General features: G+C 46.8%; 61 protein-coding genes (1 of these 61 running past the window's edge). 18 read left to right on the top strand and 43 right to left on the bottom strand.

The genetic code is table 11. The annotated features are described in order from the left end of the window. Positions 1–65 precede the first annotated feature (65 nt). From NWE92_06685 to NWE92_06675, 3 genes are all read left to right on the top strand, one after another. Positions 66–218, top strand: a complete 153-nt coding sequence (locus tag NWE92_06685; protein MCW4029316.1) for a hypothetical protein — start codon at positions 66–68, stop codon at positions 216–218. 49 nt (positions 219–267) lie between these two features. Next, a complete protein-coding gene (locus NWE92_06680; GenBank protein ID MCW4029315.1) occupies positions 268–1,020 on the top strand; it encodes a PAC2 family protein in 753 nt (250 codons plus the stop codon). 755 nt (positions 1,021–1,775) lie between these two features. Next, positions 1,776–2,813, top strand: a complete 1,038-nt coding sequence (locus NWE92_06675; GenBank protein MCW4029314.1) for a hypothetical protein — start codon at positions 1,776–1,778, stop codon at positions 2,811–2,813. Positions 2,814–2,844: 31 nt separating this feature from the next. Here NWE92_06675 and NWE92_06670 read toward each other — a convergent pair whose 3' ends face one another. From NWE92_06670 to NWE92_06640, 7 genes are all read right to left on the bottom strand, one after another. Then, complete coding sequence (locus NWE92_06670) at positions 2,845–3,915, bottom strand: radical SAM protein (protein ID MCW4029313.1); 1,071 nt, start codon at positions 3,913–3,915, stop codon at positions 2,845–2,847. Continuing rightward, positions 3,905–5,191, bottom strand: a complete 1,287-nt coding sequence (locus tag NWE92_06665) for a radical SAM protein (protein MCW4029312.1) — start codon at positions 5,189–5,191, stop codon at positions 3,905–3,907. Before NWE92_06665 ends, NWE92_06670 begins: the two co-directional genes overlap by 11 nt. Positions 5,192–5,705: 514 nt before the next feature. Beyond that, positions 5,706–6,128 (bottom strand): Lsm family RNA-binding protein, encoded by a 423-nt coding sequence (locus NWE92_06660; protein ID MCW4029311.1) that lies wholly within the window; start codon positions 6,126–6,128, stop codon positions 5,706–5,708. Between the two features lie 169 nt (positions 6,129–6,297). Continuing rightward, complete coding sequence (locus tag NWE92_06655) at positions 6,298–7,578, bottom strand: sugar phosphate nucleotidyltransferase (protein ID MCW4029310.1); 1,281 nt, start codon at positions 7,576–7,578, stop codon at positions 6,298–6,300. Next, complete coding sequence (gene glmM, locus NWE92_06650; protein ID MCW4029309.1) at positions 7,575–8,933, bottom strand: phosphoglucosamine mutase; 1,359 nt, start codon at positions 8,931–8,933, stop codon at positions 7,575–7,577. Before glmM ends, NWE92_06655 begins: the two co-directional genes overlap by 4 nt. 71 nt (positions 8,934–9,004) lie before the next feature. Next, entirely contained in the window at positions 9,005–9,436 is a 432-nt protein-coding gene (locus NWE92_06645; GenBank protein ID MCW4029308.1) for an ATPase P, read from the bottom strand. 45 nt (positions 9,437–9,481) lie between these two features. Then, positions 9,482–10,564: a carbohydrate kinase family protein gene (locus tag NWE92_06640; GenBank protein MCW4029307.1), complete on the bottom strand. Its 1,083-nt coding sequence runs from the start codon at positions 10,562–10,564 to the stop codon at positions 9,482–9,484. Positions 10,565–10,657: 93 nt separating this feature from the next. On the opposite strand from NWE92_06640, the gene NWE92_06635 reads away from it, so the two are divergent. Further along, a complete protein-coding gene (locus tag NWE92_06635; GenBank protein ID MCW4029306.1) occupies positions 10,658–10,903 on the top strand; it encodes a hypothetical protein in 246 nt (81 codons plus the stop codon). A 7-nt stretch (positions 10,904–10,910) separates the two neighbouring features. Here NWE92_06635 and NWE92_06630 read toward each other — a convergent pair whose 3' ends face one another. The 8 genes from NWE92_06630 to NWE92_06595 all read right to left on the bottom strand — a co-directional run bounded on the left by NWE92_06630 (position 10,911) and on the right by NWE92_06595 (position 22,727). After that, on the bottom strand, positions 10,911–11,702 hold the full coding sequence (locus NWE92_06630) for a prepilin peptidase (protein MCW4029305.1): 792 nt from the start codon (positions 11,700–11,702) through the stop codon (positions 10,911–10,913). A gap of 106 nt (positions 11,703–11,808) precedes the next feature. Continuing rightward, positions 11,809–15,312 (bottom strand): hypothetical protein, encoded by a 3,504-nt coding sequence (locus tag NWE92_06625; protein ID MCW4029304.1) that lies wholly within the window; start codon positions 15,310–15,312, stop codon positions 11,809–11,811. 1 nt (position 15,313) lies between these two features. Then, positions 15,314–16,615, bottom strand: a complete 1,302-nt coding sequence (locus NWE92_06620) for a hypothetical protein (protein ID MCW4029303.1) — start codon at positions 16,613–16,615, stop codon at positions 15,314–15,316. Then, complete coding sequence (locus NWE92_06615) at positions 16,612–17,841, bottom strand: hypothetical protein (protein MCW4029302.1); 1,230 nt, start codon at positions 17,839–17,841, stop codon at positions 16,612–16,614. The genes NWE92_06620 and NWE92_06615 overlap by 4 nt, the downstream gene beginning before the upstream one ends. Beyond that, positions 17,842–18,327 (bottom strand): hypothetical protein, encoded by a 486-nt coding sequence (locus NWE92_06610; GenBank protein ID MCW4029301.1) that lies wholly within the window; start codon positions 18,325–18,327, stop codon positions 17,842–17,844. 11 nt (positions 18,328–18,338) lie between these two features. Next, positions 18,339–19,157 (bottom strand): hypothetical protein, encoded by an 819-nt coding sequence (locus tag NWE92_06605; protein ID MCW4029300.1) that lies wholly within the window; start codon positions 19,155–19,157, stop codon positions 18,339–18,341. 11 nt (positions 19,158–19,168) lie between these two features. Further along, positions 19,169–20,893 carry a type II secretion system F family protein gene (locus NWE92_06600; GenBank protein ID MCW4029299.1) on the bottom strand — a complete coding sequence of 575 codons (1,725 nt, stop codon included), beginning with the start codon at positions 20,891–20,893 and terminating at the stop codon, positions 19,169–19,171. Beyond that, complete coding sequence (locus tag NWE92_06595; protein MCW4029298.1) at positions 20,877–22,727, bottom strand: type II/IV secretion system ATPase subunit; 1,851 nt, start codon at positions 22,725–22,727, stop codon at positions 20,877–20,879. The genes NWE92_06600 and NWE92_06595 overlap by 17 nt, the downstream gene beginning before the upstream one ends. A 180-nt stretch (positions 22,728–22,907) precedes the next feature. Between NWE92_06595 and NWE92_06590 the strand changes: the two genes are divergently transcribed. Further along, positions 22,908–23,603 (top strand): acetate--CoA ligase family protein, encoded by a 696-nt coding sequence (locus NWE92_06590; protein MCW4029297.1) that lies wholly within the window; start codon positions 22,908–22,910, stop codon positions 23,601–23,603. Between the two features lie 82 nt (positions 23,604–23,685). On the opposite strand, the gene NWE92_06585 is transcribed toward NWE92_06590, so the two are convergent. The 6 genes from NWE92_06585 to NWE92_06560 form a co-directional block, all read right to left on the bottom strand. Further along, the gene (locus NWE92_06585; GenBank protein MCW4029296.1) at positions 23,686–24,336 is read right to left on the bottom strand and encodes a hypothetical protein; all 651 of its coding nucleotides are present in this window, start codon (positions 24,334–24,336) and stop codon (positions 23,686–23,688) included. After that, positions 24,314–24,799: a hypothetical protein gene (locus NWE92_06580; GenBank protein ID MCW4029295.1), complete on the bottom strand. Its 486-nt coding sequence runs from the start codon at positions 24,797–24,799 to the stop codon at positions 24,314–24,316. Before NWE92_06580 ends, NWE92_06585 begins: the two co-directional genes overlap by 23 nt. A 330-nt stretch (positions 24,800–25,129) precedes the next feature. Beyond that, positions 25,130–26,401 carry a hydroxymethylglutaryl-CoA reductase, degradative gene (locus NWE92_06575; GenBank protein ID MCW4029294.1) on the bottom strand — a complete coding sequence of 424 codons (1,272 nt, stop codon included), beginning with the start codon at positions 26,399–26,401 and terminating at the stop codon, positions 25,130–25,132. Positions 26,402–26,469: 68 nt separating this feature from the next. After that, on the bottom strand, positions 26,470–27,486 hold the full coding sequence (locus NWE92_06570; GenBank protein MCW4029293.1) for an MBL fold metallo-hydrolase: 1,017 nt from the start codon (positions 27,484–27,486) through the stop codon (positions 26,470–26,472). Between the two features lie 9 nt (positions 27,487–27,495). Next, positions 27,496–27,900: a hypothetical protein gene (locus NWE92_06565; protein ID MCW4029292.1), complete on the bottom strand. Its 405-nt coding sequence runs from the start codon at positions 27,898–27,900 to the stop codon at positions 27,496–27,498. Beyond that, positions 27,888–28,454: an AAA family ATPase gene (locus tag NWE92_06560; protein MCW4029291.1), complete on the bottom strand. Its 567-nt coding sequence runs from the start codon at positions 28,452–28,454 to the stop codon at positions 27,888–27,890. The genes NWE92_06565 and NWE92_06560 overlap by 13 nt, the downstream gene beginning before the upstream one ends. A gap of 225 nt (positions 28,455–28,679) precedes the next feature. Here NWE92_06560 and NWE92_06555 point away from each other — a divergent pair, with 225 nt between their 5' ends. Beyond that, complete coding sequence (locus tag NWE92_06555; protein MCW4029290.1) at positions 28,680–28,961, top strand: Lrp/AsnC ligand binding domain-containing protein; 282 nt, start codon at positions 28,680–28,682, stop codon at positions 28,959–28,961. Between the two features lie 114 nt (positions 28,962–29,075). Here the strand turns inward: NWE92_06555 and NWE92_06550 are convergent, their stop codons facing one another. Further along, the gene (locus NWE92_06550) at positions 29,076–29,873 is read right to left on the bottom strand and encodes a methyltransferase domain-containing protein (protein MCW4029289.1); all 798 of its coding nucleotides are present in this window, start codon (positions 29,871–29,873) and stop codon (positions 29,076–29,078) included. Between the two features lie 221 nt (positions 29,874–30,094). Between NWE92_06550 and NWE92_06545 the strand changes: the two genes are divergently transcribed. Beyond that, complete coding sequence (locus NWE92_06545; protein ID MCW4029288.1) at positions 30,095–31,141, top strand: hypothetical protein; 1,047 nt, start codon at positions 30,095–30,097, stop codon at positions 31,139–31,141. On the opposite strand, the gene endA is transcribed toward NWE92_06545, so the two are convergent. Beyond that, the gene (gene endA, locus NWE92_06540) at positions 31,138–31,698 is read right to left on the bottom strand and encodes a tRNA-intron lyase (protein MCW4029287.1); all 561 of its coding nucleotides are present in this window, start codon (positions 31,696–31,698) and stop codon (positions 31,138–31,140) included. The two genes, NWE92_06545 and endA, sit on opposite strands and share 4 nt — an antisense overlap. A 157-nt stretch (positions 31,699–31,855) precedes the next feature. Here endA and NWE92_06535 point away from each other — a divergent pair, with 157 nt between their 5' ends. Then, complete coding sequence (locus NWE92_06535) at positions 31,856–32,134, top strand: 60S ribosomal protein L22 (GenBank protein MCW4029286.1); 279 nt, start codon at positions 31,856–31,858, stop codon at positions 32,132–32,134. Between the two features lie 135 nt (positions 32,135–32,269). Beyond that, positions 32,270–32,446, top strand: coding sequence for a hypothetical protein (locus NWE92_06530; protein ID MCW4029285.1), 177 nt, complete (start codon positions 32,270–32,272; stop codon positions 32,444–32,446). A gap of 495 nt (positions 32,447–32,941) precedes the next feature. On the opposite strand, the gene NWE92_06525 is transcribed toward NWE92_06530, so the two are convergent. Both NWE92_06525 and NWE92_06520 read right to left on the bottom strand, forming a co-directional pair. Next, positions 32,942–33,205, bottom strand: a complete 264-nt coding sequence (locus tag NWE92_06525) for a GYD domain-containing protein (protein MCW4029284.1) — start codon at positions 33,203–33,205, stop codon at positions 32,942–32,944. A gap of 50 nt (positions 33,206–33,255) precedes the next feature. Further along, positions 33,256–33,549, bottom strand: a complete 294-nt coding sequence (locus tag NWE92_06520; GenBank protein MCW4029283.1) for a GYD domain-containing protein — start codon at positions 33,547–33,549, stop codon at positions 33,256–33,258. Between the two features lie 246 nt (positions 33,550–33,795). Here NWE92_06520 and NWE92_06515 point away from each other — a divergent pair, with 246 nt between their 5' ends. Then, the gene (locus NWE92_06515) at positions 33,796–34,485 is read left to right on the top strand and encodes a hypothetical protein (protein ID MCW4029282.1); all 690 of its coding nucleotides are present in this window, start codon (positions 33,796–33,798) and stop codon (positions 34,483–34,485) included. A gap of 165 nt (positions 34,486–34,650) precedes the next feature. Here the strand turns inward: NWE92_06515 and NWE92_06510 are convergent, their stop codons facing one another. The 5 genes from NWE92_06510 to NWE92_06490 all read right to left on the bottom strand — a co-directional run bounded on the left by NWE92_06510 (position 34,651) and on the right by NWE92_06490 (position 39,029). Next, positions 34,651–35,334: a GAP family protein gene (locus tag NWE92_06510; GenBank protein ID MCW4029281.1), complete on the bottom strand. Its 684-nt coding sequence runs from the start codon at positions 35,332–35,334 to the stop codon at positions 34,651–34,653. A gap of 138 nt (positions 35,335–35,472) precedes the next feature. Beyond that, entirely contained in the window at positions 35,473–36,762 is a 1,290-nt protein-coding gene (locus tag NWE92_06505; protein ID MCW4029280.1) for an ABC transporter permease, read from the bottom strand. Further along, positions 36,755–37,462, bottom strand: a complete 708-nt coding sequence (locus tag NWE92_06500; GenBank protein ID MCW4029279.1) for an ABC transporter ATP-binding protein — start codon at positions 37,460–37,462, stop codon at positions 36,755–36,757. Before NWE92_06500 ends, NWE92_06505 begins: the two co-directional genes overlap by 8 nt. A 73-nt stretch (positions 37,463–37,535) precedes the next feature. Continuing rightward, entirely contained in the window at positions 37,536–37,709 is a 174-nt protein-coding gene (locus tag NWE92_06495) for a hypothetical protein (GenBank protein MCW4029278.1), read from the bottom strand. Positions 37,710–37,805: 96 nt separating this feature from the next. After that, positions 37,806–39,029 carry an isopropylmalate synthase gene (locus NWE92_06490; GenBank protein MCW4029277.1) on the bottom strand — a complete coding sequence of 408 codons (1,224 nt, stop codon included), beginning with the start codon at positions 39,027–39,029 and terminating at the stop codon, positions 37,806–37,808. Positions 39,030–39,215: 186 nt separating this feature from the next. Between NWE92_06490 and NWE92_06485 the strand changes: the two genes are divergently transcribed. Beyond that, entirely contained in the window at positions 39,216–39,416 is a 201-nt protein-coding gene (locus NWE92_06485) for a hypothetical protein (GenBank protein ID MCW4029276.1), read from the top strand. A 100-nt stretch (positions 39,417–39,516) separates the two neighbouring features. Here the strand turns inward: NWE92_06485 and NWE92_06480 are convergent, their stop codons facing one another. The 4 genes from NWE92_06480 to NWE92_06465 are packed head-to-tail and all read right to left on the bottom strand — an operon-like array spanning position 39,517 to position 41,545. Further along, positions 39,517–40,251 carry a hypothetical protein gene (locus NWE92_06480; GenBank protein MCW4029275.1) on the bottom strand — a complete coding sequence of 245 codons (735 nt, stop codon included), beginning with the start codon at positions 40,249–40,251 and terminating at the stop codon, positions 39,517–39,519. Beyond that, the gene (locus NWE92_06475; GenBank protein ID MCW4029274.1) at positions 40,248–40,697 is read right to left on the bottom strand and encodes a hypothetical protein; all 450 of its coding nucleotides are present in this window, start codon (positions 40,695–40,697) and stop codon (positions 40,248–40,250) included. Before NWE92_06475 ends, NWE92_06480 begins: the two co-directional genes overlap by 4 nt. A gap of 32 nt (positions 40,698–40,729) precedes the next feature. Beyond that, positions 40,730–40,933: a ribosomal protein L13e gene (locus NWE92_06470; protein ID MCW4029273.1), complete on the bottom strand. Its 204-nt coding sequence runs from the start codon at positions 40,931–40,933 to the stop codon at positions 40,730–40,732. Positions 40,934–40,939: 6 nt separating this feature from the next. Next, positions 40,940–41,545, bottom strand: coding sequence for a 50S ribosomal protein L15e (locus NWE92_06465; protein ID MCW4029272.1), 606 nt, complete (start codon positions 41,543–41,545; stop codon positions 40,940–40,942). A 303-nt stretch (positions 41,546–41,848) separates the two neighbouring features. On the opposite strand from NWE92_06465, the gene NWE92_06460 reads away from it, so the two are divergent. Then, the gene (locus NWE92_06460) at positions 41,849–42,562 is read left to right on the top strand and encodes a hypothetical protein (protein ID MCW4029271.1); all 714 of its coding nucleotides are present in this window, start codon (positions 41,849–41,851) and stop codon (positions 42,560–42,562) included. Positions 42,563–42,569: 7 nt separating this feature from the next. Here the strand turns inward: NWE92_06460 and NWE92_06455 are convergent, their stop codons facing one another. Then, positions 42,570–42,770, bottom strand: a complete 201-nt coding sequence (locus NWE92_06455; GenBank protein ID MCW4029270.1) for a hypothetical protein — start codon at positions 42,768–42,770, stop codon at positions 42,570–42,572. Between the two features lie 79 nt (positions 42,771–42,849). Further along, positions 42,850–42,981 carry a hypothetical protein gene (locus NWE92_06450; protein MCW4029269.1) on the bottom strand — a complete coding sequence of 44 codons (132 nt, stop codon included), beginning with the start codon at positions 42,979–42,981 and terminating at the stop codon, positions 42,850–42,852. Between the two features lie 77 nt (positions 42,982–43,058). On the opposite strand from NWE92_06450, the gene NWE92_06445 reads away from it, so the two are divergent. The 4 genes from NWE92_06445 to NWE92_06430 all read left to right on the top strand — a co-directional run bounded on the left by NWE92_06445 (position 43,059) and on the right by NWE92_06430 (position 47,138). Beyond that, on the top strand, positions 43,059–43,634 hold the full coding sequence (locus NWE92_06445) for an MBL fold metallo-hydrolase (protein ID MCW4029268.1): 576 nt from the start codon (positions 43,059–43,061) through the stop codon (positions 43,632–43,634). A gap of 335 nt (positions 43,635–43,969) precedes the next feature. After that, positions 43,970–44,815, top strand: a complete 846-nt coding sequence (locus tag NWE92_06440; protein MCW4029267.1) for a haloacid dehalogenase-like hydrolase — start codon at positions 43,970–43,972, stop codon at positions 44,813–44,815. A 54-nt stretch (positions 44,816–44,869) separates the two neighbouring features. Next, positions 44,870–45,910 (top strand): metallophosphoesterase, encoded by a 1,041-nt coding sequence (locus NWE92_06435; GenBank protein MCW4029266.1) that lies wholly within the window; start codon positions 44,870–44,872, stop codon positions 45,908–45,910. A 424-nt stretch (positions 45,911–46,334) separates the two neighbouring features. Beyond that, positions 46,335–47,138, top strand: a complete 804-nt coding sequence (locus NWE92_06430) for a zinc ribbon domain-containing protein (protein ID MCW4029265.1) — start codon at positions 46,335–46,337, stop codon at positions 47,136–47,138. Between the two features lie 10 nt (positions 47,139–47,148). Here the strand turns inward: NWE92_06430 and NWE92_06425 are convergent, their stop codons facing one another. Next, positions 47,149–47,709, bottom strand: a complete 561-nt coding sequence (locus NWE92_06425; protein ID MCW4029264.1) for a class I SAM-dependent methyltransferase — start codon at positions 47,707–47,709, stop codon at positions 47,149–47,151. Between the two features lie 2 nt (positions 47,710–47,711). Next, positions 47,712–48,266, bottom strand: coding sequence for a peptide-methionine (S)-S-oxide reductase MsrA (gene msrA / locus NWE92_06420; protein MCW4029263.1), 555 nt, complete (start codon positions 48,264–48,266; stop codon positions 47,712–47,714). Between the two features lie 119 nt (positions 48,267–48,385). Here msrA and NWE92_06415 point away from each other — a divergent pair, with 119 nt between their 5' ends. Further along, positions 48,386–49,387, top strand: a complete 1,002-nt coding sequence (locus NWE92_06415) for a hypothetical protein (GenBank protein ID MCW4029262.1) — start codon at positions 48,386–48,388, stop codon at positions 49,385–49,387. A gap of 50 nt (positions 49,388–49,437) precedes the next feature. On the opposite strand, the gene NWE92_06410 is transcribed toward NWE92_06415, so the two are convergent. From NWE92_06410 to rnhB, 5 genes are all read right to left on the bottom strand, one after another. Next, a complete protein-coding gene (locus NWE92_06410; GenBank protein MCW4029261.1) occupies positions 49,438–51,516 on the bottom strand; it encodes a glycogen debranching enzyme N-terminal domain-containing protein in 2,079 nt (692 codons plus the stop codon). Beyond that, positions 51,517–52,398 carry an ARMT1-like domain-containing protein gene (locus NWE92_06405; protein MCW4029260.1) on the bottom strand — a complete coding sequence of 294 codons (882 nt, stop codon included), beginning with the start codon at positions 52,396–52,398 and terminating at the stop codon, positions 51,517–51,519. A gap of 15 nt (positions 52,399–52,413) precedes the next feature. Continuing rightward, positions 52,414–53,076: a triose-phosphate isomerase gene (tpiA, locus tag NWE92_06400; protein MCW4029259.1), complete on the bottom strand. Its 663-nt coding sequence runs from the start codon at positions 53,074–53,076 to the stop codon at positions 52,414–52,416. A gap of 92 nt (positions 53,077–53,168) precedes the next feature. Further along, positions 53,169–54,851: a CBS domain-containing protein gene (locus NWE92_06395; protein ID MCW4029258.1), complete on the bottom strand. Its 1,683-nt coding sequence runs from the start codon at positions 54,849–54,851 to the stop codon at positions 53,169–53,171. A 98-nt stretch (positions 54,852–54,949) separates the two neighbouring features. Beyond that, on the bottom strand, positions 54,950–55,612 hold the full coding sequence (rnhB, locus tag NWE92_06390) for a ribonuclease HII (protein MCW4029257.1): 663 nt from the start codon (positions 55,610–55,612) through the stop codon (positions 54,950–54,952). A gap of 415 nt (positions 55,613–56,027) precedes the next feature. Between rnhB and NWE92_06385 the strand changes: the two genes are divergently transcribed. Beyond that, on the top strand, positions 56,028–56,886 hold the start of the coding sequence (locus NWE92_06385; GenBank protein MCW4029256.1) for a PQQ-binding-like beta-propeller repeat protein. It continues 1,742 nt past the right edge of the window; 859 of the gene's 2,601 nt are visible here — the first part of the coding sequence; it begins with the start codon at positions 56,028–56,030; its stop codon lies beyond the right edge, outside the window.

The raw sequence follows: 56,886 nt of genomic DNA, 5'->3' as shown, positions 1-56,886 counted from the left end.
TAGTGCGTTATAACACTTAAATGCTAAGTCCAACAATACTAACCAACAAGCTGGGAACGTACACAATGTGGATTGCTATTGCCGTATTGATCTTTAGCCTCGCCTTCTTCGCAGGCATGTCCACACTAATCATTTTACGGTCACGCGAAGAAGCCCGCAAACTACAAACCCTAAACCGACAAATCGGCTTTGAAACCGAACATACAAATCAAGATTAGGCAAACTTATATCACCTTGCAGCCCTAATACCCCCAGAAGGCACCCTACATGGTCTGCGCAATCGACATATCTGAAAAACCAACCTTAAAAGACCCAGTCTTAATCGAAGGCTTACCCGGCATCGGCTTCGTCGCCAACATCGCCGCACTCCACCTCATCAAACAATACCAAGCTAAACGCTTCGCCCAAATCTTTTCCTCCTCCTTCCAAGACTTCGCAGTCACCACCGAAAACGGCGGCTCCCTCTCACCAATTAACGAACTTTACTACATCAAAAGAGAAGAGGGACAACGCGACCTCATCATCTGGTACGGCAACACCCAAGCCCTAACCACCGTGGGGCAATACGAGTTAGTGGGCAAAGTCCTCGACATAGCCTCAGAATTAGGCTGCAAATTCGTCGTGTCAATCGGCGGCTTCAAAAAAGACGAATCCCAAGCGGTTCCCGGCGTTTACAGCACCGCCACGGATTTAGAAACCATGCAGCAGGTACTGGATTTAGGCACCAAAGTCATGGTGGGTCACGTTTTCGGCATTGCAGGCTTATCGGTGGGGTTAGCGCGGATAAGAGACATGAAAGGCTTTTCGCTGCTTGTTGATACTCCGGGCATGAATCCTGACGTGAACGCGGCACGCTACGCACTCATAACCTTGGGCAAATACCTCAACATGAACATCGACCTAACCAAGATAGAAGAGAGCGGCGAAGAAATCAAGAAGATGCTAGAATCCTTTGGCATAATCCGAAGCATCACCGAAGAAAAGAAAAAAGAAGAACAACAACTCCGCTGGTTCATCTAAACCTTTTTCTTTTTTCGCTCTTTATGTGGGTGTGGCGGCTTACAGAATACCACAAGAATACAGCTGAATGCGACTGCTTTTTTGGGTTACAACCTGATTCAGCGCCTGTTAGGGTGTGGGAATAGTGTTTTCCTCTACATGCTCAACATGTTTCTATGTTGAAGAAGCCGCCATGTGGATGTGAAACCATGTTGAAAGGTAATGCCAAATCGACAAATCTTTCAAGAAGAATCACGGATTGTTCGGATGAATAGGCAACTGGCCAAGGAATCGGATTCAGCGATGGTGGTTGGTGCTGGGCTATGACAAGCTTTGGCGTAGATGCCTACAAAGCATCAGAGAAGGACTTGCTAGACGAAGGCGTTAATCTATCCCACACTTTCGAAAAGGAGACATAGATTATGGCGTTGACCAAGCGAGAGCGACAGATTCTTCAATTACACTCTGATGGGTTGAGTGACTATCGAATTGCACATAAACTGAATATGGAAACGCCTAACGTGAAACGTTCTGGAAAAACGCTCTAAAGAAAATTGAGCTCGCTAAAGCAGATTTAGAGTTCGTTAATGGACTAAAACGCCGATAGTATACTAGCAAAAAGGCGTTAGAGTGAAGGATCGCCTACAGAAATAATTTTATTGAAAGCAAGGTTTGCGCATGGACATTTTTTCGATTTATTTAGGCTTATCTCATTCCAAAGTTTTTAAAGCATTATCGCCAAGTAAAATAGAGGCCTATGAAACGCAGGTTAGCTGGTGTTCAACTCGGCTAGTTTTTCCATCCCAGCAGATTTTAAAGTATCAACAATCGACAGGCTAGACCAAAAAAATAAAGATTGGCCGATTCCTGTGAGGGAGGTCTACGGTTCAATTAAAACATCTGTTTTTGGTTCAGGAAGGGACATGGTATCTTTACCTGACATAAGCGAGAAACAGTTCAGGGAATATATTAAGGCTTGTCAAAAAAGCGGTATTGAATTTAATTATGTTTTTAATTTCAAATGTAACTCAAACGACGAGTTCACTACTGAAGGAAAGAACAAGATAGTGAATTTTGCCTCAGATATGTACTCTATAGGCATTAGAAGATTCACTGTTGTGCTACCGTCAATAATAGATATATTAAATACATCACTTCCAAAAATAAAAATCAGTGTCTCGGTTATCTCAAATGTTGATTCACTTTTGAGGATAAGGGCTTTTGCAGCTTTTAGGAATGTCGACAGGATTATGCTACCTGAATACCTCAACCGAAGAGTCGGAGCCCTGAGACAATTGACTTCATATAGTAAAAAGTTTAATTGTAGCTTTGGCACAATCGTAAACTCTTTGTGCCTTATTGATTGCCCTTATAGGGATTTTCACTATTCTTTTACATCGCATGCTAAAGCGAACTTAGAAAAAAGGGATTTTTACGATTCTATATGTCGAGCTATAAGACTATGCAATGTTGAAGAACTTTTAAAAATGCCTTGGATAAGACCTGAAGATATTTCGCGATATATTGGATATGGGATCGAATGGTTCAAAATCTCGGGAAGAGAAAAGGAAGATAGTGATTTACTCAAAATGGTCGATATTTATAATAAAGAAAATTATTCCGGAAATCTACTTGAACTTTTAGTTTGCTTTAGTTCTCATGATAGTAGACGTCGTTTTCAAATTGACAATAAAAACTTGAAGCCGTTTATTAATAATTTTTTTGATAAAGAGGACTTTTGTTTGCCTAAAAACTGCGATAGTTGCAGATATTGCCCCACGCATGCCAATCTTGTCGGAAAACTTTTTTCATAAATTAAACCTCAAATTTTCTGCTACTTATAAGTCATCTGAGTAACTTTTCAGAAAAAGAACAATATTTTTCTATAGTACATGATGAGCATAATTCATTCGGGAACACTTTCGATTTTAATTCTTTAATTCTTTCATCGATCCAAAATTCATTAACTTTTTCCGGTAAAACGAATTTAGGTTTTTCAATCATAGGATAAACTTGAGCTAAAATTATTTGCTTATACGGAATTAGCCGCAAATATCCTTTGTAGTTCTCGCATGGTGGTTTTCCAGCCGAGTCTTTCTGAGAAAATATATCTACTAAACATCCTTCAAGTTTTATTTTTTCGTTAATATTAACAAGGTTTCTAACAGTCTTAAACAATTCAGTTATAGTAGGATAAAAAGTCTGGATATTATTGGCACGTCCAAGGGGATACAGTTCATTCAAATGCCAGGTTTTTATTCCTATATCTTGAAGAAATGCTAACATGCTTGGTATTTCAGGGAGAAGTGCTTTGTGCATTACAGTGTAAATGCATACCGGCATTTCATTTGACTCTAACATCCTGATGGTATTGACTGTTTTATTGAAAGTATCCCTACCTCTTATCATTTCATGCAGTTCGGATGTGTGTCCATCTAAGCTTATTTCGATACTGCTTGGAGAAAACTCCCTTAAGCGTTTAACTATCTCTCTATCGAATAGTGTTCCATTTGTCTTTATTGAGAAAAATAGTCCTAATTTATTTGTATATTCCAAGATGTCGAATATATCTTCGTATGTAAAAATTTCGCCGCCCGTGAATGAGACTCGAAAAACTCCGAGAGCGTGTAACTGATTAAGTATTTCGATGATCTTTTCTTTCGGAATCTTTTCTTTTTTCGTTCCACCATCAACAGAGCAATGTAAACATCTAAGGTTACAATCATGGGTTAACTCAATTACAACCTCTTCTAGGGGAGACCCTTCGTATTCACGGTAATTAATACCTCTCAATGTAAGTAGACGTTTGATTTGATCTAAATCCGAAGAATGAATTTTCACTCTATAATAATCGCTTGTATAAAGCACGACTTCTTTTAATTTTGGATAAATTGTGGCGTTTATCCTAATATCCATCCCTCGACAATTCCCTCAGATATCCGTCAGAAGCAATTAATTTGAATTTATCACATGCTTCCAAGTCAACACCGTTGATGTCACCGGTCGATTGATATGCATTAGCCCTGCATCCTGCACCGCATTTATTCAGGTGCTTACAGCTCAAACAAGTCCCATTCATATCTTTTATCCGTAAATCTTTTTGTTGCCAAAGCAGCTTACGCTCAACTATGTCTTTTAACTCTTCTTTGATTATATTACCTGCTACAATACTTCCGCTGTTAAGTTTAGGGCAAAATGTTACATTTCCATTTTGATAAATAACAAGGAATTGCCTGTAGTATGCGCATACAAAGTCATCTAAAGAGTAACTATCCTTTAGTTTATGCCCCTTTTCGTTTTTGTAAATGTAACCTAAGTCCAAATCAAAGGGTTCACCATCTTCTCGATAAAGTCTCAGTAATTTAGTTAAACAATCAAACTCTTCTTCAAGACTCACTCCAAATTTTTTCTCTTGATTTTCCCAAGCGCCCATATTAAATGGACGACTTATGCGCCATTTGGATATGCCCAGCTCTTTTAGAAACCTGTAAAAATTTATAATTACGTTGCAATTAACGTTTGTTAAATTGGTATTTATAACAATTTTAATACCGCAATCTTTGAGAAGGTTTATTCCAATTATTGTCCTTTTAAATGCTCCTTCAACACCTACAAATAAATCATGCTCTTTCTCAAGTCCATGTAGGCTTATATAGAATGCAGTATCAAAATGCTCACAAATATAGTCAATTACTTTTGGGTTCTTATCAAGAAGAGTTCCATTACTAAAGATTGGATAAAGGTGAAAGTTATAATCGCAAATTCGGTTGATTATTGATAGCAAATCTTTTCTCACAAAAGGTTCTCCTCCTGTGATGGAAACCCTTTCAATGTTAAGTTGTTGTGCTTTTTTCAGAATAGCGTTAACTTGTTCGAAACTAAAATTGCGTCCTCGATAATTGCTTGCATAACAATGAATGCATTTAAGATTGCATTTTCCAGTTATGTGAAACAATAAACCCTTAATCCTATGCCCCGAATAATGACGAGCAAATATATCGAGTCCTTTTTCTTTAATAGCTCCGTGGGTATTTTTATCGACAATGAAACATTCACCGGTGCGAGAATTTGTTAAATAAACATTTTTCTCTTTGCCATAAGTTCTAATAAAAAGTGAGGACGGCTCATAGTGGTGCTCCGCCTCTTTAGTTATACCCTGAGAAGAGGTAGGCAAGCGCAAGCTACTATTCAACTATTCACCATACGAATTTATTGCGCCCTTCTTTTCTATTTCTATTTTCTCTTTTTGTAATCCTAACTCTTCTATTAGGCTACAAAGCTCTCTTACGGTTTCTTTTTGAGGCATATTATCATCATTCGAAATAATTATTTTAAAGCGCTTATTAGCTTTACTAAGAACTGATAAAACCTCAAAGTTATTGTAAGAAAAATTGTAATAAACACACTGGTTGCTAACTTAAGAATATCTTAATTGATCCATAGGGCGACTGCAAGAACTCTTCGATGACTAAGTCCTATGTTATTCAAACATAACATCGTTCTTATCTCATTCGTGATATTATCGTGTTTAGGCTCTCAAGCCTTAATCTTTAGTTACGGCTTGTTTTTGCGATTGTGTTATGTCTCAGGATGGCGTTAGTTGAGTGCAAACGTTTTCGGGAGCATCTAGCTTCGCTCTTGCCTTTTAGAAGATTTTAGAGAAGAAAAGAAGAAAGAGGAGCAGCAGCTGCGCTGGTTTAGCTAAGCTAAGCTTTGGCTTCACTCATGAATTGCTCATAGACTTTTTGCACACGTTCGGCGGCGGGACCTGAGCCCTCCACGACGCCTTTCTCTGTTAGTTTCACTTTATCCATGACCCAGATGAAACCCTTATCCTCGTAGAGTTTCACCATTGTGGGGAAAACTTTTTCGAGTCTCTGGGAAAGGGATTTGAGGTCAAAGGGTTTTTCTGCACTAGCGATTTGGGCGACGACGGCTCCGTTGAGGATTAGGCGATTGAGCATTTTTCCAGATTCATCTTTGACATCAGCTAAGGCGAGGCTTAAATTATCAGGGTTTATTCCTACGAGTGTGCCGTTAAAGATTTTGTTGTTAGTGGTGACGACAGCGACGTTCTTATCTGCTAACGCTGCCACTTCAGTGAAGTATTTTCTTTGCGCTACAGACAACTTTTATTTCTCCTTACTAATGCTACAGAAATTGCATTTCAGGTATTTATCTTTAATATAACGATAAACCAAAAAACCCAGTTCTAACCCGCCATCCCCACCTAAAGCGTCAAACCATTCAACGTAGCCACCTCAGTTGTGGCAGTCGTGAAATCGAGAAAAAGAGCAGTTAGCTCTTCTTGGGCTTAACTTCAATATTCTGTTTAAGCAGCGCCACCGAATCTGCGGGTAAGTCGCGTTCTACCATGAGGTTAGCCCCTACCCAAGTGTCTGCGCCGACTTTGACTCCAGGCATAAAAGTGGAGTTGATGCCCGTTTTGACGCCGTCACCAAGGATAGCGCCGAGTTTACGCCGTCCCGTGTCAACGACTTTGTCTTTAATCTTCATCTTTATGCGTCCATCATCAAAACGCAGATTAGCGGTGATTGTGCCTGCGCCAAGGTTACATTTCTCGCCAAAGATGCTGTCACCAACGTAGCTGAGGTGACCGACATGGGTACCGTCCATAATGATACTGTTTTTGATTTCGCAAGCGTTACCGACGCGGGTTTTCTTGCCCAAGCTGGTGCCGCTACGGATGTAACAGTTAGGGCCTACGTCGGCCTCTTCGTCAATGTAAACGGGACCTTCAAGGTAAACGCCAGAACGAACCCGAGCAGAAGCGGCTACATGGACGGGGCCGATTATGTGTGCGCCTTCCTCTACTTTGCCTAAGACTTTGTGTTCCATGCGGTTAAGCGCCCAAACGTTCGCGTCAAGCAGATCCCAAGGACGACCAACATCAAACCAATCCTCCTTAGATAATTGCGCGGCTAGGACGGCTTTTCCTTCGGCTGCAAGCATTGTGATGGCATCGGTGAGTTCCCATTCGCCGCGGACGGATGCTTTGAGTTGCTTGGTTTTCTCAAATACATTTCGGCTAAAGGCGTAGATACCTGCGTTGGCGAGGTTGCTTGGGGCTGAACCGGCAGCGGGTTTTTCGATGATGCGGTTGACTTTGCCGTCGGCGGTCTGTTCTATTATGCCGTAGTTTTCGGGGTGATCCACGGGAACCACAGCCATGACCGCGGCGGTTTCGCCCGACTTGAACTTTGATAGAACAGCCTTGACTGCGTCTTCGCCGAATAACAAATCACCGTAAATGAGCACAAAGTCTCCATCGACGTAGGGTTCGGCGGTTTCTGCAGCGTTGCCAGTGCCCAAAATCGCCTTCTGCTCCACATAGGTCAACTTCAAGCCGAGTTGGCTGCCGTCGCCGAAGTAGCCTCGGATGGCTTCGCCGAGGTAATGGGTTACGATTATGGCTTCGGTTATGCCTGCGTGTTTGGCGGCTTCTAAGCAGAATTGCAGTATGGGTTTGCCGCCGACTTTGAGCAGATGTTTGGGGCGTTTGGCTGTGAGGGGCATTAGGCGTTCGCCTGCGCCTGCCGCTAAGAGTACTGCCTTCATGGTGATTCCTCGAGTTGTTTGTTTATTAGTGCTGAGGCTTTTTGGGTTATATCTTTTGCCGCCGCCTCAGAATCGCCCTCCACCGTTAAACGTATCAGAGGCTCAGTGCCAGAAGCGCGAACCAGCAACCAACCGTTGCGAAGAGCTAAACGCGCGCCGTCAACCGTGGAATAATCGGTGTAGTCTGGGAAAACAGCTTTCAAGACACCGCCAAGTTGCTCGATCAACTGGTACTTCTGGTTGTTTTTGCAGGCGAAATTTACCCGTTTAGTGATATATTCGGGTACTTCGGATATGAATTCAGAAACGGTTTTGTCATCTGCCTCTAACGCCGCCAAAAACAGCGCCGCCGAAAGAGGACCATCAGGACACAGATGCCACTGGGGATGCACCCATGCGCCGCAAGGTTCGCCGCCGAAGACTCCACCGACGCGTTTTAGGGCTTCGGAAACGTAGATGTCGCCTACCCTTGTGCGCTGGACTTTTCCGCCGTACTTCTGAGCCATGGTTTCAACGCACATCGACGCCTCAATTGTCGTCACAATAGACCCTCCACCGCTGTTCTTCAACATGTAAGCGCCAAAGGCTGCGAGGGAACGGTCAAAATTCACAAAAGCCCCCTTTTCATCCACGAAAGCTACACGGTCAGCATCGCCGTCAAAACCTATCCCAATGTCTGCACCCAGGGCACGTACGGTTCCTGCGAGGGCTTGCAGGGATTCAGCGGTGGGTTCGCTTTTTCGGGCTGGAAAATGCCCGTCAGGTTGACAGTTAAGCGCGGTGACCTTGCAGCCTAATGATTTTAGCATTTCTGGACCAATTTGAAAAGCAGCGCCGCATCCTGCATCCACTACGACATGCCAAGATTTTTTGAGACAAACAGCCTTCTTCACCATCCCCAAATACAAGCCAGAAACATCAATAGGAGTAGCTTTGCCCAATTTGCGCCAGTCAACCAAATCATATTGCTCTTTTGCGATGAGGGTTTCTACGGTTTCTTGGTCGGCGTCGACGTAGGATAAGTCTGCTTGGAAGACTTTTATGCCGTTATATTGGGGCGGGTTATGTGACGCAGTCATCATGAAACCTGCGTCGGCACCTAACATTTTTGAGGCGTAGGCTAACACGGGGGTGGGTACTCTGCCAGCTAACAAGACATCTGCGCCGCAGCCCATTAGTCCTGCGACTAGGGCGTCCTCAAGCATGTGTCCCGTCACGCGGGTGTCTCGTGCCACCACAACTTTTTTGGCGTGAGCATACGTAGCCACGGCTTGGGCAACCTTACATGCCAAAAGGGGCGTTAAGTCTACGTTTGCGAGACCGCGGACACCGGAGCTTCCAAACAATTTTGCCATTTCAATCACCGATTAGTAACGTCAGCTAAAGATAGAAGGGAGCGGTTGGTTTAAAACGGTTTGGTCAGCGCCTAAAGTTTGAGGGTAGCTTCCAACCGTTTAGGATTAAGCAACAAATCCAATCCATCGACAATGTCGGAGATGCAGATGTCTGCGGCAAGCAAGGTTTCCACCGCACAGCCTTCCCGCCCCATCACCACAATGCCGAGGCGCGCGGCTTTGAGCATTCGACGGTCATTTAAGCCGTTTCCATACGCTACCACACCTTCAGCGCCCAGCTGGTTTATGTAGGCGGCTTTTTGTTCGTCGATTCCGGGGCTGCCAATGATGCGGATTGAGCAGGGGACATCTGCGAGTTGGGCTTTTGCGGTTCCAAAAGTGTCTCCTGTCAATACATGCACAGTAACGGATTGGGATAGTTTGGTGAGGGCTTCTTTGACGCCACCAATCAGTTCCCCATCAAACGAAAGCGTTCCATTATAATCGAGCACCACATGCTCCACACGTAAAATGCCATAGGCAGGGATAACATATTCAAGCAGGGCGGGTCACTCCAGAGAGTTGAGGAAATATTGGAGTTTTTGTTTGGTGGGATGCATCCCCTCAGAGTTAGAAAGGTAACAGGCTGAAAGCGCGTTTGCCAACATCAGACGACATTCATCTGGAAGACCATGATAATCGCCAAAGATGTTGCCTGCATCCCAGGCGTCGCCAGCCCCCGTTGCCCGCAAGGTTTTCACCCTAAAAGAAGGCACAATCACGTCACGCTTAGGTCTCACTGTTGCAGAAAACGCTGTGGTATGCAAATCAACGCGAGCGCAGAAATGCTTAGCCAAAACCCGCGCAGCCTCCAACGCTAAATCCGCGAAAGCCATATGAGTTTTCTTCTCAGCAATGCTTTTGTCAAGGAAGCTAGCGTAGGTGACTGCCTCGTTTTCGTTGACGCTAAGCACGTCGACTTTGTTGGTTTTGAGGACTTCCTCGATGAGTTGGGGGATGTCTTTGGCGTTAGGGGTGGGGTCGGCTGTGCCATAATAGGTTTTAGATTTCCCATTCAAACGTGCACGAGAGAAAACTGCCTTCGCCAACTCGGTACCATGCTTTAGGGTTCCAGCCCAGTTAAACAGACAGGTGTAGTCGGCTTCTTCGAGAAGGGCATAATCCTTTTCGTTGAAGTTGTCGGGTCCAAACTCGGTTAAGGCACCTAAATCGCGTAGCATTATGTTGGTTTTGCCGTTGGGGCTGTTTAGCTCCAAAGCGGTGGTCATCGACGCGGACCCGCAGGTTTTGATGTGGGAGGTGTTGAGGGATAATTCTCTGAAGTGATACTTTATTTGTTGGAGCCCCAAGTCGCTGGTACAAATGATAGGGGTGACTTCGACGCCGAGGTTAACTAGGGCGGAGGCGATGTTTATTGCGTTTCCGCCTTTAATGTCGGTTTGTGGAACTCCGTCTAAGCTGCCGCCTTTCCGTTCTGCTACGTCACTGATTAGTTTGCTGAATTCTGCGGCGTCCCATTTGAGGTTGATGAGGCGGTCTAAAAAGAAGTCTGGCATAACCACGACGCGGCACTTTTTTTGGGGTTCGTTTAAGAAGTTTTGTAGATGTTTTTTGCATGACGCCAAAGACATAAAGGGACTCCTAGGTTGTATTTCCAAAAAGCTAAAATAACCTTTTGATTGTATTTTGTGACAGCAGAGTTTGGGGAAAGGAGAAACAGTTCGTTGAAGTTCAAAACAGAAGTTGTGCTATTAGTTGCGTCACTGCTAATGTTTGTGATAAGCGTTTTCTTCTATTCATATCAGAGCGCAACCGTTGCTGCAGCCCAAGCCGCAGACGCCTTTGCCGCCGCCACCAGCGCAGCTACTTATCCATATAGATATTTAGCGTTAATATTCGTTGGATTTGGCGCAGTCTCCATGATAACCGCGACCATATCTTTCTCAAAACGTAGCAAAGAAATAATCTAACCATCTTTTAGCCCAAAAGTAACCTAACCAGTAGCCAGACTAAATCTCCAAAAAACACAGCGACTAACAGTCCCAGTGTTACGAAAATCAACATAGGCAACCCCGGCGTAGCCCACACGTAACCCTCAATCTTTTTTGAAGCGGCTGCATCGGAGAGGCGCTCGACAATTTGGGCACGTCCTTCATCGTGGGGGATAACGACGAGTTTGCGTTTGGTTTCTTCACCTTCTTCAAGGTCTTCCATTGGAAACAGGTGCCAAGTTTGCTGTAACCGCGGAATAGCCATTTTGTAGCCCGTGACTATGACAAGGAGTTTTTTTCCGATTGATTCGTGGGCAAGGGTTCCCGGGAAGAGTTTGACGCCGTGTTTTTTATGCCAGAATAAGTTACGAAACACCATGTAAATACCGCTTGCGGCTGCAAATAGCACAGCGTTTCCCAAGATGGTTATGGGAAAGATATACTGTGACAAGGGGGAAGCGCCGTTGGGTATTATGGGGTTGAAGACGATAAGCGGCGCAAAGGGTAAAGCAACGGCGAGGCACATGAGAGCTTTGGAGTCGGCACCGCCAAATCCGCCAACATAAAAGAGCAGAAACGCCAAAGCCACGGTAACGCCGACGCACAACACATAGAAGAGCAGTTGGGCGGGTTCAAAGAGTATCAGCGTCGCCAAAGACAAACCCAGACCTATAGGGCCATAGATTACCCAGACGCGGTTGCTGACTTCTCGGGTCTTATAGTCGCTCCAAGAAGCATAGAGTAGAACTGCTAAGGAAAATGCTAAGCTTGCGCCTATTAGCCCTGCTTGAAGTGTTTCTATAACTATGCACCTTTGCTGTTATGGTAGGTTGTTGCGTTTTAGAGCAATAAGATTGTGTCGATACAGGTTGTAACACACAAACTTAGCTTTTAGCGGTTAAAGTTAAGGTTGGAGGATATTCGACGAGTAGCCAAAGCCCTGTTGGTGTAGTGTCATCGTAGAGTCGGCAAACAGGTGTTGAGGTGTCAAATGTTGATACAGCGCCTTGCCAAGTGATTTCGTAGGGAGTTTGGAATTGAACCTGAGAGCAACTTACAGGCAACAACTCAAGCGTGGTGCTGCCCGTTTTTAGGGCGCCCAGAGAGGTACTTGCGGGGAAAGAGTCAAACGTGTAGAGTTTTTGGTTGCCTAGGTCTGGGAAGAATAGCCCTGCGCCTTTGAAGTTGTTTGTGATGAATTGGTTAAAGTGATGGGGGGTCCAACCGTTCACCGTGGTATCAACGAAGGTTCCTGTGCCATTGTATAGGAGGGGGAAACCCGCTAAGGTGCCGTCTTCTGTTTGCGTCTGAGGAGATGTTGCCGTGGAAGTTAGCTGGATGGGTGAGAGGTCATATAGTGCGCGGGTTTGACTGGACGCGGCAAACGTTACGGTTAGTTGATACGTATAGTATTTGGTATTTGCGGGGAGCGTTAAAACAATGTTTGCGTACAGGTCATATGCACCAGATACACCGCCACTGAATTCGGCTTCCTGCATTACAATATCTCGCACGATGCCGTGATGAATCACATATGAGAAACTTGCGCCGTATATGCTGGCTTCCCCATTTATACGCATAAACGTGGCTGTACTTGACGTTGACCCTACGGTTGCTTTCACATTAGAATTCGTGAAGAGTAAGGTAACATTTCCGCTGGATAAGGTGGATGCTTCGGGGTTATCAGTTGTGAAGTAGCGGTTAGTGTAAGCTAAGGGCGTCTGAGTGGCTACATCGCGTCCATCCCATGAAATCGTAAACTCCGAAACATGACAGTTTATTTGGAAAACAATCATTTGCCGATTGCTAAACACGGTGGTGTTGCTGGTTAGGCAGAGGGGAACTTTGTAGTTGGATGCCCAGTCTTCAATTTGGAAAGGCACCTCCACGTTTACGCCGTTTATGGTTTGATTGACATGGATTGCTTTGACGGGTACGGGTGGGATAGGAAGGGTTTGGGTGGTTAACGCCAAGTTTTGTCCTAGCCACTGTATAGTTCCGTTCTGTAGAACTTGCAGGGTTATAGTGGATTCTTGGAGGTTTAAGAGGAACAAGACGTCGGGTTGGTCTTTTATGTAAACGGAATCGATGTTCCACGTGTCTATGTTGGGGTCGGTTGCGTCGTTGCTTCCGACAAATCGTATGGTAAGCGTTGATGAATCAATATAGGGAACCAATGATGCATTGTTAAAGTAGTTGGGACGAAGCGTCATAAGGTTCTGCCAAGAGCCGCCATGTAAAACCTGCACAACCAAGGACTCAGAACTAAATGCGCCAGTTTTTATACATAGGTCTTGGCGTACGTTGCTGGCGTTAACCGTTAACCATTGTTCTTGAAGGTTGAGGGCATAGTTGTTTTCGTTGGGGCTGTATTGTATGAGGTCAAGTTTTAGGTCGAACTGTACGGAGGTGGTTTTGGTTGCGGTTACATTGACTTTCCAGTTACCGCTACCGTCTCTGAAATTGTTAAAGCTCGAGGTTATGGTTTGGGTTTTTGTGGTGTCGCTTGTTCCAAGGGTATCTGTTAAGTAGCCATTGCCCACGGTTACGTAGCTGTTTGTGATGTAATTATACAATTGATAGGTTACGGCTACATCGGTCGCGGTTGACGCGGCGTTCAATGTCCAGGCTAGGCTGTTCCAAGAATCAGTGTTTGATGTGCCGCGAAACTCTGCGCTACATGCATAAGCGGTTCCAACTTGGCTCGGCTGGATTAGGGCAGCAATAGCAGTCCAGCCTACCGTGCTGGTTGGGTTCCACGAGAGATAAACTGAGCCAGACGTCACGGATTTGTCGCTTCCGCGTCCGGCATAATAGTAGGTTCCGTCATGCTTAATGTAGTATGAACCCGAGTCGGACCAGCGGTTGGTTTGTGTAACTGGATCATTAACCGTATAATAGGTTCCGATTTGTGTACCCAAGTGACCGTACAGAAGTTTGTTATTTGTACCAGAAGCCGTTAAATAGGCAGTGGAGGGAGCGGAACTTAAACCAGTGTTAGTGCTGCTTGCAAGTATGGGGGTTGTCTGGTTAACGTTTGTGTATGTTATGGATCCTCCGATTGCATAAGTAGCGCCGTTAAAGTTAGCGGTGATTGTTTTTGTCCCCGGAGAGGGATTCACGAGGTAGTAGACATAACTGCGAATTTGCGGGTTAGTGTTATACAACACAGTTGCCACTTGACTCATAGTCACCCCATCGTAGGTGACAACTCCGCTAATGGATGCGGGTGTAGTAGAACGAGCAAAAATGTCTATGGACACCAGTAACAGTCTTTCGCTACCGCTGCCGGTTGTATGCGTCCAAGTAATTGAATAACCCTGTGATGTTAGGACCGCGCTATTTTGACTATCAAAACCTATTGTATTATAAGATGAGCCGTATGCTGTGGGGTAACTTCGAAGTTGCATGTATGCGCTGTTGTCGGTTTGCAGGTCAGAGAAAGAACCGCTCATGAGTGCAGTGTTACCCTGAGGCGTCCAAGCGTTTGGGGAATAATTAGCGTTAAAGGTTCCCGAAAGTGCCTCTGTTAACGTATCATAAGCGCTATCTGGGAGACTTTGTTGTGCGTTGAAGTTGCTGTGGGTTCCAGTTACGTTTGCGTTGGCATTGTCCACGAAGTCGTAGATGCCGGGTTGATAGCCGGTGCTGTTCCAAGTTACCGTAGAAGTGTATTGACTAAATGAGGAGGCAATAACCATGAGCCCCCGAACATCTTGCACCTGAATCACGTAAGAGCTGTCAACTCCCTGTGGGAAGTCAAGGGTATAGGTTCCATTAGCATACGAGGCGATGTTGGTGGGTTCAGCTAGCTCCCAAGCTGACGATACATAGTTGTAGCGGTAAAACTTCAGGTTATCTTTTCCAAGGTTAATTAGTGGTGTATCATCATCCATCCGAATGGCTAATTTTGCTTGATTGAGTGAACTTGAGTTTAACAACTGGACATCCAGACGAGCTGAAGCGTTGTAGTTTATACCTGAAATACCTAACCCGATTAAATCGTAATTAACGTCCATGCTGCCCTGACTGTAACTGTCAGCGGAGAACCAATCTGCATTTAATGTTAAACCCGTCAAATTGACGGTTGCGCCCCATTCAGGTCGAATTTCACCTATGTTATTTAATCCACTTTGAAGATACGTTCGGGCAAGTTGCTGGGCATAGGTCACGTTTCCTGTGACTTTAAGCACCGAACCATAATAGCCAACAGTGAAACCTAAAATTTCTTTTAAACCCAAGTTGGTTTCGTCAATTGCACTTAATAATTGAGGTTGCTCTTGTACGGAGCTGTAACGTATTGCTGAGTAAGTTGTGACTACGGCTGCAACTAGGACAACTGCAACCAGCAGAGCCGCTATGATAGAAAATTGACCTTTAGAGTTCATTTTAGCTCTCTCCTGCGTATCCTAACAGTAAAACCACCAGTCGGGAGGTGCCGTTAGCGGTGTATTCGGAGTTGTATAATCTAGGTTGATAGTAGGAAAGTAGACCTAAACCTGTAACTCGAACGTCAGGGGTTCGGGTTAAACCGACAGCTAAAAGTGACCCCGAAATGCTTGTTGAACCCGTGGCGTAGTGATTGTATATGGAGCCTGCCAAGTAGTCTCCTGAAGGGTTGAAGATGTTTAACCCAACTTGCAGGTTATAACCCGATAAGGTAGAACTTGATAAAGCGCGAGTGGATGTTTGAGATTGTGAGGGGTAAATGCCATAATAGTTGGATAAGTCCAAGATTTTAGGGGTAAACGTCACTTGCCGTGTTGCACTGTCTGTGATGCCCCCATTATCATATCTATTGTATGATTGACCATTTATGCCCTGCAAAAACGCTCGTGACCCCAGCGGTCCCACATGTTGCATTCCATAAATTCCCCAAGTGTTTTGTCCACTAGATAACGCTTGGGTGTTAGTGACATAGTAAAAGGGGTAACCGACAATGCTTGCCCAAGTCCAATTAAAAGTACGGACCTTTTGTCCCAAAAGGAAAGGGTACTGACCATAATCGGAAGAGTAGAGGCTTGCATAATTAGACGGTATGGGCACTGCTTCTCCGCATGTGTTAATGACAACAGCGTTTTGAACGGGTTCTCCCTGAATTGGAGTCCCATTCAAGATTTGACCAAGCTGCGTGGTGTTCTGAATCATAATGGTGTTCACAAAATATGGCGAAAGCAGGTTGTAGAGGTCTGTGGCTAAGCTTTGGGCTGTGTACCCTGTAATCCACCAACCGTTTGCGTCGCTGCAATTGAGGATGTAGAGGGTTCCGCCGTTGGTTGCGCCTATTTTTTCAGCTTGGACATTAAAAGTAACGTTAGAAGAAGCTACAGTATAGGTTGAAACATCAGTGGTTGCGCCCAAGTTTGCGGCGTTTGCAATGGAGGCTGCTTGAGTGTAGAGAGAACCCTCAGGGTTGATGTCGTAGATTGTTAAGTTATAAAGAACATTAGCTGGAAGTGAAGCGGAAAGCGCAACCTGTAACGATGACAAAACCGTGCTGTTTCCGGTTTCAAAGACGGCGCGGCTTAAATCATAGTCGGTGTCCAGCATCTGTAGCGTGGTAAATGATAATCTTTGAAGGTTCATGGGTGATATTTCTCTTGGCGAAGGCAATACCGCAAAGTAGGAAGCTGCCAAGAAGGCGCCCGAGAGAATGATTATTACTAATAGGACTTCGACTGTACGAATCATTGGCCCATCACCTGATGCACCTTTAAGCTCCAAAGAGACAATTTCGCTTGGTACGCTATCCCGCCTACCGTGACTTGGCGGATGTCCGTTGTAACCCAATCTTGCCCCGACGGATTACCCCCAAACGTAACAGGGTACGCCAGAGAACCTATTCCCCAAGGCATCAAAACAATCCCGTATTGCCCGCCGGAAGTAGCCTGATAGGTGACGATTAATATCCCGTTGTTGTCCGGAATCGTTAAGGAAGCATAGTCTTGACCGGCGCCCCCAAACGTTAAGGTCCCAACAGAAGTTGCCTCATCTAAACCAACCGGACGTAGCGTGTAGTCTTCTGTTAAAATCACAAATGAGGCGTTAAAGTTTAGTTGCGATACTCCTGGGGGTGGCGTGCCGAGGGAGTCACTGTGAACCAAGAGTAAACGTTGATTGGCGAAGCTGTCCACAAGAGGAACCACACTTTTAGTTGCAGTGGGAGATTCGTGAACGTAGTAACCCATGCCTTTGAGACCGTAAAGATAGGAGTAAACGATAATCGCATAGGCATTGTTTTCTCCATCCACACCCGGGAAAGTCAGTTGCGCTTGACCTATTCCATCAGTGGTTGTTGTGTCGCTAAATGTGGTAAAAGTGGGGTATTGACTCGCCGCTTGGTTTACCAAAATCAAGCTATAAGTAATTGCCGAGTTCGCTACAGGAAAACCCGTGCCCTCAATGAAAACCTCAAAAGTCAAGGGTGTTCCAGTGGAAATCTTCTGGATTTCCACATTTACGGTTGGTGTAAGAGCAAGTTGGAAACCGTACGTGCCATTAATTCCGAGCATCTTCGAGGCTTGAGAATAGTTAAGGGTTTGAGCGTTTGGACTAAGCAAACAACTGCCAAAGCCCCCTGTTTGGTTACTATATTGAGAAGCTGTCCGCGGATACTCAACAAGCGGCAGGTCTGAAGATAACCTCATTAGCGAAAACGTGCTGACCTTATACTGGCTAAATTCGGGATCCTGAAGCCCAAAGCAAACGATGGCAGAATCGGTTTTTCCCCAGTTAAGCGGCAAACCAGGATTGAGGAGTATAGTGTCTAGTAGGTCGCTGGTTTTTGTTGCTAAGGCATTGTGTTCTTCATAGTCCACTGCGGTTTGGAGGCTTTGGCTAAAAAAGCCAATGAAAATTAGCACGGCGGCCATGAAAATTGTGATTGCCATCAGGTGGTCAACCGTTGCGCCAGCCAATTATGGGCCTCCATTTTCAAACGTTAAACGAATGGAATCTGAAACCTTGGTAGCGTTTATCAGCGAAATTGTGTTGCTAAAGTACACGCCATTGTTGTTCCAATCGGCGTTTTCCCCAAGGGTCACAAGAGTGGAGACTTCTCCATCAACGCCGACTAAACTAAGGGTCAAATTTAGAATCTTAGGCGAATCGCTAAGGTTAGGTTGAGTGGCATTAGACAGCGTTATCGTGTAATAGTGGCCGTCGATATAATCAGGGACATTCAACTTCATAGTTAACGAACCACTGGAAATCGAACCGTGATTTATGCTGTAGTATAGTTGCAGAACTGAACTACCTAGTTGTGAAGTTAAATCTTGAAGCTCAAGGCTTCTACGCTGGTCCGTCCAAGTGTTCAACATTACGGTGGCAACGAAGGGAAAAATGAATATCTGCGCTATCAAGACCGGAACCAGAATCATATATTCCACAGTCACATGAGCCATTCAAGCGCCTCCTATACCTGTCCTATTGTCACAGTAACCTCACCGATATAGAATCCAACCACGGAACCCGCAGGCAACGTTTCAGTTTCACTTAGATGGTCAAACTGGAAAAAGTCTGCGTCGAAACCTAAAGCTGCCTTGGGGAAGGTTGCGTTAATTCTAACTTGGTCAACACCGCTTCTTGTGAAGCGTTCTATGCCGTTTCCGCTCAGGGTAATGGATTGACTTCTGTAAAGATGCGTCCCGTTATCAAGGGTAGGCAGATAAAACTTGGAGTAATTTGCTGAACTTAACTCTCTTATTGTGGGAACAACGACTACGCGGAGATAGCTGCCGTCGCTCATTGAACCTTTTTGTGTACTAAACACTTGGTCAATTGGTGCTGAAGCGCCCCGCTGTAAAAAGGAACCATTTGCAGTGTAGGGAAATCGTTCAAAGTATGTGTTGTTCATTGCGAATATGCTGGTAGGCATATTGAAGAGGATAATACCTGTCTGGAAGGTTCCTACGTTCACCCAGTTGCCGCTAATTTTTGCTTCAATTGTGTAGTTTATCACGTTGGGTTGGAACACTATTTGCCCAAACCTGCTTGAATATAAAATGGTCTGTGTCCGCCCGATTATCCACGCAATATCATCAATTTGCTTCCCCGTAGTGGTAAGAAACTGCTGATTGCTCTCCAACTCGTTAACAGCCATCTTTGTGTTCAAGATGTTGTTGGCAAACCCCATAGCAACTATTAGCATAACGATAATTCCCGCGGTCAGTATCATCGTGGAAAACGCTGGACTAATTGCCCGCTGATCCTTCCGTAAATTTCGAATAGCCAAGTTTTCATCTCCTATCCTATATTCACAAATTGGGGAATCAGTTTAGCTGCAAGTATAGAGATAAGCACCAGAATTGCCGCGTGCTTAAAGCCTGCGCCGACAGATTCTTCACTAATTTTTCCCGCGACGATACCAATGAGGTAGCTGTTGAAGATAACTGCAGTCATAAACACGGTTTGCATGAGTGTGTTATCTTGGGGAACTGTTTCCACGCCGGGTACGGTTATGCCAACGGTTAAACTCATCATCATGACGGTTGTAGCGACTAGAAGAACCGAAGCTAAGTAGGGCATCAGGACGTAGGGACGAGTGGACATTCTCTTTTCTTTCTCCACTTCCTCAGTCATGTTGCTGAAACGCGCCAATGAATCAATCATAGCAATGGTGCCGCCGCCGACATCAATAGTTTCGACCAGCAGAAACATGACGATTTGCACCATCCAACTGCGCGTTCGATGCAGGAAATCGGTCATGACCTTTTTTATGGGAATACCCCATGAAATTTCGCTGCTGATTTTGCGAAGTTCCTTGCTAAATGCTCCGTAGTCACGTTTAGAGAGGCTTTCAATGCATTTCTCCGGTGACAAGCCAGTCTTGCGGACTTCGGTGAGGTCGCGCAGAAACGTGGTGACGCCTTGTTCCATGCTGTTTCGGGTTCGGGTTAATCGTGTGTGAACGATGCCTGCGGGGGCGACGGATATGAAGAGGGCAATTGATAGGGCTATTGTTAAGTCTAGGCCGTATTCTATCAATGTGGTGAAGAGGGGTAGCTGTACGGCGCCCATAAAGTTGGTTAATAGTAGGAAGGTGATTATGGCGGCTGCGCATGAGATGCCGAAGACTTTGTAGGGTCGGTTGTCAAGTAAAGGCGTTTTTGGTTGCATACTGTGCGCCATATACACGAACATAACGGAGAGCATAGGCGTGAAAATGTAAGTGTACATCAGTATACCCGAGTACGCGGACAAATCAGACGCGGCTTCACTTGAGGTGGTTTGAATGTTGTTAACAGCAAAGAGGATGTAGAAGCAAAGAGACATCATAACCATAACGATTATGAAGGTTTCCAGCAGCATGCCTAATCTTTCAGCTGCGGCTTTTACGCGGAGCGCCCGAGCCTTAAAGATGTCTTCAGCTTTGCGTTCAAGGTAGTGACCGATGTCGCCGCCGATGATAACGGTGGATGCGTAACCGCTTAAAAACTCCTTAAAAATGTCTAGGGGAGTCTTTTTCGCAGCCTGCTCAAGTGCAGTGAGCGGGTCGACGCCAAAGATTTCTACGTCTTTGGTGATGTCTTGGGCTTCTTTACGCATTGAGGGCATCAAGTCCACTTCGGTTAAGCGTTTGAAGCTGTCATAGGGCGCTATGCCGCCTGATGCCATGACGCTGATGTATGCTGCGGCAAAGGGAATTTCTCGTTCTAATCCAGTTGATCGGTCGCTGGCATTGTTTAATGGAACAACAACAAAACCCATCATGATGTAGAGGGGAAGGGGTGCCAGAGCTAAAAGCGGCAAAACTCCAAAAGCCAACGCTGCCCAACCGAAAAATATTCCAATTGGCAGCGTTACGATAGCCAAAAAGAACATCAATGAAATGTAGGTTTCAGGGTAAATTCTGATACGTGCCTTCTCCAATGACTTCTTCATGGAGGGAAACACGTTTTTGAGGACGTATGGCGCGAAGCGGCCAAATAAACGGAAGGACCAAGCTTCCAGTTTAGCGAGTAGAGGCAACCGCCACAACCTCCGGGGTAACGATGGTTTTTCTGTAGAATTCTCGGGGTCTTGCGTAGTATTCAGCTATTATGGTGGCTACTTCTTTGTAGCTGCGGATTTTGCTTTCGCGCATCCAACGCAAAACATCCGTGCGACGTTGCATTTCCTCAAGGAGCTGCGGACGAGAAACACCCAAGCGGTCAGCAATATTGGTAAGCAAGAAGCTGTTTTCTAAGTCGAGGATTTGCTCGTCTTTAATTGGGTCCCATTTGAAGGGGTTCTTGTAGGTTTCTGAATCAACGATTTCGTTTACTGAGAGAACCCGACGGAACGCCTTTTTCTCGCCATTTTTAATGAGGTGAACTCGTTGCACTGACATGACGATGTTCATGAGTGGGATGTAAGCTGGAGAAATATCCATGGGTTTTTGGGTTAAACGACGAACGGCAGACTGGACGTTTTCTGCGTGCATGGTGCACATGCCGCCGTGACCTGTCGCTAGGGCTTGGAACAGCACGTAAGCTTCTTGGCCTCGGACTTCGCCTACAATCATTAGGTCTGGGCGGTGCCGCATACAAGTCTTAACCAGATCGAAAAGTGCCACTTCACCCACAGTGCTTCCGCCTAATCCGTAGCTTTGTCGAGAAATCAGCGAAACCCAGTTCTCATGTGAGAGGTTGAGTTCAGCGGTTTCTTCGATGGTCATGATTTTGCTGCCTGGTTTAATGAGGCAACCTAAAGCGTTGAGTGCAGTGGTTTTGCCAGCTGCAGTGCCGCCTAGAACCATGACTGACGCGCGGTTTTCGAGGCATATCCATAGGTAAGCTGCCATTTCCTCGGTGAAGGTTCCGATGTTTATGAGGTCGATAATTGAGTATGGGTCTTCTCGGAATTTACGGATGGTGAAAGCGGTTCCGAAAGGTGTAATTTCTCTGCGGTAGGCCACTGCAAGGCGGTGCTTTCCAGGCAGAGAGGCGTCCACTATGGGGAAGGCGCTGCTGACGTGTTTGCCTGCCATGTGGACAAGTTTGACGACGAGGTTGTCGAGGTCTTCGTCGGATTCGAATTGGAGGTTAGTTTCAATACTTTCAAAGTTTCGGTGCCAAATATAGACGGGTTTGTTGACGCCGTCGCAGGAAATGTCTTCTATGTTAGGGTCATGCATTAAGGGGTCAATTTTGCCAAACCCGACAAGGTCCCGTTCTGCATGATAGAGAATTTTGAACCACGAAACTTCAGGCAGCCAACCTAGTGTAATGCGGTATTTGTCGACGATTTTTTTGGCTTCGTCGGCGAAGAATTTGCGGGGGTCTTCGATTTCTTCTTTGGGTGATTTAATTTCGCCGAGCAAGATTTCGAGGACGCGGTTGTAGATGTCGCGTTCCATGGGGTCAAGTTGGAGTTCGTCGAGAATGTATTTGTGTTCGCCTGTTTTGAGGTCTTGCACGATGGCGACTTGGCTGTAGGGTTCGTTGAGGGGGTATTTTTCGACGATTTTTACGTCTTTGGGGAGGGGTTTGCTGGAGGTTACTAGGGGAGCTTCAGGTTCTGGTTTTTTTGATTTTAGGGAGAGTTTGAAGTTGGGTTTGTGGAACCTGTTTTTTAGACTGAATTTTGGTTTGGAATCGGTCTCGGATTTTTGTTTTTTTGTTCTAAAGGTTAGTTTGAAGTGGGGTTTGTGGAGTTTGCTTTTTAGGGTGGTTTTTGTTTTTGAGGCGGATGTTTGGAGGTTTGTTGAGAAGTTTTTGAAGCGGGTTTGGGTGTTGGTGGCTGATTGGTTTAGTTTGGCCTTCGCGTTCGCTAGGGATTGTTTGATTTTTTGCTTACGCGTTGGGGTTTTGTTGGGCTGCATTGTGGTCGGTAGTGTGTGGGTACCCAGACATATTAAATATTGTGTAGCACTACACCATACTGCTGATATGTAGAACAACAACACAACACCCAAAAAACCAAGCAAAAAACAACCACCAAAACAAACCATTTAAAAACCCAATCAACATGACACTACACAAACGCTAACGGAAGAACCAACATGAACCAAACCACAAGCATAATCAACCAAGCTCAAAAGGAAAACCGAAAAGCACTACTTGAGCCCGAAGCCAAAACCATCTGTTCAGAATACGGCATATCAGTAAACAAATTCAAAGTAGCCACCACCGAAACACAAGCCGCAGCCTACGCAGACGAAATCGGCTACCCCATCGTTCTAAAAATCGTCTCCCCCGACATCATCCACAAATCCGATGCAGGAGGCGTCCTAGTTAACCTCAAAACCGCCACCGATGTCGCCGCGGGATTCACCAAAATCATCACAAACGCCAAAAAATACAAAGCAGACGCCAAAATCGTTGGCGTTCTTGTACAGGAAATGGCACCCTCCGGCATCGAAGTCATCGTGGGCGCAATCAAAGACCCGACCTTTGGCCCCACAGTCATGTTCGGCTTAGGCGGCATATTCGTCGAGCTTCTAAAAGACGTAAACTTCCGTGTCGCACCCCTAACCGAGGAAGACGCTAAAGAAATGATAACCACCCTCAAAGCCTACCCGCTCCTAAACGGCTACCGCGGCAGCCAACCCGCAGACCTCGACGCCCTCACAACCATCATAGTCAACGTCTCTCGCCTAATCCTAAAACACCCCGAAATCAAAGAACTCGACCTCAACCCCATCATGGCATACTCCAAAGGCGCCAAAACCGTCGACGCACGCATAATCCTAGAATAAGCCTGTCGCAACCAGAAAAAGTCCAACCCCCATTTTAGAGGGGAAAAAAAGTATTTTCTCATCATACCAATGTAGCGGTTTATCAGTATGTGGTCGGACGCGGAGAAGGAAGTTCCTGCGTACCCAGAGGTAATCTTGTTTGGGTTCCATCCGCATTGTACACTATGTGGGACACGTCATTTTGCATCAGAATGATGGCTTCGGATCTCTCGTCGTTTAAAAAGTAAATAGACCGCTCAATTCCACTGCCGCCAACAAAGTCTGGTGCTCCAGCGATTTTGTTAAATTCACCCGCTAACTCGCTTACTTCTGCATCCTCAAGGAACCAATTTCCGCTCGCCGTACTGTCAAATAACTCTGCTGCCTGTTGAGCACTTAATCTGGGCTGGTCTTTTGGCAACTCCCCGATGGCGATAAGAACGGGCCGTCTCCATTCCCCAGGCAAACCAACGCTTTTGTCTGCAATGATTTTGTCGAGTTCTATTTTTTGCTCACTGGTTGCCTTGGCATAGGCTGACTCATAGAAGGAAACATCCGAATCGCCAATGATTGGGGGCGGGGATGTGAATGATGCGAGACCTAAGTAGAATATTGAGAAGGTAACTGAGAGAACGAGCAGGGCTGTAACTGCCGCAGCGATTGGTAGGGAGTGACGTTTTAGTCTGGTTGTTAGGGGCATGGGGGGTTGGGGGCAATAATCTTTGAGGTTTTTACTCTTTTTTCGTATGTTCATTTTCTTCACCTGTTATTTTTGCGAAAAGGGCTTCGGCGAGTTTGGAGGGCAAAATTTTGCTTGTGTCATCGAGCAGTAGGAAGTTGCGGTCTTTGGCTTCGGATAGTAATGTGGTTCTGCAGGTTTCTAGTTTTTTGCATTTTTCGCAGTTGCCGTCGTGTTTGTACCAGACTTGGATGCCGTTTTTGGCGGAGAAGGTGATAAACGCGGGGGTTTTGAAGGGGTTGCTGTATCCTTTGAGGAAGCCTCTTTGGGCGTTGACTGTTTGGGGGTCGATTTTGTTGATTTGGGCGACTTCTTGGAGGGCGTCTTCGATTTTTAGGTTGGCTATGTCGAGGGATTTGTGGACGGTTTGGCGGGTTATGTTTAGTTTTTTTGCGATGTGGGCTTCTTGGAGGCCGCTGCTTTTTAGGTCCCAGATGGCTCTTTGTTTGGGCGTTAGGTATCCGAGGCTGAGGGTCATTTTGCAAACCTGTAAGCCACCAACAGCTTACAATGTAAGCATGCACGTTTATTCTTATAAGGCTTTCCCCCACCCAAATAGAGCATTAGGTTACCAACCGAAGCCATTGCTGCAAGCGTCAGGTTATGAATTACGCTCGGGAAATAACAGCAAAAAACTTTTCAGGACCTCATGTCAGCTGCTGCATAAACCACTAGCGCGATAATCCTAAGAGGGATAGGTCCGTATTGACGCAAAAACAGCTCATTAGCATGTTGAAAATCAGTGCTTAAAAGACAAGAAAAGCTATTTTTGGGTAGCCTTGCAGGTGAAAAAGAAAAGGAAAAGCTGTTAGGCTTTTTTGTTGAGTTCGTCGAGGATTTCTTTAGCACGGTCAACGCGAACACGGCGTTCCTTCACCATCCGCTCCGCCACAGCATCAATTTGGTCACCTTTAGCGCCAGCCGTCACGGCAATATTTCTGGCGTGCAGGCTCATGTGGCCGCGTTGGATACCTTCGCTTGACAGCGCGCGCAGGGCGGCGAGGTTTTGGGCTAAGCCGACGGCGGCGAGGACCTCGGCGAATTCGTTAGCGGATTTGACTCCGAGGATTTTCATGGCGACCCGTGCGGTTGGGTGGGTTTTTACTGCGCCCCCGATGAGGCCGACTGCCATGGGTAACTCGATGGTGCCTTCTAAGTCGCCGTTTTGGTTTTTGGTCCATTTTGAGAAGGTGGTGTAGGCTCCGTTGAGGGCTGCGTAGGCGTGTCCACCTGCTTCGATGGCGCGGTGGTCGTTACCTGTGGCTAAGACGACGGCGATGATGCCGTTCATGGCGCCTTTGTTGTGGGTGGCGGCGCGGTAGGGGTCGGCTGCGGCGAATGCTGAGGCGTAGGCGATGCCTTCCACAACTGCTTCTCCGCCCACGGCTTCTTTGGGTACGGTGCAGGTAGCTTTTGCGAGGCGACGAACAGCGAGGTTGCTGATTATGCGCAGATAAACGTGTCCGCCTGTAAGTTGCTCGATAAGTGGCGAAACTGCTTCGGCCATGGTGTTGACGGCGTTGGCGCCCATTGCGTCTCGGCAGTCCACATAGAGGTGCACGATAAGCATTTGTCCCATGGTGGTGTCGATGACGCGGGCGTCGAGGTCTTTGGCGCCGCCTCCGAAGCTGTTTAGCACGGGGTCTTGGTCGTTGGCTTTCTTGAGAATTTCAGCTTTGGTGTCGAGGACGGCTTTTTTTGCGGATTGGGCGTTTGGGATTTTTACGACTTGGATTTGCCCAATCATTACAGGCGCAGTGCTACTCGTGTGGAAGCCTCCGCCGTCGCGAACCATCTTTGCCGCGTAAGAGGCAGCTGCGATTACGCTGGGTTCCTCGGTTGCCATGGGGATGAGGTAGTCTTTTCCGTTGATTTGGAAGTTAACTGCTACGCCAAGGGGCTCGGCGATGGCGCCAATCACGTTTTCTACCATGTGGTCAGCCACATCCAGCGGTAGGGCGCCGGTGTTTTGGAGAACTTGGACTTCTTCGTCGCTGAGCTCTGCGAAGTCTTTGATGAGGGCTACCCGCTCTTTGGGGGGCAGCTTGTAAAAGCCAGAGATAACAGATGATTTTGCCATATCCATCACGTAGAGTATTTAGGAAGATAGTTTCGCCGAAGGCAATAAACCTAACCAAAAAAACGTAACTAAAGCGTCGTTTGTCCAGCGCCACGAGGCATAGCGACTGCGTGCACGCCAAGGCGTTTGCAGAGTTCCTTGGCTAGGGCATCGCCGTTGCTGCGGTAATTGTCGGTGATGACCTGCTTTGCACGGCTGCGACGTACATACTCAATTAACCCGTCAAAATCGGAGTGGTCGCTTAATGCGACGAGGTATTCGTGTTCGCCGATTTGTCGGCAAGGCTGGCTGAATTCCCATCCGCTCACACATATCCGCGCGTTACGTAAGCCGACGTGTTGGCGTTGGTTCATGTGATAGAAGGCTACGCAGGGGAGGTTGTTGTTTAGGAGTTCTTGTCCATCGTGGGCGGTTGATAGTGCAGTGCAGCCGAGATTCATACCGTGACGTTCGCAGACTTTAGTGACTTCATAGACGCGTTCAGGCATCACAAAGGGCACCTGCACATCAGCGTCTCGAAGCAACTGCATGACTTCTTGCATTTTGCCATGGTAACCAAACACGTAGACGGCGCCGCCTCTGAGCCGCTTCTCCACCATCGACACCAACAATTTGCGCACGTCAACGTCGAAGTTGCGTCGGCAACTGGGGCTGCCATAAGTAGCTTCCACCACAAGCACGTCGCAGTCTACGACGGGGGTGTTGTCAATACGAAAATCGCCGCTCCAGGCAATTCGAATGCCCCCTTTATCTTCCACAAGCACTTGGCAAGCGCCCAAGATGTGGTCGGCTTTGAGTAAGCTTATTTTTTCTTCTCCGTACTCGAGGACTTTGCCGTATTCGAGGCATTCCACGCAGTCGGAGCGTAGCTTCATGGTTGGGTTGAGGGTTTCGGTGAGGTCGCGTGTGGCAGGGGTCATGAGGACTTTTTCGCAGCTTTTCACGCTTCGACGCAGCCCATAGAGGTGGTCGGCGTGTGCATGCGTGACTACCCGTAGCGGTCGGTCGGCGTCAAAGGCGTCGCAGGCTACGCTATCGCCCAAAAGCACTGCGCCCGTTTTGGTTACTCCCGCCCTCTCAGCCACGCTGCATCCTCATCGTTCGGTTTTTTCTGCTAGCCACTCAACGAGTTGTTGGGTGTCGTTGGTTTCTATGGTGAATTTTAGGGGTCCAAGGGGGGATTCGGCGGTTTCCTCACAAAATGAAGCATGCCCAGCGTATGCAACTTGTTTGTTTAGGCAAAAGCGAAGCTTGTCTCCGCGGATGGATTTGAAGAGGAGCTTACGAGCAGCGTCGCGTACGCGGTCGTTGCGGAGCATGTTGCGGAGTTTTATGAGTGAGTCTTGGCCTTTTGCCGTTGCTGTTAGGAGGCTGCCTTTGGCGGCGGGTGCCATTGTGATTTTGGCGTTGCCTAAAACGTTGTTGACTGCCGCGCGGACTTTATCCTCGTCTTCTGTGGGGTTTACGTCTACTTCTATAGTAACTGTTACTTCAACCATTTCTGTTCAATCCTGCCAAAATCCTCACGCACTAACGCCTTGAAGCGTTCAATGCTGTCATCGTTAACTATTATTTGCTCAGCCAACGCTATAACGTTTCCCAAGCCAACGCCGAGTTCGCGCATGTCGCGTTCATGAAAAACCGCCCAATCTTGGGGGTCATCGCTTCGCCCGCGTACTTTGAGGCGTTCAAATCTTATTGCGGGGGACGCGTGGACGGCGACGAGTGTGAAACGGGGGAAATGTGATTTGAAGATGTCAGCTTCGTATAGGCTGCGGAGTCCATCAACGAGTACACGGCGGTTGGGTTGGGCTTGGATTTTGGGGACACATTTTTCGGCGATGACATAGTTGCCGCCTTCCGCGCGTAGGGCAAGCATGACTTTGCCGACGTTTTGGGGGTTGAGGTCCAGCCCGCGTTTTTTTGTTTCTTCACGGATAACATCGCCCATGGTTACGATGTCGTAGCCTAGTTCTTTGGCGGTTTCGACTACGAGGGATTTGCCGGAGCCGGGCATGCCGCTTAAGCCTATGACAAGTTTGGTAGCTTCCATCTTTAGTTATCCCCTTTTTCGGTTGTATAGGTGCCTACATTAAAAAGCATTTACATTAATGGCTGCAAAGGACAATTTAGCGGCAGATTGCTGCTTTGCGGGCACTTTTATCGGTTATCAACTGTCTAAATTTTCAAGTTAACGCTTGCTTGGATTGGACAAATGTCAATTTTTTTCCCCAAGTTTTTTAAACTGACGCTACCACTAATTGTCAGAGGATTTGTCGTGCCTACAGCGTATGTCTTCATAAACACAGAAACCGGCTGTGAATTTGATGTTACTCGGGAACTTAGAAGAATTGAAGGTATAGAAGAGGCTTCACCTGTTTTTGGCGCTTACGACATAGTCGTAAGAGTGACAGCAGAATCAACTGATGACCTCAGAAGGATAATTAGTTGGCAAATTAGAAAATTACACAATGTTAAGACCACACTGACAACCATCATTGAGGAAAGAACAAGTAACCTAAGAGACAAAACAATGCTTTCCCCAACAGCCATCACCTGAAGCGATAATTTAAGCTAAAAATATTTTCTATTTTCTGGCTCTATTCGACCGCATTTTGTAGTTGACTGTTTCTTCGCCAATTGTTTTCCGCCCCCACCCCCTATCTGACGCCTCTTAGGGTTTGGTGGCTTCTACCTCGAGCCGCATCATGCTCACATGTATTTTGCCCTCAGCATCAGCGGGGTGCAACTCTAAGTAACGCTTCGCTATGGCCTCGACGAATTGTGGTTTTAATTCTTCGGGCAGCTTGTCGGTGAAGGGGAGCCAGGTGGTGCGTATCCAGCCTTTTAGGGCTTCTGCGTTTGGGTGCATCATATCTTTAGCTAAAAGCTCCACGCGCACAGGTTCTAGCCCTGAAGTTTGCAGAAACGCGGTGTATTCTTCTGCGGAGAAGAAGCCATATGGAAACGCCGTGTCAGCAAAGAAGCGGCTCCAGGGTTCGATTTGTTTGAGTTCTTCTAGGATGCCGATTATGGCTTGGGCGTTGCCTTTGCCTGCCATCTGAAACAATAACCGCCCGCCGCGTCTGAGGCTCCGATGCACACCATCCAACACAGGTTTTTGGTTCACAATCCAGTGTAGCACCGCGTTTGAGAACACACGGTCAAACTCGCCCTCAAAGCTCAAAGCCCGCGCATCCATAACCATAAAACGCAGATTAGGATAGCCTGAGGCGAAGTTTTTGTTGGCAAGCGCAATCATCTCTTTGCTGCTGTCCACGCCTACGACTTTGCCATCGGGGAGGGCGTTGGCAAGTTCTGCAGTGATTTTGCCGTCTCCACAGCCCAGATCAAGAAGCGCTTCACTTCCTGTTAGGTGGAGTTTGGGAAAGAGTTCTTTTGCCCACTGATATTGGTTGGCGGAGTTTTTGGCATAGTCGGATGCATTCCAAGTGTAAGATTTTGCTGCCATAAAGACCATCAAGAATTGGTGAAGTGAAGTTGTAACTTAAGGATTTCTAAGAGGACGCAGGTTTTGGATATTGGCAGCAGCCCATAATCACGTGTTGACTGTATCAGATACCAAAAAACCCAGCGCCAAAGTGTACAAACCGAGTTTACTCCGCAAGTTAATTAAAGCCAACCTAACAATAGGCTAGTAGATGTCTTTGTGAGCTTGGGAAGGAACTGTTGATGAAAAAGAAAGCAATAACACTCCTATTAATTGGAATTTTTATTTTGGCATCCTTAACTATCGTGGAAGCAAAATTAGTGAAGTGCCCTGAATGCAAAGGAACCGGCGAGATAGATTGCCCCGAATGCGACGGCACAGGCGAAATTGATGCAGGCGGCGAAACAGTCTGCCCCGAATGCTCTGGAGCGGGCACCATAACGCCGAAAATACAGAAGACGGGCTCCACAACCGTGGAACAAAAAAACGGGTTAACCATCATTAACGGCACCTTCATCAACAAAGAAGACTTCGATGTAGAAGCCACCGTAACAGCCGACTTTTCCAACCACAAAAACAGCACCACCGTTGACTTCCCCGCAGGCGAAACAACCATAGTTTCCTTAGAAATCAGCTACTTAGGAACCTATAGTAGCCAAATGCAAATCTACCAACATAGCAGTATAACGGTGGAATTAGATGAAATCACCTGCCCAGAATGCGACGGAGCCGGATACGTCGAGGGTTCAACTGAGTGCCCCGAATGCGACGGCACAGGAACCATAATCTGCCCAGAATGCGACGGCGAAGGATATGTTGAAGAATCATCTATAGCCCAAACCGCAGGCGACTTCCCCTGGGTCGCCGTGGAAGCAGCAGTAGCCGTAGTGGCGGTGGCAGGCGGCGGAACAGGCGCATTTCTCATCCTCAAAAAACGCCGCGTCAGCGAACGCAGCCTACGCAAACTCACCAGCCGCGAATTCAACGAATGGGTCATGAAGCGTCTTGACGGAAAACCAGCCAGCAGCCGCGACGCAGCCCTTGGCATAGACGGCTACACAAGCAGCGGACAACCCCTCCTCATCAAACAAGCTGACAACATAAGCATGACCGTCATCGACAGCTTCGCAGCGGCACTCGCAAAGATCCGTGCACGCGGAGGAGTCATCGTTGCTTTCAGCTATGGCGGCGATGCAGTGCGTGGCAAAGTGCGGGCACAAATGAATTACAAACTAACCATAGAAACTTTAACGGTGCAGGACCTCATAGATACCAAACGGCGCCTCTAAGTCGACGGGGGAAAATGGAGTTCCCCCACCGAGTAGTAGACTACTTCGCCTCGGCGGTTCATAACCGCCACAATCAACTCTTTTTGTTGACTCTGACACTTCCCCACAGCATCCGCCAACTCCCTTGTCGGCAGCGGCTGTCCTTCCTGAGTCACTAACACAAGGTAGGGCGCGGTGTCTTTGCCATAGGTGCCTCGGTCATAGATGCGAAAATCAGCGCCTACCCCAAACCCTTCCCGAACCACATAACCGCGACCGCGCAGATCCCGATAAACAAGGTAGTTAACCCATGCGTTTTTGTTCTGAGCCTCATAAAGTTGCAGCAGCGCAGCGAAGTCGGCGGTTGCGCCCTGTGGGGTTTTGGCTTCGAGCATGCCTTTGTCTTGGAGGTAGAGCGCTTCAAAAAAGGTTAACGTAAACGTTTTACCTTCGGAGGTGCCATATCCGCGCTGTGAGAGGGCGTCGATACTGCTCTGCTCAGAGATTTGGACGCCTTGTTGAGTTATGGCGCCGTTGGTTTTGAATTCTGGGGGGGACGGTTTTTTGTTTTCGGTCACGAGGTATCCACGGGAAGTATTTTTGGTTGTTTGCTCTTTAACATTATGCTTCCCCGAATCATTGTTGTGGCTGTGGGGAGCGGAAAACTTATCAATGCAGTAGCTATGAAACCTAAGGCAACAGTATTGGCGTACAGGAATCGAGGTGAAACAAAAAATGGTTGAAATGAAAATTGACGCTTCCGAACTCAAAGGCGACGAAAACAAACTGCTTGACAAACTCTCCGAGTTCCTCAAAGAAAAAACAGGCGGAGAAACCGCAACTGAAGGCAAAAACGTAACCGTCAAGGGCGAAGGCCCAGCCCTAGCCAAGAAATACGTGAAGTTGAACGTGAAAAAGTTCCTCCACAAACATGAACTTGACGCGTTTAAAGTCATCAGCGACGGCGAAAACAAACTCAAAATTAAAGAATGCGCCGTAGAAGAGGAAGACTAAACCCCTCCCTTTTAAACAAGAAAATTTTTCCTTTTATCTTTGAACATTTTTTGTTGTGCTAATCTTTGAACACCCTGTTCTGAAGCGTGGCATTAAATCAAAATCCGTCTCTAAGGATACTTGGAGACATAAATAATGAGCAAAAGAAACGTCGCCATAGGCGGCTTAGTTGTGGTTTTCTCGTTGATAACGGGCAGTTTGATTTTCGCGGCAACCTACTCGGCGTTGCAAAGCGTTAACCCCGCCGCAGCGTTGGCAGCCGTTACCGTCGCGTTAATTGGGTTTGCTTGGTTTAAGAAAAGCAGCAACTAATTGCCCCGCTTTATAGGGGAAGGGCTAAGCACGGACGATTAGAAAGAGGAGAAACAGCGGCAGAGCGTTTTGTGTCCATGCTTAACCCAAACACCTAATGGGCGAAGATTTGTTAAATGCTTTTTCGTCAACGAACCTTGACTAAACCCCCGAAAAGTTAGTCAAACTTTCTTGACTAACAAAAAACACGCAAAAAACCAAGCCATTCTACAGGTGACCATAAAGACCCAGCCACCCGCGCTTATTTCGGGCGGCGATTTCTACTATGTTTCAACATACTTTTGGGCTTGTTTTCCATCAATAGTGACCTACCCCTCTTAGGTTTCTGCATAGAACCACTAATAGACACCAAATATGCCCGCCTACCCCTCCCCCTCTATCGATTTCTGCATACCTTGAATATTAGCATCCAAATAGGCTACAAATAGAGTTTAAAGGCGATGATTAGGTGCTAAAGGGGTTGTGGAGTAACTAAAGGTTAATGCGTAGTAGCTGTTAAAGCAGCGCGATGGCCTCTTTTCTGGGTACCGCTACGAGAGTTTCTGTGGTAACCCATTCCGAAATATCAATCGACAGTTTCATCGCTTCTTTCTCGCTTGCAGCCTCAAATACAACTACCGTATCGTAGCGCCCCAAAGTCCAGTACCAACTCAGCATAGTAATGCCCTTTGCCTTCCACTGTGCCATTATTTTAGCGGTGTCACCTAATTCGTTCTTGTCAGGTGTTTTGCGGAATCTTCCAAGATTAATAAATAACAAAATCTCACCTCCGAGAAATCGCTTCACACATCAATGGATTTATTGAGGGATTATTTTTTCTCCATAAAAGAAAGCCCAAAAGCTTCTTCAAAGGTCATAACAGGCGAGATTTTTCCAGAATGAAGCTGAAGCATTGGCGGACCAAGGAACTCAGAGACCTTTTTAAAATCATCACTTTCAAGAACAAGATAAAAAGTGTGCTCATTAGGAGTTACGTAGGCACTTTCTATTTTCACGCCCAAGGTTTCGGCTGATTTCCGCATGTTAGCAATCCATTTTTTGCCCTCTTCTTTATACTCCGCTCGGGCAAGGCAATTTTCAGGGGTATGTGTTAAACAAACCATTAATTTCAAATGTTGTCACCTCTTACAGCTACCCATAGTTAACTTCTCAAGGCACTCGTTTTATGGATTTGTGACTGGTCACTCACTGTCACAAAACGTCTAAACCCAAACTTTAGCTTCGTCTCCGAGCAAAATTTGGGGTCAAAAAGTAAAATAAAGTGAGCAAACGCAAGGGTGCCGCCTACAAACAAGTTCTAAGTAAAATTTTATAACAGCCCTAATACACGAAGAAGGAAGGGAAACCTATTGAAGCGAAAACAGACAACAATCATACCAGCCTCAATAATACTAATCGTACTTTGCCTATGTACGACTATCCCAATTCAACCCACAGACGCAAAAGTTGCCCCTATCCCAGTAATAGTTGTCACCGATAATGCCGCTAAAGCCTTAGTAGATGCTGGAAATGGAGACTTGACATTTTATGAAACAATCGAGCACATCATACAAGATGGTGATTTAGTAAACAAATCGATAGTACCTGCTTATTTTCCAACGAGCATAGCATCCAACTTTTCCGCGATTTCACCCCATTTCAATCCAGAAAGCGTACTCAAAGATAATCTCACCACAGTTAGTAAATGCGGTACCCGTTTCTATACTGGCAACGGATGTGACTATTCCCCATGGAATTACGGTAATAAAACCTTGTACGCACCCACTGAAACTATAGAAATTAACAGTTTAGGAGTAAACTTACAAGTTACATATAATTCCACTGAAGAACCAATATTTATAGAAAATCAATACAGCCAACTCTTCGGAATAATAACTATAATCGATGCACCTGCACCTACACCTAACGGGCAAGAGTACCTCATAGCGGCAATCATACTTTTGTTAGTGCTAATACCTCTTTTGGCTTATCTTATAATTAGAAGAAACACAAAAACTCATAACGCCCGAAAGAGCGAAGGTAAAGAAAGCTTGAGATGACCTCAAATATTTTTAACGTATGAATCTCAAACAATCTTTTTACTAGAAAAGGGCAATAGCTAATCATTGATTTACCTTCTAAAAAAGTACGTTTCCCTAAGGCTGGGACGGCGACATCATCCCCGCCCTTAGAAGCGCCGCAGAAATGAACATTACTTTAGACCGCTAAAGAATCGGAAAACCCAAGAAAAAGGCTACGCTGGCTGCAATCAACAGAATACCCGTCACCAAGAGAAAGCCCTTTGCTATCTTGCCACTCCACTTGTTTATTACATCATTGATTCTCTGGAGCTGAGTAGCACATTCCTTACGCGCCGCTAGATAGATGACAACGAGAACTAATAGGGGTAGCACATAGATGAAATTGTAGATTAGCAAAAGCGCTGTTATTCCCAAAAAGGATAACTGAACGCCGATTAGTATGGCGATTGCAGCGAAATACGGAAAAGCGGTAGGTATATCCATAAAAGTAGAAAAGAAGCCAAAAAAGAAGGTTTTGGTTGGGCTCATGGTCCTGACTTTCTGTAGGTACCTATCAATTCTTGATCCCCCATTAGAGGTCTTCATTAGGCAGGCAAAAAGAATTAGAACAAAACCTAAAACCAGCAAAATTACGTATTCCGTGGTTCCTAACGTAAAAGCGAATAACTGTTTTAACGACTCACCCAAACCAAAAATGATGAGAAAACCAATCATGAAGTATGCAACGTAGACGCCTATGGCATGGGTTATCGCACGTGCTTTAGGCTTCTCGGTACCTATGAGCAGAAAAGCCTGTGTAGCGATGGTTGCCGGGTTCAAACAGTCGACCAATGCAAGCGAAATTAATGTAGCCAACAGCTCTATCATGTGCAATCAATTCATCGAAGTTTGGTTTAAATGAAAATATAAGGCTTCACCATATTCAATTCCAAGTTAAATTATGGCGACTTGCTACCACTTGTCCTGAGGCTCGCTGGGACGGCGACATCAGCCCTTTGAATGTTGCTACTCGTTTTGTTGTTGGGGTTTGCTTTTGCCCAGTTTGAGTTTCGCCGTTAGTATCTTTTCAGTCGCAAACAGTCGTGAAGCCACATACATGATAACCACGGTGAAGACTGCAACATAGATGATGCCGAAGAGTATGATTGCGTAGTCGCCGGTGACTGCTGCTTTGGAGGCGATGATTGGTTGACTGTAGGGGATGGCGAAGAAGACGGCTTGTAGCGCTGATGGAAGGGTGTTTATGTCGAGGTAGATGAGTGCCATCGAAGGGATGAAGATGAGGGGGTAGATGTAGCCGACGAGTGCTTGGGCGCCGCGGACGTTTTCGCTAAACGCTGACATCACAACGGCTAATGCCAAAGCAGAAAGTAACGTGAAGAAGAGGCTCACGCCTAAGAGGACGTAGCCTAAAGTGGAAGGAACCAGTCCGAGCGCAACCAAATCCAAACCGCCTCCCACATCGCCTGCGAGACCCAGAGACAGCGAGCCTAACATGTAGTTGTAGCCGACGAGCACTGTCACGGATGCCACGCCTGCGACAATGATTGTGCTGGCAACTTTCCCCATAAGAATCGCAAAGCGGTCCACGGGTACGGTTAGGAGGGTTTCGAGGGTTTTTTCCTCTTTTTCCATAGCGACGCTGGTGGCGGCTATCTGCATTGCATATGTCAACATTATCATGATGGTTATGGGTAGAGCTATTGCCTGAGACATCATCAGCCCCGAGAGGGTGCTTGCGGATACGCCCTCTTCGATTTGCCCCTTAATGACACTTGATTCTACAACACCCACAACGTCTGGAGCTACAGCACGGTTGAATCCCTCCACATAAGCGATTACGCTGGAACCGCCGATTCCGCTAAAGAGTCCCCCGCCGCCGTTGAATATACTATAAACATCCACTGTTCCCTCAATGAGGGGATTACCAGCGGCGTGCCGCGTCAAGTTCCGCGAGAACCCGTCGGGAATTACCACAAAAGTAGTGCTGTTGTATTGGCTGAGCAGACCGCTGTCCACTACTTGTTGGGGCGGAGTATCTTTGACGACTTCGACGTTTAGGCTGATGTTGAGATAATCGATAAACGTGTGGCTCCAGTTGCCCCCATCATTATCAACCACTAATATGTTGGCGCGCATCGCTTCCTGCTGTGCAGACTCAACCGCATAACCCAAAACCATCCCTAACACAGGGAACATGATGAGGGGAAGAACTATCATGCCGATGAGGATTTTGGGGTCTCTCATGAGCTCTTTGAGTTCTTTAATGAGGATGGTTGTGAAGCCCTTAAGCATAACCAACCACCTTCATGAAGACTTCTTCAAGATTCTGGCAACCATACCGCTCTTTGAGAGCCTTGGGCTCGCCCTCCACGACCAAGTTCCCTTTGTTAATCAAAGAGACCCTGTCACAGAGGTATTCTACTTCGAGCATGTTGTGGCTGGATAGCAGCACGGTTACGCCATGTTCTTTCACATATTTTTTCACAATTTCACGGATATGATAAGCATGCATAATGTCTAAGCCGCTGGCGGGTTCATCAAGCACCGCCAACTTTGGCTGGGTCATCAACGCCCGCGCCACCAGCAAACGCCGCTTCATGCCTTTGCTGTAGGTTTTGGCTTTGTCTTTTAATCGGTCGCCTAACCCACAAATTTGGGCAGCTTCATCAATTATGCTCTTAATGTTGGTGCCTGCGGGGGTTTGGAGTTTAGCCATAAACTGCAAATACTCTAAGCCCGTGAGGTTAGGGTAGACACCTGATTCTTCGGGAAGATAACTGATTATTTGACGCGTTTTCTCAGGCTGCTTGGCCGCATCAACGCCAAAAATGCGAATGGATCCTGTGGTAGGTTTGATCAAGGTGCAGATGATGCGAAGAGTAGTGGTTTTTCCAGCGCCGTTGGGTCCAATTAGTCCATAAATTTCTCCGGGCTGGATGCTAAAACTAACGCCATTTAGGGCGTGGATTTGCCCAAACTGTTTAGTTAACATAGATGCTTCTACTGCTAAGCCCACTGTGACCCCTCAGCCTGCTTTCAAGAGGATAAGCGTTGATTTAAGCTTTTTACTGGCTTTTAACCGCTGTCTGCGCCTTTTCGACAACAGGTTTATTCACAAAAAGGCGTTGGCTTTTGATTTTTGCCACAAACCTTTGCTTCTGCCGATAGAGAGCATAGGAAGCCACAGCTGTAAAAGCAGCGAACATACCGACTTGCAGGAGCATCCACATTTCAAACATATCTCAGCGGTATTGCAATGATTATTTATTTGATTTTCGATTTTCAGAGCCGAAAAATCAGGCAAAACAAAAAGAAGAAAAAAGAAAACTAAACGCTTAATCGTCGTTTTCAACGATGATTTTAAGTCCACAGAGCAACTCTTTGAATTCTGCATCAGTCAGTGAAGCGCGGCGACCGTTGGCGTAGATTTCTTTGACTTTCTCAACTACTAAAGCAACGGTTTGGTCATCGAGTTCTTTTTGGGTTAATTCGCATATGCGGTGCTTTATGATGCCTTTGCCGGACTGTTTGCCGATGGTTAAGCGGCGGCTGTTGCCGACTAATTCAGGTGGATAGGGCTCATACGTCCAGGGGTCGTTGAGGACACCGTGTGTGTGGATGCCGCTTTCGTGGGCGAATCCGTAGTCGCCGACGATGGCTTTGTTGGGCGGAACCACAAATCCTGAAGCTTCCCCGATGAATTCGGCGGCTTCCTTTAGCTTCTGGGTTTTACCTTGGAACTTCATGATGCCATGGTGCAAATAGAGGTTAAGCAGAACCTTCTCGGTTTCCGCGTTCCCTGCCCGTTCCCCAATACCAAGGAAGGTGGTACTGGCGTACACTTTATCCCAAAGACCCACAGCGGCTTTGATGGCTGCCATAGTGTTTTCTACTGCGTTGCCAAAGTCGTCATGGGCGTGGATTTCGATGGCCGGGATTTTGGTTTCTTTTTTGATAGCCACAAGCTTCACGGGGATGCCGTTTGGAAGAGGAGCCTCGGGGTCGCTTAACCCGATGCCGACGGTGTCACAAACGCGGTAACATTCTGCGCCTGCTTCAGCAACTGAGTTTATGAATTCTCGTTCGAGCTCCCAGTTGGCGCGTGTGCTGTCCTCGCCGTGGACGAATGTGCGCAGACCACAAGTTTTGGCTGCGTACTCAGTTACGTCTACGAGGTTGTTGAGGATTTGTTGAGTGGTTTTTTCGGGCCATTTAGCCTTGAAATGGATATCGGATACTGGATGTGAAATACCGACTTCTTCGAAGCCGAGTGCGACGGCGCTGTCTATGTCTTCTTTGACGGCGCGGCACCAGCCTGCGACTCTCATGTCGAGTTTTTTGTTGAGGATGAGTTTGGCGGCTTGTTTGTCTGGTTCTTGGTAGTGGAACAGCTCGATGCGTTCGACGCCTATGTCGCAGAGTAATTCGGCGATTTGGGCGGCGTCTTCGGGTCCCACTGCTAAGCCGGGCATTTGGATGCCGTCTCGCAGGGTGCTGTCGTCTATTATTGTGTTTATTTTTAGGGGCTTTAGTTTAAAGTAGAAGTCTTGTATGTCCATTGTTTATTCTTCTCTTGTTGCTTTTATGCTTCTCCCAACGGAATTTTGTAACGTTTACTATCGCTTATCTGCAATTGATAAATGTTTCTGCACACTATTTGTAAGATTGTCCAAAAAATACGCGACTTAACTTTGATTTGACTTGTCACAAAGTAAAGAAAATCTTTACACAGAATTTAGTCAAGGTTGGAAAAAAGAGCCTTCAAAGTACCAGAAACAGCCAAAACACGCAAAGCCGCAGGCTTACCCGCCACAACCACAACCGCAGCCAACCCCGCCCGAACCACAGGCAAAGACACCAAATTACACCGCACCACAGCCACCTTACGCTCCACATCCAAACTAATCAACACCAACCCCGACAAAGAAGCCCCAACCTCACCGTAAAGCCGCGTAACCGAACCCCAAACCGCATCCACCAACTCACGCTCACCAGGCACACCCTCACAATCCACTTGCACCGCCAAATACCGACGCTTAACCCGCTTCATGCATCCCTACCCTCCCGAACCACACTAATCCCCGGCGCAACAAACCTTGAACTCAGCTTCTCACGGTTGCGCAAAACAATCGCCTGCGCAGCCACCGAAACCGCATCCAACGCTGCCTCCTCGCTGAACCCAAAAAGATAAGCCAGACTCGCCATATCCCGAGGCGCACGCATCAACAACTCCTCCCCAACACCGCTAGAAACCACTACAGGTACCTTAAATTCAACGGCCAACCCGACCTCACGGCGCAAACTCGACAGCAAACGCACCCGAGGCGGACCATCCAACACCAAAAGCGACTTAACATCAACCTCCAACGCAGCTAAACAGTTAGAGGCTAATTCGGCTTCGGCGCGGTCAAAAAACCGCTTATGATAATCAAGACTTGGAAAACTCAGCAGGTCTACGCGGCGGTCTTTTGCGGCTTGGCGCGCGACTTCCTTGTTGTCGCAGGCGATGCAGAGGATTTCGAAGCGTCGGCGAGCTTTGCGCAGAAAACGGGTGAGATCTTCTTGGTTGCGGGGCTTAAAATCCACCCTCGAAACAAAATCCAAACCCGCTTGTTTGCATTGGGTTTTGAGGTTGCGGATTTGTTCGTCGCCTGCGGTTGCTGCAAGGGGGATTCCTATGGCGCGGTAGCCGAGTTGGGCGGCTTTAATTATTGCGCGGCTGGTGGCGGCTGTGTCGGTTGGGTTAACTCGCAGGTGGAGGTCGGAAAAGACGCGTTTCATGGTAGTAACCCAGCATGCCTCGAAAAATCCTCAATCGCGTCTTGTGATAAATCTTTAAAGTGAATTTTGAAATGAATCGGATCAACCGAAGAAAACTTTGGTGCCCCCAAAAAGGCTGACTGCTTATCAAACCTCAAAAACATGTTTCCTTTGTCGAGGTGCAATTCGAGGTTGCTGTTGAGTTCTTCGCGGTCCAAGCTGCTTAGGCTGCCCCCGATTTTTTGTATAGCTTCGGGGAGGTGTTTTTTGTCGGTGAGTTTTGCGGTGAAAAGCGTGATAGAGTTTCCGTGGTGACCGGAAAGGTTGGTTTTTTCAAAAACAAGGTTTTCAATAAGGGGAGGTGTGAGGAGGTTTTTGACGGCGTCTTGGACTTTATCAGGGTTATCGGTTGCGTGTGCGAATACACGTATGTCTATGTATGCGATGGGGGGTTTAGTAGAAGACATTGGCTTTCGATGTGATGTATGCGGCTGGGTTTTTAGCTTTTTTGTTGAGGCAGATGCTCTTTGATGGAGGCGACGTTTGTCTCGTGAGAGGTTTTGCGGCGCAGGTCAAGGGGTAAGCCCATTTGTTGGGCTTGCTGCTTGCTAATGCCTGCTTCTTTGATTTCGTTAGGGCTAAAACCTCTGCCCCGTTTGAGTTTGCCGTTCTGTTTAACTATTATGGGTTTAATGTGGTGCATTCCAGTCTACTTCCGTTGGAGTTTTTCTCCGTTGTGTTTTCTTGCGCCTCGACGGTGGCTGGGACGCGCTTTCTCTGAGCCCTTCCCTTTGCCATGATGCAGACCACGAACGTTTTTACCCGCACTGGTTAAACTGCGGAAGACGCGGCTTGCATGTTGAGGCTGGGTAATCCAGTTAATGTCTTTGTCAGATACGATTGTCGGTGCATGAGTGTCGACAAGGATAACTTCGAACCACTTGTGTCTGCCGTCTTCTCCGACCCAGTAACTGTTAAGGACTTCTAGGTTGGGAAATTTCTTGGCGGTTCGTTCCTCAGCGATTAAACGCAGAGACTTCGCGGGTTTGAATTTTGCGACACCCATACGTTTTGGGCGGCGACCGGCTTTTGGACGGATTTTTCGTAAGCCACCCCTGCGAACTTTGGTTCGTGCAACAACAAAGCCCTGTTTAGCTTTGTAGCCAAGTTTACGGGCTTTATCTAGACGGGTGGGGTTTTCAACACGTACGGTTGAGGGTTGTTTACGCCATTGTACGAGGCGTTGGCGCATGAGCTCATCAACAAAGCTCTTTTCAGGTTGCGCCCATTCTTCGGCGATGTATTTATAGGCCATGTTTTTTCACTTAAGTCGTTTTTGTTTGCGGTTCAGTCCCAGAGGGACCACATCCCAACGGACAAGGTTGTCCGCCTGCAATTTCACATCAAAATACTATGGAATAGTATAAACCTTTCCAGCAACAACAACATTTAGATGGGGCAGTAACCCCAACCAAAACAAACAAGCCTTTTAAAAAACCCAGTATCCTTCATTTAAGCGGCTTCCAAGAAGAATGCCATCAATAGTTTGGCGATGTTTGTTTCAAACAAGGCTAACAAATAAAAGCATGTACCCAAATTTCCAATTTGAGGCGACTGTATGAATCCAGAAAAAATCCTAAAATTAAACTTAACAGCAGTTGAGCAGTCGCTTCAAGGCGTAGAACGAAACTGGAAGAAAATCGACGACAAGCTGGCATCCGAAAAAATCGGACGACGCGACACACCCTTCGACGCCATTGTCCACGCCAGAATGATGACCGCTTACACCCACCTAGACAAGTTACTAAAGCAGGGGGTGGAGCCCTTCTCGGCGGAAAGCCTATCTGAAATGCTTGAACTCAACAATCTCGTACATTACGGCGAAGATTGGGAACTACGGCTACAGTACCATAAGGCGATTATGAGCACTTCAGAAAAATTCTACACCCAAATTGAACCCATTGCGAAATGGTACAAAAAACACATGAAAGGCGAACCGCACCCGCTCAAAGTTGCCGCCGAAGTCTACGTAGCCATACTAGGCCACCCACAACTCTTCATCGAGGGCAACCATCGCACGGGCAGCATGATTTGTAGCTGGATAAGCATGTACTATGGGCGTCCACCATTTGTGCTCAGCGTCGATAATGCTATTGCATATTTTAGACCCTCGGCGGAAATCAAAAAGTTCGCGGACAAATCCACGTGGCGCGGTCGACAAAGACTGCCCAAATATCGCAGGTCATTTAAGGAGTTTTGGGAAACCAACATAGACAGCAAATACGTCTTAAAACCCGTAAAGGTTCCATCACAAAACAAAACGATGGGTTAGTGCTTGGTTAGACACAGATTTTGCCCTTACTTCTCAAGTAACCAGCGACCATAAACGCCGCCCCCAAAACGATGAGGAGCAAGCCACCCGTCAAATAAAGGGAGTCCCTAAGAGCGTCGTTAACGTAGGAATTTGCTACGCCTACGCCTATTAGTACTGTGAAAATTCCTGACCAGAAGAGCACACGCCACACAATACGTGTCGACATCGTATTTTGGCACGTTATAGTCATATAGCGTTCAAGTTCATTTAGTTGCGTTTACTTAAAAGGTTTTCAGGAGTCCCCTCTAACGCTTAGACGCTAAGCTGTAAGTAGGCTCTTTTGGCGGCAACTCAACTTCAAGTAACAACTGGGGTCGGTCATTGTTGCCGTTGTCCGCACCCAACAAGGAAACGATGCGCTCTTTAGATGGTTCCACCAGTCCATCAACAGGTGGTTGATTACAATCACTTTTTATTCTCTTTATCCTTGTGATATTGTTCGTTTGTGGCTACTTTGAAGATAGTTAATGTTGGATACCGCTCGGTCAATTGCTTTCTAATAATCACTGACAAATCAAAATTGCTCATTGATGTGGGTTGGCCCAGTGGAATGGCCGAGCTTAAATGCAGCATGGCACAGCAGGGATTATCAGTTAAAGAGGTAACGCATGTCTTAGTAACGCATTACCATATGGATCATGGTGCTATAGCTCAGGAAATGAAAGATAAAGGAGCTAAACTCATAGTATTGGAGAATCAAAAGGCGTATCTTAACAGTCAAAAAAAATTCATCAAACCGCCATTAATATATCATGAAATCAAAGCTACGGATAACTTGGATATGACTTTTAAGGACAGCCGAGCTTTTCTCAAAACAATAGGGTTGGATGGAGAAATTATTCCCACTTCAGGGCACGGACCAGATCATGTTACACTGGTTCTTGATGTTGGAATTGCCTTTACGGGTGATTTGCCACCTGAAAATGCTTCACCGCCGGATTCCGACGCATTCAAAGACTGGCAAAAACTCCATTCAATGAAAGTTAAAAGACTATATCCAGCACATGGAAACTATGATTTGCCATTCTAAGGTGCAGGGATTATCGATAGACGGGCTTTAGGAAACAGCTCATCTGTATAGTTCAGGTCGAAATTCGCACCGGAAACTTATCATTAACGCTACGGCGCACTCAAGCATGTGGAAAGAATTTTTTAATTAAATTCATAAAAACTTGCAATGAAGTTGTAACACCAATTAGGTGTAACATAGCAATATTAAATTGGAAATCCGTAATTTTGATAGTTAGGCTTAGACTTTTAGCAAAGATAAGAACAGTGAAGAAACAGCAAGGAGGAAAATTAATCCCCTTAGCTTCATGGAATAACACACCAACCAAACAAACAATTTTTGATTTTGTAGCAAAAGTGACCAAAAAAAACAGCCCCGACTATGTACCAGAGAATGAACGGATTGCGACCTTTGACAACGATGGCACATTATGGTGTGAACATCCAATTCCAGTACAATTCGCAGCTACATTAGATGCACTAACACAACTCGCAAAAAACGACCCCACGCTAACAAAAAAGCCCCTGTTCAAGGCCGCCGTCGAAAAAGACCTCAATTGGTTTGTTCCTTATTTGAATAACCAACGACTCCCAGAATTGCTTGCTATGCTGTTAGACGTTGCAGCGGGAGAATCTCAAGATGATTTTGAAGCTCGAATTTCAGCTTGGTTGAAAACAGCAAATCATCCACGCTTCAAAAAACCCTACACACAATTAATTTTTCAACCAATGACGGAGTTAATAGACTACCTCAACGCTAACGACTTTCATGTTTTCATTGTTTCTGGTGGCGGCATGGATTTTGTTCGTCTCTTTAGCGAAAAAATCTATGGCATTCCACGTGAAAATGTAGTTGGAGCAAACCTAAAGCTTGCTTGGGAATACAAAAATGGCAGACCATTACTGATTCGACAGGCGGGCCTTATGGAGCCTTACTGTGACGGCGCAGGCAAACCGATTAACATTCAATTGCATATTGGCCGACCCCCTATACTGGCTTGCGGAAATACCAACGGTGATATTGAAATGATGGAGTTCGCAGCCAACAGCACCAACCCCTACCTTAATTTAATAATTCATCACGATGACGCTGAGCGCGAATATTCCTCTAATCACAGTGCGGAATTATTATTAGAGAAAGCAAAAGAACACCAGTGGACAGTGGTTAGTGTAAAAGAAGATTTCAAAACCGTTTTTCCATAGAACCACTTTTGCCTAACGATAGGAGACGAAAATCCATAAAGCAGGTCGAGAGTAATGAATGAAAAAATTGAAAAAAGAACGGATGATTTCTTTAGTATCGAAAAGGGGATAAAACCTTACACAAATCTCAATTTTCAGAATAATCCTGTTAATTTCCAATTTGCGTTAATATCGGACAACGCTGGTTCTGGCAGGTCTGGTGTTCTCCCTGCAGCTATTGAAGTGGCAAACTTGCTTCAACCTGAATTCGTTGCCAACCTAGGCGATTTAGTCGAGGGTTACATGGACGCCACAGGACATATGGCAAGTGAAGAAACCTATCGCTCGTGGTGGAAAGAGATAGATAGCTACCTATCAAAACTAGACATGCCTTTCTTTTTTTTACCCGGCAATCATGACCTAAACAATCCTGCTTCGGTCAAAGTATGGCGCGAGCGTCACGGAGGAAAACGAGAGTACTACCACTTCGTTTACCAAAACGTTCTATTTTTAATGATTAGCACTGAAGACCCTCCAAAAGATACAGATAACCTCAGAGCGACTGACCCAGAACACGCGATACTTATTGACAACGCATACAAGGCAGTCAAACAGGCGATAGCAAAAGGTGAAAGTGAAAAAAAGGTTCTTGAGCTCCTTTCCCCCATCGAGGAATTTGTTGGAGGAATTAACATCAGCGATGCGCAGGTGGATTATTTTAAGAAGGTTTTAGAAGCAAACCCTAACGTTCGTTGGACGTTTTGTTTAATGCATTCTCCAGCTTGGCGTACTGCTTCTGGGTTTGAGCAAAATATAGGTAATTTCGCTAAGATTGAGAATCTTTTAGCAAATCGACCATACACTGTTTTTGCAGCGCATACGCATCTTTACAACTATACTGAAAGGTTTGGTCGTGACTACATTACGACCGCATGCAGCGGGGCTATGAATATTCCGAGGTTAGGTGCAATTGACCATATTGTGTGGGTGACTATGACAGAAAATGGCCCTAAAATCGCCAATATCTTGCTAAACGGTATCCTTGATAAGAAGGGACCGATGAAAGGCGATTTGATGGAGAATAGGGGTCTGTATAAACCACGATTTAATAAGTAAATTAAGGATTCCTGTAAAAATAGGATTTAAGTCACTTAACTGCTCCTCAGTTAAGCGTTAAAACGCGATTAGGCAAGTAGGCTCAAAAATCAAACTGTAATCTGCTCAAAAGCTTTGCTTAGAATAAAACATCGAACAGTTTGACTTATGGTTAGAAAACAGATAGGTGGGCTCTTAGGAAGCATTTCATCTGTATAGTTCAGGTCGATGTTCGCACCCGTAACTTATCATTAATGCTACGGCGCACTCAAGATCCACATCATCCAGATGTCTGCGGGGCCAGACTCGTCATCGCCCACCCAACAAAAAAACAGCCACGTGTGCCTTTAAACATTCAGGTACCAACGCAGTTTGGTTAATGATTTGCGTTAAACTTTTAAAAGCATGAGAGACATCATTGTTGTAAAAAATTAACGTGAATACCTTGCCGTTTTGCCGAAAATGTGGACGTAGACTTCGTGAATACAGCAAAAGCTGCCCTGACTGCGGAACCTCAACCACAGCGCCAATCATCAAAATTAAACAAGCCTCATCCACAAAAACAGCCATTGCTGCTGCAACCAATAAGGTAGCAGAGCCTGTTATTTCGGCTGTTCCCGAACCGGTTAAGGTCCCAGTTCAAGTTAAAGTTGCTGCGCTAAGCAGCCCACCACCTAAACCAGCGCCCAAGCCAGTACTTTCCGCTAAACACATCCGCTCAACAAAAACCGCTAAACCGAAGTCAACCAAACCCGCGCCTCCCGAAGTGCTTTTCCCCGCCAAAACCACACCGCCTAAATCGGTTATTCAAGCTAAACCTAAACGTACCCTGTCCCGAAAAATCATTGCTACCCAATCAGTCCCCCCGCCAATTCCTCCGCCTAAACCAGCACCGCCACCCAAAGCAGCAACCCCAACCATACAGCTTAGTGAAACAAAAACAGCCTTCTTTGTAGAACCAGTTCTGCCCCCCAAACCCACTATTCCTGTTGCTCCTGCACCAGTTCTTCCGCCGCATGAAATCATAAAGAGCAACGTGTCCCTCAAAGAGGACTTCATCGCCCATCCTCAGGACTATGAGACAGAAACATTCCACTTCAGCCTAAGATGCATAAACGACCACTATTGGCGTGCAGGAACCGAACTTCCCGTATCGAATGGGAAAGCTATCTGTCCACAATGCGGAGAAATGCTAAGAAAACCCAGAAAGAAGGGCAGCCGTAAACCAAGGCAAATGCCGATTTTCTAAGACGCCACTCTTAGAGTTTTACGCTGATTTCTACCCCGTCGTCACCTACTTGCACAAAACGACTGCGGTACTTGCCTGAATCCCGAACATACACAAGATAATCCGCCATCACGTCGCTAAAGATGCCTGCGTTATCTGCAAAAACCATTGCGCCAGCTTCCAGTTTGGGTTCGGCTAATTTGAGGTATTGGAGGTACTCGTTTTTTTCAGCATCTAAGAAAACAAACTCAAACGGTCCCCGCAAGGTGGGGATAACGTCTAGGGCGTTGCCCGTGATGACCTCTACGTTTGCGGGCAGATGCGCGTTTTGGATGTTTTGGGTGGCTAATTCGGCTTCATCTTGATGTACCTCGACCGTAACAATCTCCGATGAGGAGCTGAGTTCTTTGCCGATTAGAATCGCTGAGTACCCAATCAAGGTGCCTACTTCCAAAACATGCCGTGGTCTGAGGCGATGAATTTCCCACCGTAAAACCTCGCCCCTTTCGGGTCCAATGATGGGCAAAAAGGTATGTTTGGCGAGCGCCTCTATCTGCTGCAAAACTTCGTCGGCTGCGGTTAGGGTTTGCATCGTCAGTGCACCACCATGATTTTGTCTGCAAAATGAGCCCTAAGCTTAGCCAACTTAGGCGAGATAACAGCTTGACAGTATGCTTCCTCAGGGTGGAGCTTGTAGTAGTCTTTGTGGTAGGTTTCGGCTTTATAGAAGGCTTTTAGGGGTTCTATAGCGGTGACGATGGGTTTTTCCCAGATTCTTTCTCGGTTAAGTTCGTCGATGAGGTTTTCAGCGATGACTTTCTGGCGGGGACTATTATAGAATATGGCACTACGGTACTGCGTGCCTATGTCTGCGCCTTGCCGATTGAGCGTTGTGGGGTCATGTATGGTGAAGAAGATTTCGAGTATGGTTTGGTAACTTATGATTTCGGGGTCAAAAAATACCTGCACCGCCTCCGCGTGCCCCGTGGCGCCTGTGGAGACCGCCTCATACGAGGGAGAGAAAACTGAGCCACCCGTGTAACCAGGGTCAACCCGCTTCACGCCTTTAATGACGCTAAAAGCGGCTTCGGCACACCAGAAGCAACCCGCAGCCAAGGTCGCGACTTCCAGATTTTGATTTTCAACCATAAAAAGCCTACCTGCACAATAAATGCGAGTAAACAACCCAATTAAAGCATTACGCTACCTTAGGAGCCTCTGAGCAAATGTTTTATTCAAACGCAACCGTAGCCATCTAAGGAAACGCAATGCAAAAAACCGTAACTGACGCACTAAAAAAAATTCAAGTCACCCCTTTGGCAGCGGAAAGCTTTGGCGTTCGCTCCATGTGCACGCTTGTTGAGACACCTGATGTTACGGTTCTTCTCGATGCAGGGGTCTCGCTTTGTCCTTACCGCTTCAACCTCCCACCACACCCCATCGAGTTCCAAACCATCCAGCGGCTACGCCAAACCATCGCCGAAGCCGCCGACAAAGCCTCAATCGTCACAATTAGCCACTACCACTTTGACCACCACACCCCCAGCTACGAAGACTGGGTCGTCAACTGGACCGAAAACGTCGAGACCGCACGACAAATCTACCACGACAAAATCGTACTTGCCAAAAACCCCAAAGAAAACATAAACGCCAGCCAACGCGAACGCGCCTACCTATTCGGCAAAACAGGCGGCAAACACGCCAAAAAACTCGAGGCAGCAGACGGCAAAACCTTCCCGTTCGGCGGCACTTCGCTACGGTTTTCTGAGGCGGTTGTGCATGGCGCGGAGGCGTCGAGTCTGGGCTGGGTGGTCATGGCTACTGTTGAGTTCGGGGGGGAGCGGTTCATGTTTGCGCCTGACGTTCAGGGTCCCATGGCTGCGCATACTGCGGAGTTGATTTTGGCTGCTAAGCCTGACATGTTGATGTTGGGGGGTCCGCCGCTTTATTTGGGTGGTTTTCGCGTTGAACAAGCAGCCTTGGACCGAGGCATAGCTAATCTAAAGCGAATAGTTGCCGCTGTGCCCACAGTGGTTTTGGAACATCATGCACTGCGGGACGAGGATTGGCGTCCAAAACTGGAGGACGTATTTGAAGCAGCCGAGGCAGCGGGGCACCGATTGCTAACAGCCGCAGAATACGCGGGCGCGCCCAACAGCTTTTTGGAATCCCATCGACGCCAACTCTACACACAACACCCCGTATCCGACGAGTTCAAAAAATGGACTAAGACTTTGACCAACAAAATAATCGCCAAACCACCCATTTAACCCGAATAAGGGATGGAGTAGGGTCCCGAGCACACCAGAACAGTTTTGCGCTAAGATACGCTGTCAACGAGTTGTGCAAATTTTGGTTTGACAAGCAAAACATCTTCTATGTAGGCGCGTAGAGGTTCCGCGATGCTCCAAGCTTGTGCCACGCAACCTCGGGGCGTGTTAGGGGCTTGAGCGTCATAGATTTCGTTTAAGGTTGCTAAGCCGCCAACATTGAGACCATCCCGCAATAGAGGCAGGATGAGGGTTTGGAGGGCTTGCTGCCGCGCCTCCTCGGAGTAATCGTTGACTTTGAGGTAAGCGGTCACGTAGGGTCCCATTATCCAAGGCCAAATAGTACCATTATGATAAGCGCTATCGCGGCTGCGTCGGTTTCCCGCATAATGCCCAACAAATCTGGGGTCACTCTCTGAAAGCGTGCGCAGACCGTAGGGGGTTACGAGTTCGCGGTTAACTTTGTCAACAACTTTTTTGGCTTTCTCGTTATCCAGCATCGAGAAATTGAGCGCCACGGCAAAGATTTGGTTGGGACGCATCGAAGCATCTGTGCCGTTTGCCTCGACTACGTCGTAGAGGCATTCTTGTTGGGGGTTCCAGAATTGGGCGTTGAAACTCTCATGCGCTTGAGCGGCGTATGCTGCGTATTGTTCGGCTTGGTCGGGTTGATTGAATTTGCGTGCCAGCAACTCCATAGTTCTAAGCGCATTGTACCATAAAGCTTGGACTTCTACTGCCTTACCTGCCCGAGGCGTAATTATGTCTCCTTCAATCTCGGCATCCATCCAAGTGAGTTGGGGACCATGCATCAACAATCCGTCGGAGTCAACGTGAATGCCATAGATTGTGCCTTTGCGATGAAATTCGATTAATGACTGCAAGTTAGACCATAACTCGCGCTTCACAAAATTATAGTCGCCAGTGTATTTGAGGTACTGCAAAACCGCGTTCACATACCACAATGTACCGTCGACAGTGTTGTAGTAGGGAACGCCTGTTTTGTCATCGACCAGATTAGGAATCAGCCCTTCACGGTAGTATTGCATGAATCCTGAGAGGATGTTTTTGGCGTCACTAAATCTGCCCGTAACCAGAGTCAGCCCCGGCAGCGAAACGAAGGTGTCTCTGCCCCATGGCTCAAACCAGTAGTATCCAGCTATGATGGATTTTTTGCCCGATTGATTTTGAACCATAAACGAGTCGGCGGCAGACAAGACCCAATTTAGCCAATCACTGGCGGGCACGTTGGGGTGATTTCGATAAAAGTCAGTTAGCATATCGCCCCGCTTATGCAACTCTGCAGAGTATACCGCCTTAACGTCCCGCGTGGAGCCTCCAAGTTTAGCCAAAATATCCTTTGCAAGCGATTGAGCTTCACCTACTGCGAAGGTTAACGCAAACTCTAAAGCTTCACCGCTTGGAACCGCCACCTCAAAGAAGCCGGGCTGGAAACAATCATCCATACCTGCCTCGCCGCGGGCTACTTCTTCGCGGTAACGGAGTCGATAAACCCAATTTACCCCCTCAAAGAAGGCGCCTTCAGTTATGTGCCCGAGCAGCACAGCCGCGGGGTTCTGGAAGGTTGTGGCGAATCCGTTTTTGCTGCTGGTCTGCGTGAAGTTTAAGGGGTTGTTGCCTTGGTCGATAACTGTGTGGAAGTGTCGACAGCTAAGAAGCGGGAACAGCTTTACGGTTGCTTTTGAGGGGGCACGGCTGTTGATTTGGTAGAACACTGCGACGCCGTTTTTGTTTTGAGGTATAAATACGGTTTTTTCAACTGTGAGGTTGTCGAGTTGGTATGTGTATTTTGGGAAGGGACTGAGAGCGAATTGCTCGAGGTATCGGTAGCCCTCAGGATAAACTATGTTAGAAAATTCGTTGGTTCCTAAGCGATAAAGCTCGTTGTCAACAAGGATATCCTCGTCAACTTTAGCTACGCAAACGGTGCGGTCGCCGGGCGGATGCAACGCTGCAACCAGCAAGCCATGATACTTCCGCGTGTTGAGCCCGAGCGCCGTCGAAGACGCATAGCTGCCCAACCCGTTTGTCACTAACCATTCTTTGGACATGGCTTCATCAAAATTTGAGAGGACATTTTTCTGAAAAGTTAGGGGAGCCGACTCCATTTAAGGCATCAACTTCGCTACGTTCTTATCCCGAGCGACACAGAAATAGTTTGCTACGGGAACACATTTCGTGCGGAACAATAGCAAGTGAGGCTTAGTTAACTTATATTCAGTGAGGGTTTCGGCGTAACCCATACCTTTGGCGAAGACCAATTCAGCTTCTTCGTAGACTTTGAGGAACTCGGCTGAAACCTCTTTAATCTGCAACCCCACCGCGTCGGCGCCAGTGGTTATGACGTCGTCGGCGAGTTTATCCATGTTACAGAGTTCAGCATCCTCCATGGTGGCGTCGTTAATGACGGGTCCGCCTTTGACGACGTAGATAACTTTTAACCCCATATTCTTAAGCTGCTCCACCAACAAAGTGTCAAAAACAATTTCGCCCGCGTTATCCGCCAAGTACAAGACGCTTTTGGCTTTTTTAGCAAGCTCATAGGCTTTGTCGATGTCATCTATGGCTAAGTCTTTGGAGGCTTCCCTAAACGCCTCAGACATGTTACTTAACGAGAACTTGTGACCAGGCACATCAAACTCCATTATGTTACCGACGATGGCGCAGATGCAGGCTTTTTTGAAACGTTCCTGCTGGTTCAAACCGGACTCAACAATTTTTTTGATGCGGGGCAGTATTTTGAGGGCTTTTTCGTTGGCGAGTTTCTTGTTGTATTTGTAGGGGTCGTCGTTGCTGGTTAATTTGCGAATAATGCGGTCACGTTTGGTTCCGAGTTCGGCGGCGTTAGAGGTGGGTTTGAACTCGCGGTTGAGCAGCTTCACAATTTCAGCGAGGCACCTAAACCGCAAAGCAGGGTTCGTTGTGGCTTGGTAGGTTTGAATCTGCGCCCGCGAGAGCAGGCACGATTCGCATTCAGGTTCAACTTTCAAGTTCTCGTCACGCGTCTATGGATTTGTTGCTTTTCCAAAAGCACACAATACACTATATGGGTCTTTCGCCTTCACTATGCCGCTGGCTACGAGAACACCCTGCGTTCCAAGCTTAAGTGCAATGGCTACGTCGTCGGCTGTGCTGATGCCTGCACCGCAAAGAATCGTCATTTTCGGATCAATTTTTTTAACGAGGCTCACGGTATCGGTGACGATTTCGGGTTTTGCCTTCGAAACTGAGATGCCGCTACCGATCAGTTCAGGTGGCTCAACAGAGGTTATGTCGGGTTGCATGGCGGCGACGGCGGCGCTGACTGCTGGGTTGTTTGCGCATACGCACGAAGTTAATCCTGCTCCTTTGGTAAGTGCGATTATGGTTTCGATTTCTGAGAGTTTGAGTTGCCGCTCAGAATGGTTGATTAATGTACCGACTGCGCCTGCTTCCTTAACGGATTCAACCAGAACGTGCCCTGTGTAGCCGCCTGGTTTTATGGCGTCGATGTGTTGGGCGAAAACGGGAATCTCCACGGTCTTCGCGATGGCTGCGAGGTCTACGAGTTGGGGGACAACGATGATGCAGGCACCTGTTTCTTTGGAGGCTCTCTCTGCCTGTTTGGCTAGTTCGAGGGCCCTTTTGCCTGTTGATTCAAGGTAGGTTTTAAAATTCACTATAATCATGGGTGATTTGATGTTCACTTTGCTTCCTCGCTTTGGGATGGCTACTATTAGGGTACACTAAATAAAAGAATGTCGATACTCCGCTGACTCGACTACGTGGTTGATGCCTGTATCGGTAACGCCGTCCGTTTCGCGGCGGACTCTGTTAACATGCCGATTAACTGGTTATTTTTCACGACGGCAGCGCGTTTGAAGGCTTTCTTAGACAGTATCCTCATCGCGTCAATCATGGATTCATCTGGGCGCAGGATTATAAGGGGCGTATAGTTGAGGTTTTTTGCAACCGTTTGCAGGGGATCTTTGTGCTCATCCACAATCTCTCGGAGCAAATCGCGGTCGCTAATGACGCCTATGGGTCGCTGATTCTCCAAAATCAGAACCGAATTCACGTTATTTTCCAGCATCTTATCCACAGTATTAGCCAACGTCTCCGTGGTAGGTATTTCAACTGTTGGAAGTCGGGTGCCAGCTTGGCTACTGATTTCTGCGATGTCGATACCGCGTTTCCAGATATCACTTAACATTTCGCTGACGCGTTCAACTTGGCTGGAGTCAGTGGAGTAGAATGTGTCGGGGAAATAGAAGGCTGATTCAGCGCCTAAATCGGTTAGAGGACGCATTTTGAACATGAACAGATACTTGTTATCGACCAGCATCATGGTTAAGTAGCTGATGGGGACATGCTTGACTTCGTAGTATTGGGCTAGTTTCTGTGCGGGTTCCAAGTTGTCAAGGTCAATAGAGGCCATTATCTGAACTTTTAGGTCTCGCCTAAAGTACTCCACTATTGGGTCATCTTCCGCGAGGCGGTTAATGCTTTGCGAAGTGGTGATTATCACGATTTCTTTTTTGGCAGACTCCAAAATCGAGGTGACCTTAGCAAGGGCTTCTTCAGCACTCTTGATGACTACGGTTTCGCCGATGGGTACACCGCTCTTCAATTCCTCAATACGCCTAGAAGCATCCACACCCCCATGCCACATCTGCACGAAAAACGCCTTCAAAACCGAGATAAACATTTTATCGTTAATCCACAAGCCTTCGTCTTCGAGGTTGAGCACGGAGGCTTCATTACCAAAGGGCGCGTAGAGGATGGCTTCTTCTTCGTCTTTTATTAGGAAGCGCGGGAAGAATTTGGAGCTCATGTTGATGTGGCGGATTTTGAAGTTTAATTTGTCTTGGGTGACATTTCGGTCGATGCGTTCAACCACTTTGAGGTTGTCAGAGGAGATTTCGGTTATGATTTGGAATTGGACGTTGCGTTCCTGTGAAGGCGTGACGGCGGCATCAAAAATCCCAGCGATATCCTCTTGGATGAGCCCTAGCCCAGTGGTTAGGAAGATAACTTGAGATTTGGCTTCGTCAATCATGCTGAGCATTTTGGAGTGTATCTTTTTCTTACCCGTGATAATTGAGAATTTGGCGACGGGGTATTCGGATTCGGGGGCGCTGATTGATTGCCACGCCGTCAAAAGGTTTCCCTTTTGGTCACTGAGGTTTGTGACCTCATTCTTTTTTGCGTTAATGAAATTATCCACAAGTGCTTCAAAAGGCACAATCGTAAACCGCGTGGGACGCTCCAATGTGGCTTCGATGAAGCCTTTTTCTTGGAGCTTCTTGAAGGTGCGGTAAGCCTGAACCCGTTCCATCTTTAGCCGCTTTGCTACGAAGCTTGTGGATTGAACGCCGCTTTTGGCGAGAAACATGTAAACTTGAATTTCCCTTTTTGACAAACCCAGAATCTGGAGAAACCTTGTTACATCTTTTTCGCTCATTCACGTACCCCTTATAAAACCCGCCTTGCCCAAATATAAGGTACGTATAGCATACTAATAAATTGTATCTTTTTGGACACTACACAATACAATAAGCTTTATCCCAGAGTCTGCTGCGTTGAGCCATGCTCACGTTTCACCCGTTTCGCCGGCTCCCAAGATTGTCGCACACAACAAGGATAATCCCCAAACTCATCCAAAAGCCGATGCAAAAAACCCACAGTCTTCTCATCAGTCAAATAGCCACTGCCAAAATCGCCATACGTAACCTGCAAAGCCGCAATTTCGCGGTCACGTTCCACCTTAGCAATAACCGAAGCAGCAGAAACCACAGGGTAAGTGCGGTCAGCTTTATGCTTAGAGGTTATTCGGGTCTTGATGGTTATGCATTCGCGGATATGCGTTTTGTATCGAGTCTCTGAAACATCGGCGGCATCCACAAACGCTTGGTCGGGCTTGAGCGTCTCAATTATCTGCGCCATCGTCTGAGCTTCCAGTCGGTTGAGGCGGTGAAGACGTCGGGCGCTGTGTACGACTTTGTCAATTTCTATGGGCGGCACCTTAATGATGTGATGCACTGTTGCCAGCTTGAGGATTTCGGGATAAAGGGCTTCCCGCTTCTTAGCCGTTAGGAGCTTGGAGTCTTTGACGCCTAACTCCACCAACTGCGGCAATGCTTCTGATTGGAACGCCACGCCTGCAACCACGAGGGGTCCAATTACGCATCCGCGTCCAGCCTCATCCACGCCAGCAACCAACATCAAGTGTTCCTCGCGTGAAGCTTAAGACTTCTAGGCTATAATGCTTTCCAAAAGCGCCCAACACGAAAGTTTTGTTGTTATTGATGCAAGTTTCATAATTCTCGAGAAGTCGAATTTGTGGACTAACAGTCAGTGGACCTACCCGCCTTATTCAGAGAATCTAAAGAATCACTCCGCCGTTAACCCTCAAAACATGCATACATAATTCAGCTATTTTTTGTATCAAAAGCGCTAATGTGCTAGTTGTTTATTTGATTTTTCCGATTATTTCGATGTTTTTTTTCGGAATTTTTGGTTTTTTTTCACCGATATTATCAATTAACATAAAATTTATATACCAACAGCTAAGTTGTTTTATTTACAGAAAAAAACAGCAAAAATCGCGTTATAATAAAAATTTAAGGCGAAAATAATTATGAAAAGCAACATTTCAAAAAACAGTGTAAACTCTATTCTTTTGATTCTACTACTATCGTTTTCAACAATCGCTGCGTCACTAACCATAGCTGAAGCACACACACCCCCATGGGAAATACAACCCTACATCTACATAACCGCCACACCCAACCCAATCGGTGTCGGTCAACCAGCCACCGTTGTGTTCTGGCTCAACTGGATACCCCCCACAGCAATGGGCAGCGCCGGTGACAGATGGCTATTCTACTTAGACATCATTTCACCCGACGGTTCCAAAGAAACAGTAGGCCCATTAACGTCTGACCCAGTCGGCGGCAGCTACTACATTTTCACCCCCGAAACCACGGGCAACTACACATTCACCGCGCGCTTTGGACCCCAAATATTAACAGGCAGCACCGGAACAGGGATCTATAACAATATGGGCTTTGGCGGCCCGATTCAATATCTAAACGATACTTTTCTAGAAGCAAGCGGAACAACATCAATAACAGTACAAGAAGAATCCATACCTAGTCCCCCCATCTATCCGCTCCCAACCGAATACTGGACACGACCCATAGAAGGACAAAACGACAACTGGTACGTGATTGGATCAAACTGGTTAGGTCCACAGCAAGCCGCAAGATTCCAACCTGACGGCACAGCACCCTCTAGCGCCCACGTCATGTGGTCAAAACCCATGTTAGACGGCGGTGTAGTGGGTGGAACGGGCACGGGCATCGATGGCATGACTTACTACGACGGAACCGCGTATGAAGGCAGATTTGGCACGCCGCTGGTAATCTATGGACGACTATACTACGCCGTACCTAAGAGCAATTCTGCAACTGGCGGCGGATATAACTGTGTGGACT

Source organism: Candidatus Bathyarchaeota archaeon (assembly GCA_026014745.1).
Taxonomy (GTDB): domain Archaea; phylum Thermoproteota; class Bathyarchaeia; order Bathyarchaeales; family Bathycorpusculaceae; genus Bathycorpusculum.
This window is presented reverse-complemented; position numbering and strand designations above follow the sequence as displayed.

What these genes read in the sequence shown, in the direction of transcription:
- NWE92_06545 (MCW4029288.1), top strand. Translation starts at nt 30,095, where the DNA reads ATGAAAAAGAAAGCAATAACACTCCTATTAATTGGAATTTTTATTTTG.
- NWE92_06530 (MCW4029285.1), top strand. Translation starts at nt 32,270, where the DNA reads ATGAGCAAAAGAAACGTCGCCATAGGCGGCTTAGTTGTGGTTTTCTCG.
- rnhB (MCW4029257.1), bottom strand. Translation starts at nt 55,612, where the DNA reads ATGTTGGTTGCTGGCGTGGATGAGGCTGGACGCGGATGCGTAATTGGA.
- NWE92_06490 (MCW4029277.1), bottom strand. Translation starts at nt 39,029, where the DNA reads ATGGACATACAAGACTTCTACTTTAAACTAAAGCCCCTAAAAATAAAC.
- NWE92_06505 (MCW4029280.1), bottom strand. Translation starts at nt 36,762, where the DNA reads ATGCTTAAGGGCTTCACAACCATCCTCATTAAAGAACTCAAAGAGCTC.
- NWE92_06410 (MCW4029261.1), bottom strand. Translation starts at nt 51,516, where the DNA reads ATGGAGTCGGCTCCCCTAACTTTTCAGAAAAATGTCCTCTCAAATTTT.
- NWE92_06395 (MCW4029258.1), bottom strand. Translation starts at nt 54,851, where the DNA reads ATGAGCGAAAAAGATGTAACAAGGTTTCTCCAGATTCTGGGTTTGTCA.
- NWE92_06535 (MCW4029286.1), top strand. Translation starts at nt 31,856, where the DNA reads ATGGTTGAAATGAAAATTGACGCTTCCGAACTCAAAGGCGACGAAAAC.
- NWE92_06565 (MCW4029292.1), bottom strand. Translation starts at nt 27,900, where the DNA reads ATGGTTGAAGTAACAGTTACTATAGAAGTAGACGTAAACCCCACAGAA.
- NWE92_06670 (MCW4029313.1), bottom strand. Translation starts at nt 3,915, where the DNA reads ATGGATATTAGGATAAACGCCACAATTTATCCAAAATTAAAAGAAGTC.
- NWE92_06500 (MCW4029279.1), bottom strand. Translation starts at nt 37,462, where the DNA reads ATGTTAACTAAACAGTTTGGGCAAATCCACGCCCTAAATGGCGTTAGT.
- NWE92_06475 (MCW4029274.1), bottom strand. Translation starts at nt 40,697, where the DNA reads ATGTCTTCTACTAAACCCCCCATCGCATACATAGACATACGTGTATTC.
- NWE92_06435 (MCW4029266.1), top strand. Translation starts at nt 44,870, where the DNA reads ATGAATGAAAAAATTGAAAAAAGAACGGATGATTTCTTTAGTATCGAA.
- NWE92_06580 (MCW4029295.1), bottom strand. Translation starts at nt 24,799, where the DNA reads ATGACCCTCAGCCTCGGATACCTAACGCCCAAACAAAGAGCCATCTGG.
- NWE92_06425 (MCW4029264.1), bottom strand. Translation starts at nt 47,709, where the DNA reads ATGCAAACCCTAACCGCAGCCGACGAAGTTTTGCAGCAGATAGAGGCG.
- msrA (MCW4029263.1), bottom strand. Translation starts at nt 48,266, where the DNA reads ATGGTTGAAAATCAAAATCTGGAAGTCGCGACCTTGGCTGCGGGTTGC.
- NWE92_06680 (MCW4029315.1), top strand. Translation starts at nt 268, where the DNA reads ATGGTCTGCGCAATCGACATATCTGAAAAACCAACCTTAAAAGACCCA.
- NWE92_06455 (MCW4029270.1), bottom strand. Translation starts at nt 42,770, where the DNA reads ATGTCGACACGTATTGTGTGGCGTGTGCTCTTCTGGTCAGGAATTTTC.
- NWE92_06495 (MCW4029278.1), bottom strand. Translation starts at nt 37,709, where the DNA reads ATGTTTGAAATGTGGATGCTCCTGCAAGTCGGTATGTTCGCTGCTTTT.
- NWE92_06620 (MCW4029303.1), bottom strand. Translation starts at nt 16,615, where the DNA reads ATGATTCGTACAGTCGAAGTCCTATTAGTAATAATCATTCTCTCGGGC.
- NWE92_06640 (MCW4029307.1), bottom strand. Translation starts at nt 10,564, where the DNA reads ATGTCTTTGGCGTCATGCAAAAAACATCTACAAAACTTCTTAAACGAA.
- NWE92_06610 (MCW4029301.1), bottom strand. Translation starts at nt 18,327, where the DNA reads ATGGCTCATGTGACTGTGGAATATATGATTCTGGTTCCGGTCTTGATA.
- NWE92_06585 (MCW4029296.1), bottom strand. Translation starts at nt 24,336, where the DNA reads ATGAACATACGAAAAAAGAGTAAAAACCTCAAAGATTATTGCCCCCAA.
- NWE92_06590 (MCW4029297.1), top strand. Translation starts at nt 22,908, where the DNA reads ATGAACCAAACCACAAGCATAATCAACCAAGCTCAAAAGGAAAACCGA.
- NWE92_06510 (MCW4029281.1), bottom strand. Translation starts at nt 35,334, where the DNA reads ATGATAGAGCTGTTGGCTACATTAATTTCGCTTGCATTGGTCGACTGT.
- NWE92_06480 (MCW4029275.1), bottom strand. Translation starts at nt 40,251, where the DNA reads ATGAAACGCGTCTTTTCCGACCTCCACCTGCGAGTTAACCCAACCGAC.
- tpiA (MCW4029259.1), bottom strand. Translation starts at nt 53,076, where the DNA reads ATGATTATAGTGAATTTTAAAACCTACCTTGAATCAACAGGCAAAAGG.
- NWE92_06520 (MCW4029283.1), bottom strand. Translation starts at nt 33,549, where the DNA reads ATGGTTTGTTTAACACATACCCCTGAAAATTGCCTTGCCCGAGCGGAG.
- NWE92_06550 (MCW4029289.1), bottom strand. Translation starts at nt 29,873, where the DNA reads ATGGCAGCAAAATCTTACACTTGGAATGCATCCGACTATGCCAAAAAC.
- NWE92_06685 (MCW4029316.1), top strand. Translation starts at nt 66, where the DNA reads ATGTGGATTGCTATTGCCGTATTGATCTTTAGCCTCGCCTTCTTCGCA.
- glmM (MCW4029309.1), bottom strand. Translation starts at nt 8,933, where the DNA reads ATGGCAAAATTGTTTGGAAGCTCCGGTGTCCGCGGTCTCGCAAACGTA.
- NWE92_06465 (MCW4029272.1), bottom strand. Translation starts at nt 41,545, where the DNA reads ATGGCCTATAAATACATCGCCGAAGAATGGGCGCAACCTGAAAAGAGC.
- NWE92_06655 (MCW4029310.1), bottom strand. Translation starts at nt 7,578, where the DNA reads ATGAAGGCAGTACTCTTAGCGGCAGGCGCAGGCGAACGCCTAATGCCC.
- NWE92_06625 (MCW4029304.1), bottom strand. Translation starts at nt 15,312, where the DNA reads ATGAACTCTAAAGGTCAATTTTCTATCATAGCGGCTCTGCTGGTTGCA.
- NWE92_06560 (MCW4029291.1), bottom strand. Translation starts at nt 28,454, where the DNA reads ATGGAAGCTACCAAACTTGTCATAGGCTTAAGCGGCATGCCCGGCTCC.
- NWE92_06595 (MCW4029298.1), bottom strand. Translation starts at nt 22,727, where the DNA reads ATGCAGCCCAACAAAACCCCAACGCGTAAGCAAAAAATCAAACAATCC.
- NWE92_06575 (MCW4029294.1), bottom strand. Translation starts at nt 26,401, where the DNA reads ATGGCAAAATCATCTGTTATCTCTGGCTTTTACAAGCTGCCCCCCAAA.
- NWE92_06460 (MCW4029271.1), top strand. Translation starts at nt 41,849, where the DNA reads ATGAATCCAGAAAAAATCCTAAAATTAAACTTAACAGCAGTTGAGCAG.
- NWE92_06470 (MCW4029273.1), bottom strand. Translation starts at nt 40,933, where the DNA reads ATGCACCACATTAAACCCATAATAGTTAAACAGAACGGCAAACTCAAA.
- NWE92_06415 (MCW4029262.1), top strand. Translation starts at nt 48,386, where the DNA reads ATGCAAAAAACCGTAACTGACGCACTAAAAAAAATTCAAGTCACCCCT.